61 protein-coding genes and 4 tRNA genes (1 of these 65 running past the window's edge) are annotated in these 53,092 nt (G+C 68.2%); 28 read left to right on the top strand and 37 right to left on the bottom strand.

Translation table 11 applies throughout. From position 1 onward, the window contains the following. Positions 1-176: 176 nt before the first annotated feature. A complete protein-coding gene (locus tag ACFOY2_RS35865) occupies positions 177-464 on the top strand; it encodes a type II toxin-antitoxin system Phd/YefM family antitoxin (RefSeq protein ID WP_379532553.1) in 288 nt (95 codons plus the stop codon). Beyond that, the gene (locus ACFOY2_RS35860) at positions 461-733 is read left to right on the top strand and encodes a type II toxin-antitoxin system RelE family toxin (RefSeq protein WP_379532552.1); all 273 of its coding nucleotides are present in this window, start codon (positions 461-463) and stop codon (positions 731-733) included. Before ACFOY2_RS35865 ends, ACFOY2_RS35860 begins: the two co-directional genes overlap by 4 nt. An 82-nt stretch (positions 734-815) precedes the next feature. Here ACFOY2_RS35860 and ACFOY2_RS35855 read toward each other — a convergent pair whose 3' ends face one another. The 3 genes from ACFOY2_RS35855 to ACFOY2_RS35845 all read right to left on the bottom strand — a co-directional run bounded on the left by ACFOY2_RS35855 (position 816) and on the right by ACFOY2_RS35845 (position 2,662). Continuing rightward, on the bottom strand, positions 816-1,007 hold the full coding sequence (locus ACFOY2_RS35855; protein ID WP_379532551.1) for a PIN domain-containing protein: 192 nt from the start codon (positions 1,005-1,007) through the stop codon (positions 816-818). A 252-nt stretch (positions 1,008-1,259) separates the two neighbouring features. Further along, complete coding sequence (locus ACFOY2_RS35850) at positions 1,260-1,775, bottom strand: hypothetical protein (RefSeq protein ID WP_379532550.1); 516 nt, start codon at positions 1,773-1,775, stop codon at positions 1,260-1,262. A 455-nt stretch (positions 1,776-2,230) separates the two neighbouring features. Next, positions 2,231-2,662 (bottom strand): DUF6223 family protein, encoded by a 432-nt coding sequence (locus ACFOY2_RS35845; protein ID WP_379532549.1) that lies wholly within the window; start codon positions 2,660-2,662, stop codon positions 2,231-2,233. Positions 2,663-2,869: 207 nt separating this feature from the next. Between ACFOY2_RS35845 and ACFOY2_RS35840 the strand changes: the two genes are divergently transcribed. Both ACFOY2_RS35840 and ACFOY2_RS35835 read left to right on the top strand, forming a co-directional pair. Continuing rightward, positions 2,870-3,421 carry an RNA polymerase sigma factor gene (locus tag ACFOY2_RS35840; protein ID WP_379532548.1) on the top strand — a complete coding sequence of 184 codons (552 nt, stop codon included), beginning with the start codon at positions 2,870-2,872 and terminating at the stop codon, positions 3,419-3,421. Continuing rightward, entirely contained in the window at positions 3,418-4,014 is a 597-nt protein-coding gene (locus ACFOY2_RS35835) for a hypothetical protein (RefSeq protein ID WP_379532547.1), read from the top strand. The genes ACFOY2_RS35840 and ACFOY2_RS35835 overlap by 4 nt, the downstream gene beginning before the upstream one ends. Before the next feature lie 162 nt (positions 4,015-4,176). Here the strand turns inward: ACFOY2_RS35835 and ACFOY2_RS35830 are convergent, their stop codons facing one another. From ACFOY2_RS35830 to ACFOY2_RS35820, 3 genes are read right to left on the bottom strand one after another with little or no spacing between them, the layout of a single operon-like run. Beyond that, positions 4,177-4,302: a hypothetical protein gene (locus ACFOY2_RS35830; RefSeq protein WP_379532546.1), complete on the bottom strand. Its 126-nt coding sequence runs from the start codon at positions 4,300-4,302 to the stop codon at positions 4,177-4,179. Continuing rightward, a complete protein-coding gene (locus ACFOY2_RS35825) occupies positions 4,299-4,439 on the bottom strand; it encodes a hypothetical protein (protein ID WP_379532545.1) in 141 nt (46 codons plus the stop codon). Before ACFOY2_RS35825 ends, ACFOY2_RS35830 begins: the two co-directional genes overlap by 4 nt. A 16-nt stretch (positions 4,440-4,455) precedes the next feature. Continuing rightward, positions 4,456-4,770, bottom strand: coding sequence for a helix-turn-helix domain-containing protein (locus ACFOY2_RS35820; protein WP_379532544.1), 315 nt, complete (start codon positions 4,768-4,770; stop codon positions 4,456-4,458). Positions 4,771-5,393: 623 nt separating this feature from the next. Between ACFOY2_RS35820 and ACFOY2_RS35815 the strand changes: the two genes are divergently transcribed. After that, positions 5,394-5,858 (top strand): hypothetical protein, encoded by a 465-nt coding sequence (locus tag ACFOY2_RS35815; RefSeq protein WP_379532543.1) that lies wholly within the window; start codon positions 5,394-5,396, stop codon positions 5,856-5,858. On the opposite strand, the gene ACFOY2_RS35810 is transcribed toward ACFOY2_RS35815, so the two are convergent. Next, the gene (locus tag ACFOY2_RS35810) at positions 5,836-6,291 is read right to left on the bottom strand and encodes a DUF488 domain-containing protein (protein WP_379532565.1); all 456 of its coding nucleotides are present in this window, start codon (positions 6,289-6,291) and stop codon (positions 5,836-5,838) included. The two genes, ACFOY2_RS35815 and ACFOY2_RS35810, sit on opposite strands and share 23 nt — an antisense overlap. Positions 6,292-6,629: 338 nt before the next feature. Between ACFOY2_RS35810 and ACFOY2_RS35805 the strand changes: the two genes are divergently transcribed. From ACFOY2_RS35805 to ACFOY2_RS35795, 3 genes are read left to right on the top strand one after another with little or no spacing between them, the layout of a single operon-like run. After that, positions 6,630-8,681: a hypothetical protein gene (locus ACFOY2_RS35805; protein ID WP_379532542.1), complete on the top strand. Its 2,052-nt coding sequence runs from the start codon at positions 6,630-6,632 to the stop codon at positions 8,679-8,681. 2 nt (positions 8,682-8,683) lie between these two features. Continuing rightward, positions 8,684-9,274, top strand: coding sequence for a hypothetical protein (locus ACFOY2_RS35800; RefSeq protein ID WP_379532541.1), 591 nt, complete (start codon positions 8,684-8,686; stop codon positions 9,272-9,274). A 4-nt stretch (positions 9,275-9,278) separates the two neighbouring features. Then, the gene (locus tag ACFOY2_RS35795) at positions 9,279-9,581 is read left to right on the top strand and encodes a hypothetical protein (RefSeq protein ID WP_379532540.1); all 303 of its coding nucleotides are present in this window, start codon (positions 9,279-9,281) and stop codon (positions 9,579-9,581) included. Positions 9,582-9,659: 78 nt separating this feature from the next. On the opposite strand, the gene ACFOY2_RS35790 is transcribed toward ACFOY2_RS35795, so the two are convergent. Together ACFOY2_RS35790 and ACFOY2_RS35785 are read right to left on the bottom strand one after the other, a co-directional pair. Further along, a complete protein-coding gene (locus ACFOY2_RS35790; RefSeq protein WP_379532539.1) occupies positions 9,660-9,881 on the bottom strand; it encodes a DUF397 domain-containing protein in 222 nt (73 codons plus the stop codon). Then, complete coding sequence (locus tag ACFOY2_RS35785) at positions 9,868-10,716, bottom strand: helix-turn-helix domain-containing protein (protein ID WP_379532538.1); 849 nt, start codon at positions 10,714-10,716, stop codon at positions 9,868-9,870. Before ACFOY2_RS35785 ends, ACFOY2_RS35790 begins: the two co-directional genes overlap by 14 nt. Positions 10,717-10,892: 176 nt before the next feature. On the opposite strand from ACFOY2_RS35785, the gene ACFOY2_RS35780 reads away from it, so the two are divergent. The 4 genes from ACFOY2_RS35780 to ACFOY2_RS35765 all read left to right on the top strand — a co-directional run bounded on the left by ACFOY2_RS35780 (position 10,893) and on the right by ACFOY2_RS35765 (position 13,024). Further along, complete coding sequence (locus ACFOY2_RS35780; RefSeq protein ID WP_379532537.1) at positions 10,893-11,417, top strand: ATP-binding protein; 525 nt, start codon at positions 10,893-10,895, stop codon at positions 11,415-11,417. Between the two features lies 1 nt (position 11,418). Further along, positions 11,419-11,700: a hypothetical protein gene (locus tag ACFOY2_RS35775; RefSeq protein WP_379532536.1), complete on the top strand. Its 282-nt coding sequence runs from the start codon at positions 11,419-11,421 to the stop codon at positions 11,698-11,700. A 234-nt stretch (positions 11,701-11,934) separates the two neighbouring features. Next, positions 11,935-12,603 (top strand): DUF433 domain-containing protein, encoded by a 669-nt coding sequence (locus ACFOY2_RS35770; protein ID WP_379532535.1) that lies wholly within the window; start codon positions 11,935-11,937, stop codon positions 12,601-12,603. Next, positions 12,536-13,024 (top strand): PIN-like domain-containing protein, encoded by a 489-nt coding sequence (locus tag ACFOY2_RS35765; protein WP_379532534.1) that lies wholly within the window; start codon positions 12,536-12,538, stop codon positions 13,022-13,024. Before ACFOY2_RS35770 ends, ACFOY2_RS35765 begins: the two co-directional genes overlap by 68 nt. A 425-nt stretch (positions 13,025-13,449) precedes the next feature. Here the strand turns inward: ACFOY2_RS35765 and ACFOY2_RS35760 are convergent, their stop codons facing one another. After that, entirely contained in the window at positions 13,450-13,872 is a 423-nt protein-coding gene (locus ACFOY2_RS35760) for a hypothetical protein (protein WP_379532533.1), read from the bottom strand. Positions 13,873-14,124: 252 nt separating this feature from the next. Between ACFOY2_RS35760 and ACFOY2_RS35755 the strand changes: the two genes are divergently transcribed. After that, on the top strand, positions 14,125-14,874 hold the full coding sequence (locus ACFOY2_RS35755; RefSeq protein WP_379532532.1) for a crotonase/enoyl-CoA hydratase family protein: 750 nt from the start codon (positions 14,125-14,127) through the stop codon (positions 14,872-14,874). Positions 14,875-14,888: 14 nt separating this feature from the next. Here ACFOY2_RS35755 and ACFOY2_RS35750 read toward each other — a convergent pair whose 3' ends face one another. Beyond that, positions 14,889-16,169, bottom strand: coding sequence for an FAD-binding oxidoreductase (locus ACFOY2_RS35750; protein WP_379532531.1), 1,281 nt, complete (start codon positions 16,167-16,169; stop codon positions 14,889-14,891). A 55-nt stretch (positions 16,170-16,224) separates the two neighbouring features. On the opposite strand from ACFOY2_RS35750, the gene ACFOY2_RS35745 reads away from it, so the two are divergent. The 3 genes from ACFOY2_RS35745 to ACFOY2_RS35735 all read left to right on the top strand — a co-directional run bounded on the left by ACFOY2_RS35745 (position 16,225) and on the right by ACFOY2_RS35735 (position 21,631). Next, complete coding sequence (locus tag ACFOY2_RS35745) at positions 16,225-19,500, top strand: BTAD domain-containing putative transcriptional regulator (protein ID WP_379532530.1); 3,276 nt, start codon at positions 16,225-16,227, stop codon at positions 19,498-19,500. A 32-nt stretch (positions 19,501-19,532) separates the two neighbouring features. After that, positions 19,533-20,732, top strand: coding sequence for a non-homologous end-joining DNA ligase (gene ligD / locus ACFOY2_RS35740; protein ID WP_379532529.1), 1,200 nt, complete (start codon positions 19,533-19,535; stop codon positions 20,730-20,732). Positions 20,733-20,848: 116 nt separating this feature from the next. Continuing rightward, positions 20,849-21,631 carry a mechanosensitive ion channel family protein gene (locus ACFOY2_RS35735; RefSeq protein WP_379532564.1) on the top strand — a complete coding sequence of 261 codons (783 nt, stop codon included), beginning with the start codon at positions 20,849-20,851 and terminating at the stop codon, positions 21,629-21,631. 12 nt (positions 21,632-21,643) lie between these two features. Here the strand turns inward: ACFOY2_RS35735 and ACFOY2_RS35730 are convergent, their stop codons facing one another. The 3 genes from ACFOY2_RS35730 to ACFOY2_RS35720 are packed head-to-tail and all read right to left on the bottom strand — an operon-like array spanning position 21,644 to position 24,429. Continuing rightward, positions 21,644-21,955, bottom strand: coding sequence for a DUF6401 family natural product biosynthesis protein (locus tag ACFOY2_RS35730; RefSeq protein ID WP_379532528.1), 312 nt, complete (start codon positions 21,953-21,955; stop codon positions 21,644-21,646). 27 nt (positions 21,956-21,982) lie between these two features. After that, positions 21,983-23,278 carry a lyase family protein gene (locus ACFOY2_RS35725; RefSeq protein WP_379532527.1) on the bottom strand — a complete coding sequence of 432 codons (1,296 nt, stop codon included), beginning with the start codon at positions 23,276-23,278 and terminating at the stop codon, positions 21,983-21,985. Continuing rightward, positions 23,272-24,429, bottom strand: coding sequence for a 4-hydroxybenzoate 3-monooxygenase (locus tag ACFOY2_RS35720; protein WP_379532526.1), 1,158 nt, complete (start codon positions 24,427-24,429; stop codon positions 23,272-23,274). Before ACFOY2_RS35720 ends, ACFOY2_RS35725 begins: the two co-directional genes overlap by 7 nt. A gap of 89 nt (positions 24,430-24,518) precedes the next feature. Between ACFOY2_RS35720 and ACFOY2_RS35715 the strand changes: the two genes are divergently transcribed. The 8 genes from ACFOY2_RS35715 (at position 24,519) to ACFOY2_RS35680 (ending at position 31,832) form a co-directional block, all read left to right on the top strand. Next, entirely contained in the window at positions 24,519-25,412 is an 894-nt protein-coding gene (locus tag ACFOY2_RS35715) for an SDR family oxidoreductase (RefSeq protein ID WP_379532525.1), read from the top strand. A 113-nt stretch (positions 25,413-25,525) separates the two neighbouring features. Beyond that, complete coding sequence (locus tag ACFOY2_RS35710) at positions 25,526-26,104, top strand: helix-turn-helix domain-containing protein (RefSeq protein WP_379532524.1); 579 nt, start codon at positions 25,526-25,528, stop codon at positions 26,102-26,104. A gap of 34 nt (positions 26,105-26,138) precedes the next feature. After that, complete coding sequence (locus ACFOY2_RS35705; protein ID WP_379532523.1) at positions 26,139-27,257, top strand: ABC transporter substrate-binding protein; 1,119 nt, start codon at positions 26,139-26,141, stop codon at positions 27,255-27,257. Between the two features lie 6 nt (positions 27,258-27,263). After that, complete coding sequence (locus tag ACFOY2_RS35700; RefSeq protein WP_379532522.1) at positions 27,264-28,136, top strand: ABC transporter permease; 873 nt, start codon at positions 27,264-27,266, stop codon at positions 28,134-28,136. After that, positions 28,133-28,927, top strand: coding sequence for an ABC transporter permease (locus tag ACFOY2_RS35695; RefSeq protein WP_379532521.1), 795 nt, complete (start codon positions 28,133-28,135; stop codon positions 28,925-28,927). The genes ACFOY2_RS35700 and ACFOY2_RS35695 overlap by 4 nt, the downstream gene beginning before the upstream one ends. Further along, on the top strand, positions 28,914-30,023 hold the full coding sequence (locus tag ACFOY2_RS35690) for an ABC transporter ATP-binding protein (protein WP_379532520.1): 1,110 nt from the start codon (positions 28,914-28,916) through the stop codon (positions 30,021-30,023). The genes ACFOY2_RS35695 and ACFOY2_RS35690 overlap by 14 nt, the downstream gene beginning before the upstream one ends. Further along, the gene (locus ACFOY2_RS35685; protein WP_379532519.1) at positions 30,020-31,435 is read left to right on the top strand and encodes an NAD(P)/FAD-dependent oxidoreductase; all 1,416 of its coding nucleotides are present in this window, start codon (positions 30,020-30,022) and stop codon (positions 31,433-31,435) included. Before ACFOY2_RS35690 ends, ACFOY2_RS35685 begins: the two co-directional genes overlap by 4 nt. 16 nt (positions 31,436-31,451) lie before the next feature. After that, positions 31,452-31,832 (top strand): VOC family protein, encoded by a 381-nt coding sequence (locus ACFOY2_RS35680; protein ID WP_379532518.1) that lies wholly within the window; start codon positions 31,452-31,454, stop codon positions 31,830-31,832. A gap of 42 nt (positions 31,833-31,874) precedes the next feature. On the opposite strand, the gene ACFOY2_RS35675 is transcribed toward ACFOY2_RS35680, so the two are convergent. Genes ACFOY2_RS35675 through ACFOY2_RS35630 form a run of 10 tightly spaced genes read right to left on the bottom strand, consistent with a single transcriptional unit; the run spans position 31,875 to position 41,669 of the window. Then, on the bottom strand, positions 31,875-33,035 hold the full coding sequence (locus tag ACFOY2_RS35675) for an enolase C-terminal domain-like protein (protein WP_379532517.1): 1,161 nt from the start codon (positions 33,033-33,035) through the stop codon (positions 31,875-31,877). Further along, positions 33,032-33,946 (bottom strand): phosphoglycerate dehydrogenase, encoded by a 915-nt coding sequence (locus tag ACFOY2_RS35670; protein ID WP_379532516.1) that lies wholly within the window; start codon positions 33,944-33,946, stop codon positions 33,032-33,034. Before ACFOY2_RS35670 ends, ACFOY2_RS35675 begins: the two co-directional genes overlap by 4 nt. Next, positions 33,943-34,707: an HpcH/HpaI aldolase family protein gene (locus tag ACFOY2_RS35665; RefSeq protein ID WP_379532515.1), complete on the bottom strand. Its 765-nt coding sequence runs from the start codon at positions 34,705-34,707 to the stop codon at positions 33,943-33,945. Before ACFOY2_RS35665 ends, ACFOY2_RS35670 begins: the two co-directional genes overlap by 4 nt. Further along, positions 34,707-35,792, bottom strand: coding sequence for a sialidase family protein (locus ACFOY2_RS35660; protein ID WP_379532514.1), 1,086 nt, complete (start codon positions 35,790-35,792; stop codon positions 34,707-34,709). Before ACFOY2_RS35660 ends, ACFOY2_RS35665 begins: the two co-directional genes overlap by 1 nt. Beyond that, entirely contained in the window at positions 35,789-36,709 is a 921-nt protein-coding gene (locus ACFOY2_RS35655; protein WP_379532513.1) for an aldo/keto reductase, read from the bottom strand. The genes ACFOY2_RS35660 and ACFOY2_RS35655 overlap by 4 nt, the downstream gene beginning before the upstream one ends. Then, the gene (locus tag ACFOY2_RS35650; RefSeq protein ID WP_379532512.1) at positions 36,706-37,533 is read right to left on the bottom strand and encodes an ATP-binding cassette domain-containing protein; all 828 of its coding nucleotides are present in this window, start codon (positions 37,531-37,533) and stop codon (positions 36,706-36,708) included. The genes ACFOY2_RS35655 and ACFOY2_RS35650 overlap by 4 nt, the downstream gene beginning before the upstream one ends. Then, positions 37,530-38,309: an ABC transporter ATP-binding protein gene (locus tag ACFOY2_RS35645; RefSeq protein ID WP_379532511.1), complete on the bottom strand. Its 780-nt coding sequence runs from the start codon at positions 38,307-38,309 to the stop codon at positions 37,530-37,532. The genes ACFOY2_RS35650 and ACFOY2_RS35645 overlap by 4 nt, the downstream gene beginning before the upstream one ends. Before the next feature lie 5 nt (positions 38,310-38,314). Next, on the bottom strand, positions 38,315-39,166 hold the full coding sequence (locus ACFOY2_RS35640) for an ABC transporter permease (RefSeq protein ID WP_379532510.1): 852 nt from the start codon (positions 39,164-39,166) through the stop codon (positions 38,315-38,317). Beyond that, positions 39,163-40,098: an ABC transporter permease gene (locus tag ACFOY2_RS35635; protein ID WP_379532509.1), complete on the bottom strand. Its 936-nt coding sequence runs from the start codon at positions 40,096-40,098 to the stop codon at positions 39,163-39,165. The genes ACFOY2_RS35640 and ACFOY2_RS35635 overlap by 4 nt, the downstream gene beginning before the upstream one ends. A gap of 5 nt (positions 40,099-40,103) precedes the next feature. Next, positions 40,104-41,669 (bottom strand): ABC transporter substrate-binding protein, encoded by a 1,566-nt coding sequence (locus tag ACFOY2_RS35630; protein ID WP_379532508.1) that lies wholly within the window; start codon positions 41,667-41,669, stop codon positions 40,104-40,106. Between the two features lie 111 nt (positions 41,670-41,780). Here ACFOY2_RS35630 and ACFOY2_RS35625 point away from each other — a divergent pair, with 111 nt between their 5' ends. From ACFOY2_RS35625 to ACFOY2_RS35615, 3 genes are read left to right on the top strand one after another with little or no spacing between them, the layout of a single operon-like run. Further along, positions 41,781-43,022 carry a four-carbon acid sugar kinase family protein gene (locus tag ACFOY2_RS35625; RefSeq protein WP_379532507.1) on the top strand — a complete coding sequence of 414 codons (1,242 nt, stop codon included), beginning with the start codon at positions 41,781-41,783 and terminating at the stop codon, positions 43,020-43,022. A gap of 1 nt (position 43,023) precedes the next feature. Beyond that, complete coding sequence (gene pdxA, locus ACFOY2_RS35620) at positions 43,024-44,028, top strand: 4-hydroxythreonine-4-phosphate dehydrogenase PdxA (protein ID WP_379532506.1); 1,005 nt, start codon at positions 43,024-43,026, stop codon at positions 44,026-44,028. Between the two features lie 15 nt (positions 44,029-44,043). After that, the gene (locus ACFOY2_RS35615) at positions 44,044-44,820 is read left to right on the top strand and encodes a DeoR/GlpR family DNA-binding transcription regulator (protein WP_357817806.1); all 777 of its coding nucleotides are present in this window, start codon (positions 44,044-44,046) and stop codon (positions 44,818-44,820) included. A 349-nt stretch (positions 44,821-45,169) separates the two neighbouring features. Here the strand turns inward: ACFOY2_RS35615 and ACFOY2_RS35610 are convergent, their stop codons facing one another. Together ACFOY2_RS35610 and ACFOY2_RS35605 are read right to left on the bottom strand one after the other, a co-directional pair. Next, on the bottom strand, positions 45,170-46,195 hold the full coding sequence (locus tag ACFOY2_RS35610; protein ID WP_379532505.1) for a metallophosphoesterase family protein: 1,026 nt from the start codon (positions 46,193-46,195) through the stop codon (positions 45,170-45,172). Between the two features lie 75 nt (positions 46,196-46,270). Further along, a complete protein-coding gene (locus tag ACFOY2_RS35605) occupies positions 46,271-47,164 on the bottom strand; it encodes an FkbM family methyltransferase (RefSeq protein ID WP_379532504.1) in 894 nt (297 codons plus the stop codon). A gap of 300 nt (positions 47,165-47,464) precedes the next feature. Here ACFOY2_RS35605 and ACFOY2_RS35600 point away from each other — a divergent pair, with 300 nt between their 5' ends. Further along, a complete protein-coding gene (locus ACFOY2_RS35600; protein WP_379532503.1) occupies positions 47,465-48,379 on the top strand; it encodes a hypothetical protein in 915 nt (304 codons plus the stop codon). Positions 48,380-48,476: 97 nt separating this feature from the next. On the opposite strand, the gene ACFOY2_RS35595 is transcribed toward ACFOY2_RS35600, so the two are convergent. The 11 genes from ACFOY2_RS35595 to ACFOY2_RS35545 form a co-directional block, all read right to left on the bottom strand. Further along, on the bottom strand, positions 48,477-48,890 hold the full coding sequence (locus tag ACFOY2_RS35595; RefSeq protein ID WP_379532502.1) for a hypothetical protein: 414 nt from the start codon (positions 48,888-48,890) through the stop codon (positions 48,477-48,479). Between the two features lie 22 nt (positions 48,891-48,912). Then, entirely contained in the window at positions 48,913-49,182 is a 270-nt protein-coding gene (locus ACFOY2_RS35590) for a hypothetical protein (protein WP_379532501.1), read from the bottom strand. After that, entirely contained in the window at positions 49,179-49,586 is a 408-nt protein-coding gene (locus ACFOY2_RS35585; RefSeq protein ID WP_379532500.1) for a hypothetical protein, read from the bottom strand. Before ACFOY2_RS35585 ends, ACFOY2_RS35590 begins: the two co-directional genes overlap by 4 nt. Positions 49,587-49,676: 90 nt before the next feature. Next, positions 49,677-50,519, bottom strand: coding sequence for a helix-turn-helix domain-containing protein (locus tag ACFOY2_RS35580; protein WP_379532499.1), 843 nt, complete (start codon positions 50,517-50,519; stop codon positions 49,677-49,679). Continuing rightward, positions 50,512-51,039 (bottom strand): DUF6879 family protein, encoded by a 528-nt coding sequence (locus tag ACFOY2_RS35575; protein WP_379532498.1) that lies wholly within the window; start codon positions 51,037-51,039, stop codon positions 50,512-50,514. Before ACFOY2_RS35575 ends, ACFOY2_RS35580 begins: the two co-directional genes overlap by 8 nt. A gap of 5 nt (positions 51,040-51,044) precedes the next feature. Further along, positions 51,045-51,278, bottom strand: a complete 234-nt coding sequence (locus ACFOY2_RS35570; protein ID WP_379532497.1) for a hypothetical protein — start codon at positions 51,276-51,278, stop codon at positions 51,045-51,047. A gap of 199 nt (positions 51,279-51,477) precedes the next feature. Beyond that, positions 51,478-51,552: transfer RNA gene (locus tag ACFOY2_RS35565), tRNA-Val, on the bottom strand. Between the two features lie 21 nt (positions 51,553-51,573). Continuing rightward, positions 51,574-51,645, bottom strand: a tRNA-Gly gene (locus tag ACFOY2_RS35560). 48 nt (positions 51,646-51,693) lie between these two features. Then, a tRNA-Cys gene (locus ACFOY2_RS35555) sits at positions 51,694-51,764 on the bottom strand. 15 nt (positions 51,765-51,779) lie between these two features. After that, positions 51,780-51,851: transfer RNA gene (locus ACFOY2_RS35550), tRNA-Gly, on the bottom strand. Between the two features lie 91 nt (positions 51,852-51,942). Next, a protein-coding gene (locus ACFOY2_RS35545) for an N-acetylmuramoyl-L-alanine amidase (RefSeq protein ID WP_379532496.1) crosses the window boundary here: on the bottom strand, positions 51,943-53,092 show its final stretch. Its footprint extends 1,226 nt past the window's final position; only the last 1,150 of its 2,376 coding nucleotides appear in the window; its start codon lies beyond the right edge, outside the window — the gene reads right to left on this strand; the stop codon is at positions 51,943-51,945.

The following is a 53,092-nucleotide window of genomic DNA, read 5'->3' as shown; positions in this document are numbered from 1 at the left end:
CACACCCGCAGAATGGTGACCTCGCGGCCGGTCGGTGTGGTCGCCTGTTCGAAACCGCCGCGTTCTTTCCACGGCGGGGCCTTAGGGACGCTTCCGCTGCCGCGAGTGCCGGGCCTCGGCTGGAAGAGTGGCCGGATATCTGGCCGATATTGAAGCCACCGAGATATCATTATCGTATGGAGCTCATTCCGATCAGTGAAGCGAAGGACCGACTGACCGAGCTGGCCGATCGGGCTGCCCGAGAGCACGATCACTTCACCCTCACTCGCAACGGGCGGCCCCATGCTGTCATCATGTCCGTGGCCGAGTGGGAGTCCCTGCAGGAGACCCTGGAGATCCTCGCCGACCCGGAGATGCGTGCCGACCTGGTCGAGGCCGCCGCTGCCGAGGAGCGCGGCGACGTGACCACCGAGGAGGAGATGGCCGCCATCATTGCGGCGCGCCTGGGTAGGGCGAGCGCGTGAGTGATCGCTACACCATTCTTCTGGATCCGCCCGCTCGCCGCGCGCTCACCTCGGGCCTGCCCGAGTCCGTGGCGGCGGCGGCCTGGGAGTTGATCACAGGTATGATCGCGCGTGAGCCGTGGCGTGTCGGCAAACCTCTGCAAGAGCCGTACGAGGGGCTACACGTCGCCCGGCGTGGGACTTATCGCGTGGTCTACCGCATCGATGAAGACAAGCACGCTGTCACCATCCAGACGATCAAACACCGCCGAGATGCCTACCGCCCGTAACGAGCGGCAAAGGGGGTTTCGGCCGCCCGGGTAACCGCATTGGCAGACCATGGGGAGACCGCCACCGAAGACGATCGAGTGATCAGCAGAGGTCGACGTCGATGTACGTGCCGGCCACCTTGTAGATCTTCTCGTCCGTGGTGACCAGGGTGCAGTCCAGCGCTTCGGCCAGGGCGATGTAGGTGGCGTCGTAGCCGTTGAAGTTGGCTCGCAGGTCCCAGGCGCGATCGGCAGTCAGGTCGTCGACGCCGCCGGCGACTTCGCTGCTCGTCACGGCCCGGGGTGTAATGGAGGGCATCGTCGTCCTGTGCTCTTGACCGATGGGCAGGGCGGCACGCACCAGTCGGGCAACGTGGACAAGACAGAGACGGGGCCTCTGGCCCGGCTCCGATGAGGTCACAACGCCACGTCCGGTGAGTGCCGGCGAGCACCTCCCGCCCCAGGCCGACAGATCCCGTTGAAGACCCGAAGTCAGTCAGAAGCTGGGTCAGACCCTGGCGGGAGGTCCTCACCTACATCATCTCTGTCAGTAGTTGATGCACGCACGGGGCCGGTTGTTGTAACCAGGCAGCCAGGTGCCGTTGATGATCGGCCAGGTGGTAGCGCACCAACGCTGCACGCCCTTACGGTTGTTCACCCAGGCAACGGTTTCGCAGCGGGTGCTGATGCAAACCCTCTGGTTTCCGCGGAGGGGGTCGCCATCCCTGGTCCCTGTGGCATTGATGTTGATGTCGGTCCTTCGGTTGCATTCGATGTAGGCGCGAAGCTTGATCCGTGAACCGGTGTTGACGCTCACATGGGTGCGGCACTTGGTCGTCCGAATTCCCAGCCTGGTATTCACCCTGACGGTGTACCACTTACTCCATGCCTGGGCACCGCGGCGCGAGACCACCCCGCTCGCCGAAGGGACGATGGACGCCACCGCCGTGGTGGTCCGTGCGGCGGCGCTTGCGGCGGGAGCGGCGACCAAGGCGCCGGCGGCCGCGGTGCCGGCGACGGCCAGAATGGCGATGGAAGCGTGGAGGCTGGTGGACGTGGCCATTTCGGTGTTCCTTCGTCTGGAGTTCGGGTGCATGTGGGCTGCTGGGGGGCAGCCGACGTCTTTTGCGCAGAGACGCCGTTGCGCGCTTTGCATTAGCCGTGGCCGTGAGTATCTGGCTCGTGAGCGCTGCAGCACGTAGCGGCAGCAGTGATCACGATGCGTAAAGCGCCCATGCGTGCGCACTTCCCTCGCTCTCTCCCCCGTTTTTCGGTAGCGGCGTTTCCCCTGAAATCTTTCTTGGGCTGACCTGCTGTGGAGCGGCTTACTATGGTTTTTAGCAATAGAGGCAGAAGAGTTGGACGAATTCAGTTGTGCTTGCCCTATATGAAATTTCTGCGAAAATCAGATCAATGGGCGATCAGAGTTTGCGGACTCGGCCGACCAATCCAGCATGAGCTCTTAATAGGGCAGCCGCACTTTCCAGGGCCTCGATCGCGCGCTTGTATTCGCTGCGGTCAGCTGCTCAGCTCGATGTGGCGGGAGCGGGTCAGAGCCAGCCAGCCGAGGACCGCACCGACCAGCCCAAGCAGCAGGGCCAAGGCCCCACCGAATACTCCGTTGCCGGTGCCGAGACCACCGTCGGCGACAGCCAGATTCACCGCGCCGTTGAGCCCGCCGGTCAGCCCTGCCATCAGGGCCACGATGGCTCCCCTCCTCCCGCCGTTGCCGGTACGACGGACAGAGCGCAGCGCCAGCCAGCCGATGACCACGCCGCTCAGCGCCACCAGTGCGGCCACACTGGCCCAGATTCGCTGCGGGGTCCCGAGGAAAGTATCGACACCCTGGCCCGCGCATTCTGCCGGCGTCATACAGACTGGCGAGGCCGCCTGTGCGGCAAGCACAGATAGGACGGACATGAGGTTCTCCTCCGCTTTCTGCGACTGCACGCCAGAACTATGTCCGCTGAACCCACCGCCGGTCATCCTCCTGACGGAGACACCTCTCCCTGCCGCAGACGCCGCACGAGCCGCGAATCTACTGCGTCCGCGGTAGGCGTCGCTCGGCGGGAGACAGGCACGCATGAGCTGCGGTTGTAACCCTTTTCGCCGGTTCTCGCCAAGCAGGAGTGTGAATCGACGAAGGGAGCACGGCCGGTGCGTCGAAAGCAGGCGGAGATCGCCACAGATCCTGTGGCTTTCGCGGCCTTCTATCGGAGGCATGTCGATGCGGTAACCCGTTTCCTCGCCCGTCGCGTCGATGCCCCGCATACCGTCGCCGACCTGGTGGCCGAGGTATTCGTGGCGGTGCTCGACTCGGCACACACCTACCGGGCGGAGCTGGGCACCGAGATCGCATGGCTCTACGGCGTGGCCCGCAACACGCTCTCGGCCGAACGACGGCGAGTGTACAAGCAGCTCCAGTTGACGGACCGGGTGAGCGGGCGACGCGCGTTGGACACCGACGACGTTGCCAGGCTCGAGGAACGCATCGACGCCGAGCGGCACGCCAGGCTGGCCTTCGAGGCCATGGCGGAGCTGCCGGAGGGTGAGCGCGCCGTGCTGGAGCTGGTCGTCATCGACCAGCTCACGGTCACGGAAGCGGCGCTCGCCCTCGGTATCCGGCAGGGGACCGCCAAGGTACGGCTGCACCGGGCCCGCCAGACACTGCGGAACCTGCCCTTCGTCACGGATGGAGCACCAGGATGAGTTACGAGGAGCAGTTGCTGATGGAACTTCAGGCCGAGATCATGTACCGCGGCGAACGACGACGCCGCGTCACTCGCAGGGTGTATGCCGGGGGCGCGGTCGCCGTCTTGGCCGCTGCGGCGGCGTTCGCGGTGCCGCTGCTGACGGGGACGGAATCGCCCGCGTACGCCGTGAGCAAGAAGGCGGACGGCACTGTGGGGGTCGAGATCCGCGAGTTCAAAGACGCCGATCAGTTGGAGCAGGATCTGAAGGTGGCGGGCGTCAAAGCGGACATCACGTACCTCGAGTCCGGCAAGGAGTGCAAGAAGAACAGAGGAATGAGCACCCTTCCGGCGGAAGGGGCCGTCCAGATGCGGGAAGGCGGGCTGGACATCAATCCCCGGCTCATCGATGCGGACAAGACGCTGGTCCTGGAGTTCGCCGGGAACGAAGAGGAGGAGGTCCCCGGAGCAGAGTCGCCGAAGACGGGGAAGACATGGTGGATACTCACGACACTGGTGATCCCCGGCGATGTCGGCCCGTGCGTCGTGGTCGACAGGCCGAACTGGGACGACACTGGCGGCCCGGAGGGCCGGCCTCCAGCGGGAAGCTAGCGGCTCGGCAGGGCGACGCCCGCGCTACCGACCAGTCTGGCAATACGACGCGGGGCGCGGTCATCGCCTACGGCTGAGTTGTACGGCGGCCCAGCCCTTATCTCGGAGTGGGTGCTGAAGAAGATCTGTGGGACTGGCCTTTACCGGGAACTCGGGCGCCCGTCACATCCGCAGAACGGTGACTGGGCGGCCGGTCGGTGTGGTCGCCTGCTCGAAACTGCCTCGTTCCTTTGCGGGGGCGTCTCCGGCCAGGGCCTCGACGAGCGCCGAACTGTCGATGACGATCACGACTCCCGGATCTTCCGTATCCCGGTCACGACGTCGTCGTGACTCGCCCCGCCGCCGAGCGACCGGAGCGCCTCCAGTCGCTCTCTGATCGTGTCCGGGGCGGGGGTGACGGCGATCTCGGCGAGGAGCTCATCCATGAGGGCGAAGTGCCTGTCAGGCCATCTGCACGATGTGATCGCCGAAAACGGCCACGATGTCCAGCGTGCCGCCCAACGCGATGACATAGGTACGCAATGTGTCCAGTCCGCTGATCTGGCCGTGCTCGATCTGGGACACATGAGCCTGAGAAACGCCCATGCGTTTGGCGAGTTGATTCTGGGTGATGCCCAGGCGCTTGCGCATGTCGGCGAGCTGGGTGCCGCGCAACTCTGCCCGCAGCTGTTCGCAGGTGGCCTCCCATGCTGCAACCCAATCGGGCTTGATCTCGCCGATCTTGGCCTTGGTGTCGGGCCGCTCGAACTCACTCATCCTCGTTCCGCTCCTCTGTGGGCTGTCAGCCCCGGTTCGGTGAACAGGTCTTGGGCGGCGGGTCTGCGGGGTGTCAGGCAGATCCACGCCCATGAGGTCGCGCAGGATTTCCACCGCGAGTTGGGGCGGTGGTGGAACATCTCGACGAGGGCATCGGGACACCTTGACGCTCATTGTTACACCATGGGCACGGAAAGTGATGGCGATTCGCATGATCGGAACGGGCCGCCGGAGGGTTGTCGGAAACGTCCGCTCCGTGAAGGCATGACAGCGAACCTCTGAGACTGAGGTCGTGCCTGCGTACATCCTGGCGTCTGCGCTTCTCGAAGCCGTTCGGCGGCCACTTCCGCGCCCAGTCCTCTGGCCCGCGCCGGGGATGCGCCCATACATAGCTATCTCATTGGTTATAGGGCATTCCTCTTTTGTCCAACCTTCCCTGTAGTTACCATGTGATCGACCCCGGTATCTCCCACGACGAGATGAGCCACAAGGTCCGAGTCTGGATCCATGCCCGCCTCGGTCGGTAGATCGAGTTCATCGCTGGAAAATGCTGATCGCTAAGTCTTCGTAAAGTACGCTGCTGGAGTTGAATATCGAACAGTCAAGACAAGGTGTTGTTTACTGTGGCGCAGCATTCGCTGTTTGGTCCAGATTTTGGAACGATCCAGGCAAGGCCGCATGATTCTCAGTACCGGCGGCTAAAAGTATTGATTACCGTCAAAGCCGCACCGAACCCTTCCGAGGCCTACGGTGAGACGGTTTGTGTTGCTGCGCTCAGTCTAAATCTCGACAACCCAGGATGGATACGCCTCTATCCAATCAACTATCGAGAATTGGACGTTGGCAGCAAATTTAACAAGTACGACATCGTAACTCTGGAGGCCAAGCCCAATACCAGTGACCCGCGCGCTGAGAGTTGGCGCCCGCGTTCGCTGGAAGACGTCATACGAGAGAAGTTCTGGGACATGATGTGCGCGCCGGACCGGGACACGATCTTCTACGTTGGCAACCAGCAGGCCCATCCGAGGAGCTTCATCGTGCTCGGGGTGGTTTACCCCAGGCGACCTACGCCGAGATCGCGCAGTTGAGCCGTTCGCGTACAGCCTCCAGGACAAGATCGCGATGACAGCGGTGCTCGTCGGCCTCGAAACACATGATCGCCACTGTCTCCCGCCGGGCCGCGTGCACGATGCGCTCAAGACAGTGGCGAGCGTCGTCCTGATTCAGGTACTGGGCGTAGAACGCGCGGGCTGACCCGAGCTCAGCCGGACTTCCGGCGAACCCGGCCCGATTCCACTTCGGATTGCCCAGCTCACGCATGTGCTCGTAGGCGATCCCTGCGTCAGCGAGCGCGGCCGAGAATACAGTCTTGCTGAAGCCCCGCTTGCGAGAGATCGGAGTGAGGCGGACGTCGATCAGCAGCGTTACGCCATTCTGGGACAGACGCCGGACGAACTCGTCGAGGTCGAGCCCTTCGTAGCCGACACCGGTCACTCCCGCCTGCTGATCTGTTGCGAACATGACCAGCACCCTCTCATGCCTGGTCGCGGCCGTCACCTCGTTCTCGGAATGATCGAGTTTATGCTCCGCGGGAGTTCATGGACTCGTACGAAAAGTCGGACTTTGCTGGCTGCTACCGCAGCCGCAGGCACCTCGTAGCCCTCCGGCACTGGGCCGCCGACGCGGGGCATACCGATGTTGACGCATGGGAACGAACCTCCGGGGCGTTCTCTGCGTACATCCTGGCGTCTGCGCTTCTCGAAGCCGGGAATGACCATGCTGTTGCGTTATGGGGCACACACCGGCAACCCCGGGTTGGGGGATAATTCTGCTGTTCTCGACCGTGCCGGAGAGCCTTGATGACGACCCCGCCGTCGCCAACCCCCCAGCCGCCGCCCGAGCAACCGCCGGTGAAACCTCCGGCCCGCGTCGACACGACCCCGGCGCCCCCTTCCCTGACCCCGCCGGCGGTCGCGCAGCCGCCCGATTGGGAGTATTCGGGGATCGATCCGAAGCTGATGCACGACTTCGAACGCGACCTCGGCCAGGCGGAGACCATGCTCGGCAGACATGAACCGCAGATCCGCCGGACCTTGCAGGACCTCGATCTGGACACCTCGCGGTTGAACGCGTTACGGGAACTCGGCAACTGGATCAGCGCCAAACGGCCGGAATTACGCCGCCGCAACGAGACGATCCAGGCGGTGAACACGGAATGGGGGTCGGACGCGACCGGCGGGATACGGCCCTTCGACGAGGCCCTGTACAACGCCGCCTCCGGGGACACCGACGTGTACGCGGCAGCGGCCAAGCTGGGTGAGCTCGACCATGGCAGCGAAGTGGATGAGAAGACCGTCGCCGAGCTTGAGAAACGAGCGGGCGACGAAGGGTTCGCCACGTCGCTGATGTACGCGCTCGGAACGCAGAAGTTCCGCCAGCTCATGGCGGCGCTGGTGTACCAGAAGGACGCGCGCAAGCAGCGGTTGCAGGCGGCGCTGGGCAAGGCGCTCGGCGCGGCCAGCTCGCGGCTGAACGCGTCCTGGAGGAAGGAACTGCTCACCAATCTTGGGCGCCATGTGGATCAGCACGCGCTCGCGGAGCTGCTTCCGCACGGGACGTTCAACCGGGAATTCCTGGTGGCTGCGGCCACAACGCTCGAAAGCCTGGACCGGAAGGCCTGGGACGACCCGGCCTTGGCCGGCGATCCAAACGATTCGATGATCGGGGTTATGAAGGCGCTGGCCAACCATCCCAGGGCGGCCCAGGACTTTTTCGCCGGAGACCCCAGCGTGTTGAAGCGCTATGTGACCGAACGGCCCATGTACGACAACGGGACGGCCTTCGGGAAAGCGCTGGAGGCGGCGACGATGACCTACCGGGACCGTGACGGCACGCTCCAGGAACCGTCGCCGGGCTTCATCTCGGCCGAGATCGCCTCAGATTTCATCCATTGGGAGGCCCAGCGGGTGTTGGCGGACACCGACGGCCCATCCTTCGCGACCACCGGCACCACTGCCCGCATCCTCGCTGCCTACATCAACGACGTCAATCGAGTTGCGGAGGTTCCGCACAGTGGCGATTCAAACGTTTATGGGGCTAGCCGCGTTAACCTGCCGGCAACTGATCAGATTTGGGGTGCGCAGTTCAAGAAAGAAGATCTGCGTAAGGTCATGGAGGACGCCTTCAAGCACGATTCAAAGGCATTGGGGGCGGTGATGGCGGCCCAAACCGCCTGGTCAAGGAGGCTTCTCGACCATGGTGCTGCGCAGGCGGCCGCTGGAAAGGGTGTCGATACTCTCCTGGCCAATGCGCGGGAAACCGCAGCGGGCTTCGGACTTATAACCGACGCCAGCGGGCTTGCCAAAATCCAGCAAGGTAAGGATCTGGACGAGGCTCAAGAGAAGAATATGAAGATATTCATGGCGGTGGTCAAGACTGGGCTCGCGATCCCGCAAGCGCCTGCCGGGGCGATCACTGCCGCGGTCGTAGGGGAGTGGATCAGCATGATTGCTGACTCCGCTAAAACTGAAAAGAATTCGGACATGGCGACGTACGAGGCCAATACAGCCGATGGCAAAGCGAGGTTCCTGCACGATCAACTGGCCGCCGATGCCATGCTGAGACATGAGTTGTTCGGCAAGAACCAGCCTGCAGCCCCAACACATCCGTGGGCATCCCTGGAGGGGGTGGAGGAGAGGGAAGACCCTCGTAAGTCACCGAACAACTTCCTGAAGGGCGACGGGAATTCACTGATGACGCCACATGAAATGGCCCCGTACCCGGGAAATATCCAGCCGCGGCTTGACGCCTACCAAAGGTGGCTTTACGACGGCCTCGCCGGAGAGCGGTGGAAGAGGGTTTACGGCGAGCTGGGCCAGGGTTTCCGGGACGGCAAGGCGGAGTTCAAGTGATAATGAAGAAGCATCTGGCCTTGTCGGTGGCACTGCTAGGCACGTTATTCGCATCGGCGGCTTGCCAGCAGCCTGAGAGTCTGCCGATCGACAGGACGCCGGTCCCCTCGATGGCGGCTTCTCCGTATATCTGTGACTACGTTCCGCTCGATGCAGTGCGGCTGATGACGGGTATACGTGACCCGATCGTCGACGGTGATTTTGATATGACCGTTGGGAAAGAGCTGGACGGCAAGAATTACGGTACTGGCTCGTGTCATGTCTACCAGCCGAATGGGAACAAGCCGAAAGTATTGCAGATTTCCTTGTCTCCCGCCGGATCCGCGCAAGAGGTCGAGTGGGAGATCGGTCAAGGAGCTCAGAAGCTACCCGAGATCGTTCCCGGTGCGGTCGGTTTCTACTCTCAAGACGGCAGCGCCGACAATACCCAGGCCGCCGCGATGCTGGTGCGCGGCCAGGACCGCGTAATCGTGGAGTTGGTGCGGGGCGTCAAAGGCCGAGACAACACCGCTGATGTGGTGGCCATGATGAAGCTGGTCGCGCCGAAGCTGATCCCCGACGCCTCTCCCGCTCCCAAGAAGACGAAGGACTGAGGCGATGGCCGCGATGGTGCGCAATCCGCTGCACGAGGCGCTCCAGAACGCCGTCCGCACGGTCGGCCCGATGCTCGAACAGATCGACGGCGATGTCGATCGTCCCTGCCGAATGTTCCGTTCCGGCAAGGTCTGGACCGGGCCGACCGCCAAGCAGTTCGACGCTCAGCTCACGCAGCTCAGCACCAGGGCCCGTGCCTCCGCGCAGGCGATCATGGACGAGTTGCGCCAGGCCCTGAGCCGTACGCCCAGCGAAGTGCCCGAGGAGGAGGCCGCCGCGATCAGGCGGAAGTATGACCTCGCCTGAGTCCTGCTGCGACTCAGGCGCAGGCCGATTCCCAGCAGGAGGCCATGACGTTCCCGCGGGGCTGCTCGGTTGATGACGTTAGAAGTCGAAGATGCCGTTCTTCGCACCTACTACGAACTTGTCCCAGACGGCCCGACGGACCACCCATGGTTTGGCATTCGGCTGTTCGGTGTCGCGCAACGCGATGCGGCCGTCGGACAGATGCTTGGCCTCCAGACAGTCGCCACCCTGGTCGCTTGACGCCGTGATCCATCCGGCCGGGTTCGCTATCTCCTTGGCGACTTCCTCATTCAACTCCACGCTGCACTCTCTCCTTGATCCGCTGCACTGACAGATACTCAGGGAGCGCCGCGCTGCGTATGAGTTCGAGTCGGTCCACGAGTCGCTTGATCTCGCTGGTGGAGTCAACGACGCGACCATGGACGGCTGATTCGACGTAGGCGGCGACCGGCACTCCGTTCTGCTGCGCCAAGAGAGCCGGGCCCACCAGCACTGCCGTACACCGGGCTGCGTACGGGAGTAGTTGGACGGTGAACCACTTGTTCTCGGCCAGAGTGATCAGGTGTTCTAGCTGGCGGTGGATTACGAACTCGTCTCCAATCGGACGATACAGGATGCCCTCGTCTATCACAGCAAGGAATTGAGGCGGATTCGGCCGATTGAATATGGATTGTCGCTCCACTCGGGCCTCGGCCGCTTCGTCGACCTGCTGCGGGGTCATGTGAGGCCCGCCCTCGAAGATCGCACGCGCGTACTCCTCCGTCTGTACCAGTCCGGGCACGATGAGCGGGGCCCAGGTGAGGAGCTGATCGGCTTTCCTCTCGATCGGTGGCCACTGCCGGAACCAGTCGGGCATCCGGTTGCCGCTGATGGCCGGCCAGTGGGAGAGCAGGGGGCCGTTGAGACCAAGCGCCTCTTCGCAGAGCTCGATCAACTCGCGCGTGGGGTTCTCGTCTCCGCGTTCTACGTTGCCGATGCGGCTCTTGCTGTAGCCGATGCGGTCGGCAAGCTGCGCCTGAGTCCATTTAGCGGCATATCGGTATTTGCGTAGATCGGCACCGAAATGTGCCGCTGGGCTGGCAGTAGGGTCAAGCAGCTTGGGTGCTGGCATCACGCCTCCCGTAACCACGTCCATTCCAGCTCTTCTGGTTTGTTGCCAGTTGAAGTCTGGGACCGCTCTGGGATTGTTCCGCAAGACAATGTAGCGCGCTGCGGGCAATGTTTGAAGTGGCTATCGGCAGCTGAGTGATTCGCAAGTTTTTATAACAGGGCCCGGCAAGCTCAACCGGGATATGCGTCGAACTCCACGAAATGGGGCAGGTGGGAAATATGGCAGCGTCCGGAATACGACTCGTCGGTGAGATGCGGTTTCCTGGTCGTTCCGAGATCGTCAGCGATGTACGGATTTATGCTGCTCATTGGCTCGTTATGGCACTGCCGGATGCCGCTGATGACGAGAACCTCCTGGAGAATCTGCGGCTCTTGGTCACCGAGCTCGCCGCCAACGCAATAAAGCACACTATGTCCGGCCGTTGGAAACATGGGTCATTTCGAGTCCGCCTGTGGCTCGGCGCTGACCGGATCCGTATCGAGGTTGTGGACCAGGGGTGGTGGTCGGGGCCGCGACTTCACGACGCCCTATTCGAGACCAGCGGACGAGGGCTTCAGATCTTGGCGGCCGTGGCGACGAAATGGGGAGTCAGAAGGCGCTGGTTCGGCCGAAACGTCTGGTTCGAGCTGCCTATCCATGTTCCTCCCGTAGCGGACATAGCGAATGTCCCGCATCGAAATCACACGCAGGAACCTCGTAGAGAACTTGAGGAAAGGACCGCCTGACATGTCGAACATCCCCGACTTCCATGGTCCGCACGTCGAGCCGCCCCTGGACGGCCACGTCAGCCTGACCTGGTACGACCCCCTCCCTCGGGCGCCGCGCATCCGGGTGATCTCACACACCTGTGAATGCCGCGAAACGACGTACGAACTCTGCGCCACCGCCGGCCAGGGCTTCGTCCGCCGTACCGACCGCGCGGCGCAGACCGTCCGCGAAACCGAGTGGACGCTGACCTCCACCGCCAGACGCGTCTTCGATCAGATCCTGCACGGCGAGGCCCGATGATCGGCAGGCCATTGCGCGGTTACCCGCCACCGCCGCCAAGCAACGAGCACGGCTTGGCCGACGATGACCTGGCATGGCCGCAGCCACTCGCCACATGACCAGTCCATTCAGCCTTCCCGGACTCGGAAGTGCAGGTAGCGTTGCGGCCCTGAAGTGGCTTAATCGGCGGGCCGTCTGTGCACCCATCGAGTCTGTGAGAGAAGATGACAGCGAGCCATAGAGGAGGTGTGCGGCATGGACGACATCAGGACTCGGAACGGCCTGCTCAATCAGAGCGACGCCGCCCGCTTCCTCAGCATCCCCCAGCAGACGTTCAATCACTGGGCGCGTGGCTACGAGAGGGGCCGGCCGCTGCTGCACGTTCTTCCGCAGCCGGCCGATCATCGCATGGCCACCGTACCTTTCGCGGCCATGGCAGAGGCATACGTGCTGGATGCGCTGAGAGCTGCAGGAGTGAAGCCGCGCAAGATCCGTCCCGCGCTGGAGCGGCTCCAGCGAGAATACGGACAGTACGTTCTCGTCGCCCCGGAACTGGCCACGGACGGCATCGATGTCCTATGGGACTTCTCGAAGACCTCTCCAGAAGGAGAAGGACTGATCGAGGGCAGCACCGGTCAGCAGGTGATCCGCGAGATCGTGACCGACTACCTGCAGTATGTCGTACGAGCGGAAGACGGCTACCCGGCGATGCTCCGCCTGCGGCACTGGGCGCCTTCGAACATCGTCGTCGATCCGCTGCGAGCGTTTGGACAACCCATCTTCGAGGAGTCTCGTACCCGCGTGGCGGACGTCGCCGCCATGGTGAGGGCCGAGGAGGACTTCGAGGTGATAGCCGATGAGCTCGGAGTCACCCTTGATGACGTCCGAACCGCCGCCCGCATCCTCGTGGGCCACGCCGCCTGAGTTCTACCTCGACGAGAACAGCGTCAGCCGCAGCATTCGGAGACTCCTCACCAGTCTGGGGTATCGCGTCCACAGTCCTGCTGAGTTGTACGGGTCAAGGGATCAGGCGCTGGGGGCCGATGATGATGATTGGTTGCCGAGGGTAGGTCAGCAAGGATGGGTGGTGCTTGCTACGGACTTTCGAATCTTTGAACGCCCGCACGAGTATGAGGCGTATCTCAAAGCAGGTGTTCCGGTTTTCCTGATGCCGGCAGAGTCGAAGATCGAGGAGCGCGTCGCGCTGATAAAAGTCTGTCTGCCATCGATGTGCAGCGCCGCCAGTCAGAGAGGGGCCGGCGTTTGGCGACTCACCGCACACGGCGCGGAACCGTATACGGCACCCGCAGCTCGTAAGAAGCGACGCCGAACTCGTGAAACGTGAGCTTCTAACCGGAAGCTTCGCTATCTTGAGCAATCTTCTCGGACATGCCTCCGCCACGTCGAACGTGAACGCTCACCACCCGCCGAAAATCTTCCGCTTGACGTGGGCCGACGTGGTCACGGATACCGCGGGCGTCCGAGAGGACACGAACACTTCTTTGCCGGACGTGGGGGCCGGTGGTGCGTGAAAGCTGAGGGCGGGTCCTGAGGGCTCGTCCTCAGTTGTGTTCGGGCCAATCACGGTACGAGATGGCTTGGACGACTGGGAGCCCGCCACCACGGTCAGGTAGCGTGCCCCGAACCACCCCAGTCGCTCCTGCGGACGAACTGCTCGCGTGGACGCTGACCTCAACCGCCAGACGCGTCTTCGATCAGATCCTGCACGGCGAGGCCCGATGATCGGCAGGCGACTGCCTGGTTGCCGGCTCACGACGTGGGAAGCTTGCCTTGCTGGGTGATCATCTGCATCCAATCCTCCAGGGTGGCGACGAACTTGTCGAGGTCGGACGTGGTGCAGGAGGCCCGCTCATGGTCCCAGTCGGGGTCAAGGACGACGACGCGGAAGCCGTAGCCGCTGTACCAGCCGGCGTCTATGTTGATCTCCCGAGCCCGCAAGCCACCCTTCTCCGCCACCTCCTGCTCGGTCAGCCACGGTGGTGGTGCGGTACGCGCCCAATACAGGTCCTCGGAGTCGTTGGCCTCGACCCTTCCATCCGGCAGGCGTCGGGCATCCAGGGCGTTGTAGATGACGTTCCATCCGGCTGGGATGCGCAGCGGGAGCAGATCCCAGTCCTCGGAGACAGCGGCGGCCAGCGGGGAATTGGGCGGGAGCTGGAAGATCGGCTTCATGCGCCGACAGAGTAGTCACGTTCCCGCGCGCGGGTGGAGGGTGGCTCGGCAGCCACGGATCGTGCCCCGGGACTTCAACCGGGGTGCCGGGGACGATGGCCAGGGTGCGGCGACGCGACCCGTGGGTGCTGGCCGAAAGCCGGCTCGGAACGTACGCTCGGCACGTTCCCCGACCCCCGAGGAGGGGCGCGTGACCGAGCTTGTCGAGGTCATCAGTGAACAAGGAATCATGAGGCCGACGAAGGAGGCCGCATGACCGTACGTGTGGAGCGCCAGGGGCCCGTCACCACCGTGGTGATCAGCAGGCCGCAGGCGCGCAACGCCGTCGATCGCAAGACCGCCGACGCCCTGGTGGACGCCTTCCGCGACTTCGAAGGCTCCGATGCCGCCGTGGCGGTGTTGTGGGGTGAGGGCGGGACGTTCTGCGCAGGAGCCGATCTCAAGACGCTCGACAACCACGTCGGCGAGGAGGGCGACGGGCCGATGGGGCCGACCAGGATGCGCCTGACCAAGCCGGTCATCGCCGCCGTCGCCGGGCACGCCGTCGCGGGCGGCCTTGAGCTCGCCCTCTGGTGCGACCTGCGGGTGGCCGAGGAGGATGCGGTGTTCGGGGTGTTCTGCCGCAGGTGGGGGGTGCCGCTCATCGACGGCGGCACCGTACGGCTGCCGCGGCTCATCGGCTCATCGCGGGCCATGGACATGATCCTCACGGGCCGGCCGGTCGAAGGGCGGGAGGCGTACGAGTGGGGGCTGGCCAACCGGCTCGTCCCCACCGGCACCTCCCGGCGGCACGCCGAGGAGCTGGCCCGCGACATCGCCCGCTTTCCGCAGACCTGCCTGCGCGGCGACCGGCTGTCGGCGCTGGAGCAGGACGGGCTGAGCGAGGAGGAGGCGATGCGCAACGAACTGCGCCACGGGCTCGTCTCGCTGCCCGACGCCGTGGGCGGCGCCGCCCGCTTCGCCGCAGGCGCGGGCCGCCACGGCGACTTCGGCGATCTCTAAGCCCGTGGCGGTCTCTATGCCAGAACGGGGAAGTTGGCCCTGATCACGCCGTGCGGGTCGCGGGCTCGCTTGAGGGCGCGCAGTCTGGTCAGCGACTCACGCGGGAACGCGGCCGCGGCCTGCTCGCCTCCGTGCAGCATCGTGTACGGCTTGCGCCCGCTGCTGAACGGCACCAGCGCCTTGCCCAGCCGCCCGAGGCGCTCGTCGGTCGCCTCGGAAGGCTGCCCGAATGCGTAGAGCAGGTACGGCTCGTCCAAGTGTCCCGCGGCGCCGCCGCCGTCAGCGGGGCTGGACAGTGCGCCGCCCAGATGCCGGATCTGCACGCTTATCAGCGGGTCGATCGGCTCGCCCAGCAGTACGGCGGTCACCTGGTCGTCCAGCTCGGTCAGCAGCTCGCACCGGCTCGTCCCCGGTGAGGGGTTGGTGGGCTCGTCGCAGATGGAGCCCAGCTCGGCCACCGGCAGCGGCCTCCTGTTGTCGCTGACGGCCCCGCCGACCAGGTCGAAGGGTCGCAGCAGCCCGCCAGGGTCCCGGCCCAGGAAGGTGCAGTCGATCATGACGAATCCGGGGCCTGCGGGGATCTGCAGCAGGTCGAACCAGACCGTCAGTTCGTCCGGCGCGGACAGGGTCACCTCGCGGAAGGCGTCCAGGACCTCGGGCGCCCGCTCGACGGGCCACATGATCCGCCCGCCGTACAGGGAGGGGGCGGGACGCAACTCGAACTCCATCGCCGTCACGATCGCGAAGTCGCCGCCCCCGCCGCGCAGCGCCCAGAACAGCTCGGGATCCTGATCGGCCGTCACCCTGATCCGTGTGCCCTCGGCGTCCACCGCTTCGAAGGCCCGCACGGTGTCGGCGGCGAAACCGTACTTCCTGCTGAACCAGCTCAAACCACCGCCCAAGGTGTACCCGACCACGCTCACCACGGGCGAACTGCCCGCCAGGCCGGTCAGCCCGAGCGGGCTCGCCGCCGCCAGCACCTCGCCCCACTTCACGCCCGCGCCGACGCGGGCCACCCCGTCGCCGATCTCCACCCCGCCGAGCCCATGGGTGCGCAGCAGGATCGTGCCTTCGGCGTTGCCGGAGGGGCCGTGGCCGCTCGGCTGGGCGGTCACCGCCAGCCCGTGCAGGCGGGCATAGCCGATGGCGGCCGCCACATCGTCGGCGTCGGCCACCTCGACGACCGCGCGCACCGGCTGGTCGACGGCCAGGTTCCACGGCTTGCGCGCCTCGTCGAAGCCTTCGTCGCCGGGGACGAGGACGCGGCCGTTCATCAGGTTCTTCAGCTCGTTCATGACATCCAGCTTGCGATTTATGACTTGAGGGGGACTTGGGGTTGACTTGGGGCTCGTGGAAGTCAGGCTGTTCGGCCCGCTTGAGGTGGACGACGACGACGGCAACCGGCTCGACCTCGGCACTCGCAAGCAGCGGGCGGTCCTGGCCAGGCTGGCGCTGGAGCCCGGCCGCGTCGTCCCGCTCGACCGGCTGATCGAGGAGCTGTGGGCGGGGGAGGCGCCGGCCAAGGCCACGGCGACGCTGCAGGCGTACGTCTCGCATCTGCGGCGGGTGCTGGAGCCGGGACGCAGGCCGCGCACGCCGCCCCGGGTGCTGCTCACCCGCGAGCCGGGCTACCTGCTGAACCTCACGCCCGGCCAGACCGACGTGGGCCGCTTCGCCGCGTGGGCCGCCGACGGCGCGCGCCTGCTGAAGCAGGGGCGGCACGCGGAGACGGCCCGGGTACTGGATCGGGCGCTCGCGCTGTGGCGCGGGGAGCCGCTGGCCGAGTTCCCCGATCTGGCGCCGGCGGCCTCCGCGCGGCTGGGCGAGCTGCGGCTCGCGGCCGAGGAGGACCGGCTTGCGGCCCGGCTGGCGCTGGGGGAGGCCAGCGTGCCCGACCTGGAGGCGCTGACCGAGGCGCATCCCTACCGGGAGCGGGCGTGGGGGCTGCTGGTGCTCGGGCTGTACCGTGGCGGACGCCAGGCCGATGCGCTGGTGGCGCTGCGCAGGGTGCGCGCGCTGCTCGCCGACGAGCTGGGGATCGAGCCGGGCCCCGAGCTGCGACGGCTTGAGCAGGCGGTGTTCGACCAGGCACCCGATCTCGACGCGCCCCTGGCCGGTGGCGCTTCCCTGGTGGGCGGTGCTCTCACGACTGGCGGTACTCCCGTGGTGGGCGGCGCCCTCGCGGGCGGCGGTACTCCCACGCCCAACCTTGCCGCCGCGCCCGTCCCCGGGGGCGCCCGTCCGGGGACGGCGGTTGCGTTCGACGGGGACAGGCTGGTCGGCAGGGAAGGTGAGCTGCGGGTTCTGGAGGAGCTGCTGTCGCAGGCCCGGCGTGGCAGAGGCGGGCTCGTCCTGGTCACCGGTGAGGCGGGCATCGGTAAGACGAGCCTGGCCAGGGCCGCCGCCGACCTGGCCGCGGCCAGGGGCTTCCGGGTGGAGTGGGGCCGCTGCCTCGACGGCGGCACCGCCCCCGCGTTCTGGTCGTGGACCCGCGCCGGCCTGATCCCCGCCTCCCCGCACCCCGAGCTGTTCGACCTGTACGACGCCGTGCTGGCGGAGCTGCGCACCGGCCCCCTGCTCGCGGTGTTCGAGGACCTGCACTGGGCCGATGCCTCCTCCTTGAAGCTGCTCGGCCACGTCGCGGGCGAGCTGTCCAGGACCTCCGCGCTCGTCGTGGCCACGCTCAGGCCGGAGCCGGGCGAGCATCCCGAGCAACTGCGCGAGACCTTGGGCGCGCTGGCCCGGGAGGGCCGCAGGTTGCCGCTGTCGTCGTTCGACGCCACGGACGTGCGCGACTACCTGCGCCTGCGTGGCGTGGCGGCCGACCCCCAGGAGCTGCTCGACCGCTCGGGCGGCAACCCGTTCTACCTGACCGAGCTGCTCCGCCTGCCGGAACGCGAACGCCACCACGTCCCCGCAGGGGCCCGCGACGTCATCGAACGCCGCCTGGCCCGCCTCCCCGAGCCCACCAGGGAGCTGCTCGGGGCCGCCGCGGTCGCAGGCAGGGAAGTGCGGACGGACCTGCTGACCGCCCTTGTGGAGCGCCCCGTGGAGGAGGTCATGTCGCACCTGGAGCCCGCGCTGGCCGCCGGGCTGCTGACCGAGGCCGCCGACTACCGCTTCTCCCACGCCCTCGTACGGCAGGCGCTTGACGCGGGCCTGACCAGGCTCGACCGCGCCCGTCTGCACCTGCGGGCCGCCGGGCACCTGGAGACCCTGCCCGGCGCCGATCCGGCGATCCTGGCGGGCCACTTCGCGGCGGCGGCCAGGCTGGGCGGCGCGCCCAAGGCCGTCACCTACGCCGTCCTGGCCGCTGGTCAGGCCGCGGAACGGCACGGCTACCAGGAGGCCGTCCAGATGTGGGAGCTGGCGCTCGACCACCTGCCGCCCGGCGACTCGCCCGCGCGCTGCCGCGTGCTGACCGAGCGGGGCCAGGCCCGCCGCACCCTGGGCGACGCCGAGGGCGCCTACCGCGACCTGAGCGAGGCCGTCGCCCAGGCCCGGCGGCTCGGCGACCGGGACGCGCTGGTGGCGGCGGTGTCGGTGTTCGGCGGGTTGTCGGTGTGGAACTGGCGCCCGTACGGCACCGTGGACGAGGACATGGTCGCGCTCCTGGAGGGCCTGCTGGCCGGCGACCTCGACGACCGCTCCAGAGCCGCGCTCCTGGGCACGCTCGGCACCGAGCTGCACTACGGCCCCCGGCGCGCCGAGGGCGAGCGGCTGGCGCTCGACGCGGTCGTCCTGGCCCGCCGCGTGGGCGAGCCCATGCTGCTGGCCAGGGCGCTGAACAACTACCTGATCGCGAGCTTCGTCCCTGGCCGCAACGCCGAGCGGCTCGCGGCGGCCGAGGAGATGGTGGCCATCCCCGGCCTGCCCAGGGAGGCCAGGCTGGTGGCGCGGGTTCTGCGCATGTCGTGCCTGGTGCGGGCGGGCGAGCTGGCGGAGTGGCACAGGGACCTGGCCCGCTGCGAGCAGCTCCTTCACGAGGTCGACCGGCCCGAGCTGGAGGCCATGGTCCGCGTCTCCCAGTCCGCCGACCATGTGCTGCACGGCCGGTGGGCGGAGGTGGAGGCGCTGATCGAACGCTTCCCTGCGATCGTCTTCGGAGCGAGCCTGTGGGGTCTGGACGCCCGCCGTCTGGCCGCCCTCTACGCGTGCCGACGCGGCCAGGGACGGGTGGCGGAGGTGCTGGACGAGCTCGTGGCCGAGGGCGACCGTCCGCTCATGACGATGGTGCGCCCGCTCGCCGTCCTGGCCTGCCTGGATGTGGGGCGCACCGAGCAGGCGCGGCAGCTCGTCGAGCGGTGGGGCGTGGACCTGCGGGTGGACTGGTCGGCGGACTTCTTCTTCCCCGTCTGGGGGCTCGTGGCCGCCCAGTTGGGCACGCCCGATCCCGGGGAGATGTACCGGCTGCTGCTGCCGATCGCCGACCAGCAGGTCGTCATGGGCATGGGCAGCGCGGCCTTGGGCTGCGTGCAGGACGTGCTGGCCGAACTCGCGCTCAGGCTCGGGCACACGCGCAAGGCGATCGAGCACAACGAGGCCGCCGTCGCCGCGCACCGGCGGCGCGGGCTGACGTACTGGGAGTCACGCAGCCGCGCCCGCCGCTCCGAACTGACGCACTGAGTCCTGTCGGTGGGCCCGCGTAGGGTGAGCCCATGCCCGACATCGAGGTCGCCGGACGTGAGGTCCGCATCACCAGCCCCGACAAAGTGCTCTTCCCGAAGAGCGGTCACACCAAGCTCGACCTGATCCACTTCTACCAGGCCGTGGGCGACGCGGCGCTGCGCGGGGTCCACGGGCGGCCGATGGTGCTCAAGCGGTATGTGAAGGGCATCGAGGAGGAGGCTTTCTTCCAGAAGCGCGCGCCCGCCAAGCGGCCCGACTGGATAGAGGTGGCCGAGCTGAAGTACCGCTCGGGCCTGAGCGCGGAAGAGGTGGTCTGCACCGATCTGGCCCAGTTGTTGTGGGTGGTCAACCTCGGGTGTGTCGACCTCAACCCGCATCCGGTGCGCCTCGACGACCTTTCCAAGCCCGACGAGCTCCGCATCGACCTCGACCCGGTGCCCGGCGTCGAGTGGTCCGACGTGCTCAGGACGGCGCAGGTGGCGCGGGAGGTGCTGGCCGATTATGGGCTGGTGGCCTGGCCCAAGACGTCCGGGTCGCGGGGCTTCCACGTCTACGCCCGGATTGAGCGGCGCTGGCCGTTCGCCAAGGTGCGCAAGGCGGCAGAGACGGTGGCGCGCGAGGTCGAGCGGCGCGCCCCCGACCTGGCCACCAGCCGGTGGTGGAAGGAGGAGCGGCACGGGGTGTTCGTCGACTTCAACCAGAACGCCTACGACCGCACCGTGGCCTCCGCCTACTCCGTGCGGGCCGTGGCCGACGCCCGCGTGTCCACGCCGCTGTCCTGGGACGAGGTGCCGGGGTGCAGGCCCGAGGCGTTCACCATCGAGACGGTGCCGGGGCGGCTGGCCGAGCGCGGTGATCCCTGGGCCGACATCGATCAGCACGCCGGCTCCCTCGACGGGCTGCTGGAGCTGGCCGAGGAGCTCGGGCCCGCGCCCAAGCCGCCCAAGGGCGAGGGGCGCAGGCAGCAGACGATGCCCCTCATCGAGATCGCCCGCGCCCAGCACCAGGACGAGGCCATGGCCGGGTTCGAGCGATGGAAGGCCCGGCACTCCGAGGTGGCGGCCAAGCTGGAGCCGGCCGACGTGCTGGTGGACGCGATGCGGGGGCGCAGCAGCGTCTGGTACCGGGTTCGGGTCAACCTGCAGCACGTTCCCGAGGGGGAGCGGCCGGCGCAGGAGGCGCTTGAAGTCGACTACGACCCTTGGCACGGCGCCCACCAACCTGAGTGAGGCGTCCCATGGGGGAAATGTTGCCTTATGTGAACTTTCGAGTGCACTGCGTGCATATACCGATTCCGGGTGGGTAGCGCCGTGGCAAGGGCTCCTCGGGGGAGGGAACCGTGGACATCAACATCGGCCAGGGCCTCACGGACGCCTGGCGAGCGGTGGCGACGTTCGTGCCGAAGCTCGTCGCGTTCATCGTGGTGCTCATCATCGGCTGGATCGTGGCCAAGGCGCTGGAGAAGATCGTCGACAAGCTGCTCGAACGCATCGGCTTCGAGCGGGCCGTGGAGCGCAGCGGGGTGCATCGGTGGCTGGAACGCAGCAGGTACACCGCCAGCAGCCTGCTCGCCAGGATCGTCTTCTATGCGATCCTGCTGATCACCCTGCAACTCGCCTTCGGCGTCTTCGGGCCGAACCCGATTTCGCTGCTGCTCGCCGGCGTGGTGGCGTGGCTGCCCAAGGCCATCGTCGCCATCGTGATCATCGTGGTGGCCGGAGCCGTGGCCAAAGCCGTCAAGGACATCCTGGACGGCGCGCTCGGAGGGCTGTCCTACGGCCGCTGGGTGGCGACCGTCGCGGCGATCTTCATCTGGGCGCTGGGCATCATCGCCGCGCTCAACCAGATCGGCGTGGCCACCACCGTCACGACACCCGTCCTGATCACGTTCCTCGCCACCGTCGGCGCGATCATCGCGATCGGCGTCGGCGGCGGTCTCATACGGCCCATGCAGGAGCGCTGGGAACGCTGGATCGCCCGCATCGAACAGGAGGCACCGCAGGCCAGGGCGCATGCCGAGGCATATCAGCGCGGCCGTGAGGACGCCCGGTCGATGGCCGAGGAGACCCCGCCCACCCGTCCGACACCGGGCGGCGCCCACCGCGCGTCGGAGTTCCCACCCGATTGAGGGCTCATCGGATCACGCGGGGTTGCCGTCCTCCAGGAAGCCCAGCTCGCGGGCCAGCCAGCACACCGCCGTCAGCCGCAGCGCCGGCGCGTCGGACTCGCCGCTGAAGACCCAGCCGCGATGGCGCAGTTCGTCGAGGAAGCCCAGGAGGTAGTCGACCAGCGTCTCCCGGTCCAGCGGGATGGCGTCACGCAGCACCGCCACGTGCTGGTCGACCGCGGCCACCAGCCCGGGGTCGGCGTCCATGCGCGCAAGCTGCGACTCGCCCAGCGAACCCATCAACCATCGCAGGGGCGAAGCCGCCCAGCCGTCCTCGAAAACCACCAGGCAACCTTAAAGCATCACCCAAGGTCAGCGGCCTTCGCGGTACTGCGCGAGGATGCGGTCGACGAGTTCGGGGGCCGCGCCGACGTCCGTTCCGATCTGAATGTTGGCCCGCATCCGCTCGGGGAACACCCGCAGCCCTGCGACCAGTTCGGCGGCGGTTTCGGCCGCCCCGCCCGTCAGGCGCAGCGCCTCGCGCAGTGGTAGCCACTCCGCCTGCCAGGCGCCCGCGGCCCGCTCGTGCTCTCCGGTTTGCCCGAGCAGTTGCGTGTACACGGGCACCTGCAGCGCGGCGGAGCGGATCATGACCGACAGGGCCGGGTTGCGCTTGTGCGGCATGGCCGACGAACTCCCCTCCGAGGACTCGGCCACCTCGCCGACCTCGGTCTGGGCCAGCAGGATCACGTCGGAGGCCACCTTGCCGAGCGCGCGGGCCGTGCCGGCGAGCGCGGCGCCCAGGTCGGCGACCACGGAGCGTTCGGCGTGCCACGGCGCCGAGGGCACGGCCAGCCCCAGCTCCTCGGCGAACACCTCCACCAGCGCGAACACACGCTCGGACGAGGCAAGCGCCGCCTGCGCCCCCGCGGCCCCGCTGGGTTGTGTCGGTGGGGTGGTCTGTGCGTCTGCGGCTTGGCCGGGTTGTGAGGTGAAGGCCGCCAGGGTGCCTGCGGCCCCGCCGAGTTGGGCGGGTAGACGCAGTTCGCGTAGCCGCGCGCGGGCCCGCATGAGCCCGGCCAGCCACCCGGCCGCCTTCAGCCCGAACGTGGTCGGCACCGCCTGCTGCCCCAGCGTCCGGCCGGCCATTGGCGTGTCTCTGTGCTGTTCGGCCAGCTCGCCCAGATCCCGCATGATCGCGCCCAGATCGCCCACGATGCCGCGTACCGCCCGCGTGGCCACCAGCATGGCAGCGCTGTCGAGGATGTCCTGGCTGGTCGCGCCCCGGTGCACGTACTCGGCCGCCCCTGGCACGGCCTGGCGCAGGTCGGCCACGAGCGGGACGACGGGGCTGGCCGACTTCCTGGCCCGCCTGGCCAGGTCGGCAGGGTCGAGGACCAGCAGGTCAGCCGTGCGCGCGATGGCCGCCGCCGCGTCGTGCGGGATGAGCTCAAGCCGGGCCTGCGCGCGGGCCAGCGCCGCCTCGGCCTCCAGCATGGCGTGCAGCCAGGCCGCGTCGGAGGTGATCGCCTCCACCCGGGTGCCGGCGCGCACGGGCGCCAGGAGCCCGCCGCCGGAGTCGCCGGCGTGGGAGGGCGCGGTATGCCCGCTGTCGGGGTCGCCGGCGTGGGAGGGCGTGCGATGCCCGCCGTCGGGGTCGTTCACCATGGCATTCCAACGTAGTTCTCCGCCAGCGTCGTCGCCGCCGCTTCCGAGGAGGTCACGTAGTCCAGGTAGGACAGTTGCAGCCGCCGCGCGTACGGGTCGTCGTCCTCGAACGTGTGCAGCAGCGTCGTCATCCACCACGAGAAGTGCTGCGCCCGCCACACCCGCTTCAGGCACGCCGCGGAGTAGCCGTCGAGCAGTTCGGCCGAGCCGCGCTCGAAGTAGGCCGCCAGGGCTTCGGTCAGCACGCGGACGTCGGCCACGGCCAGGTTGAGCCCCTTGGCGCCGGTGGGCGGCACGATGTGGGCGGCGTCGCCGGCCAGGTAGAGCCGCCCGTACTGCATGGGCTCGACGACGAAGGCGCGCATCGGCGTGACGCCCTTCTCCATGATCTCGCCAGTGGTCAGCGTGAAGCCGGGCACGGTCTCCAGGCGGGCCTTCAGCTCGGCCCAGATCCGCTCGTCCGGCCACTCCTCCTCCCTGGCGTCCGCGGGAACCTGCAGGTAGAAGCGGCTGACCGTGGGCGAGCGCATGCTGTGCAGCGCGAAGCCGCGCTCGGTCCTGGTGTAGATGAGCTCCTGCGACGACGGCGCCACCCTGGCCAGGATGCCGAGCCAGGCGAAGGGATAGTCCCGCTCGAAGACGCTCAGAACGCCCTCGGGAATGGACGGCCGTGACACGCCGTGGAAGCCGTCGCAGCCGGCGACGATCTCGCAGTCGAGCCGCTGGCCGCCGAACGTCAGGTACGGCTGCGACTGCGGCGAGTGCACGGCCACGTCCTCGACCTCGAAGCGTATGTCGCCGCCTGCCGCCAGCCGGGCCGCGATCAGGTCCTTGACCACCTCCTGCTGCCCGTACACGGTGATGGACCTGCCGGGGACGAGCCGCTCGAAGGCGATGCGGTGCCCGGCGCCGCCGTACCTGAGCTCGATGCCGTGGTGCGGCAGCCCCTCGCGTTTCATCCGCTCGCCGACGCCCGCCTCGACCAGCGTGTCCACCGTGCCCTGCTCCAGCACGCCGGCCCGCACGCGCCGCTCGACGTAGTCGCGGCTGCGTTTCTCCAGCACCACGGAGGAGATGCCGCGCAGGTGGAGCAGATGAGACAGGAGCAGCCCGGCGGGGCCCGCCCCGATGATCCCGACCTGAGTACGCATGAGGGCAAGCATCCTGCCTCAACCGCTCCATGGACAAGGAGGGCGGTCCCGATCGGACATTTTCGGAAATTCCCGGGTAGGGGCCCGACATGCGCATTCTGGTCACGGGAGCCACCGGGACGCTGGGCGGCGCCCTCGTGCCCGCGCTGGTCAAGGAGGGCTACCAGGTAAGGGCGCTGAGCCGCGCCAAGCGTGACAGCACCGCCCACGTCGAGTGGATCTGGGGCGACCTCGTCTCCGGCAAGGGCCTGGACGAGGCCCTGCGCGAGGTCGACGCGATCGCGCACCTGGCCACCAGCGGCCCCAGAGGGCGCGGCGTCGTGGACGTGCCGGGCACCCGCATGCTGATCGCCGCCGCCCACGCCGCCGGGGTGCCGCACCTGCTGTTCACCTCGGTCGTCGGCTCCGACCGCGCCGCCGTCGGCTACCTGGCCCACAAGCTGGAGGCCGAGCGCCTGATCGCCGAGAGCGGCCTGGGCTGGACGGTCCTGCGCGCCACGCCGTTCCACCAGTCGCTCGACCGGCGGCTCAAGGACTTCAGCGCGCTGCCCGCGCTGCCCGTGGACCGCTCGCTGCCCTGGCAGCCGGTGCACTCGGGCGAGGTCGCCGCGCGGGTGGCGGGCCTGTTCGCCGGCGGCCCCCTGCGCACCGAGATCGAGTACGGCGGCCCCCAGGTCATCGACACCGAAGAGCTGGTCAAGACGTGGCTGCGGGCCAGGGACCTGCGCCGCCCCTGCCCGCCCGTCCGCTATCCGGGCCGCCTGTACGCGGCCCAGCGCGCCGGCGACCTGCTCACCGACGCCACCCCCAAGGGCGAGATCACCTGGCACGACTACCTGTTCCCGCCGCCGCCCGACCCCTCCGACGACTTCGCCTCCGAGCACACCGCCTCTCCCACCAGCCCGGCCAACCAGCCGGAGTACGACCCGGACCTGCACGTGTACGGGGGCGACGAGGGATACGAGCGCCCGACCCGCGGCTGACCGCTTTTACCCGCTCGTTACGCGATGCCCTCTTGTTTGTCGTTCGCTGGCATGTGTACGGTCCTTTCATTGCTACTTAACAACTTGTTCAGTGCAGCCATTCGAGAGGTTCGATGACGATGTCGGAGAACACCCGCTTGGGTGCACGCATCCGTGCCTACCGCAATATGCGCCACATGACCGTGCGCGCACTCGCGACCCAGGCAGGGGCGAGCGCCAGCTTCATCAGCCAGTTGGAGCGGGGGCAGACCAGCTCCAGTGTTGGCATGCTCAGGCGGATCGCCTCGGCGCTCGGGCTCACGATCGCGGATCTGTTCAGTGAGGAGGACGACGTCGGCCACCGCGTGGTGCGCCGAGCTCAGCGTCCGGAGCTGCCCACCGGCCCCGGTGCGCGCAAGTTCCTGATCTCCCAGCGCCCGCTCCAGAACATGGAGATGTACGCGGGGGAGTTCGAACCGGGTTCGTCGACCGGGGACGAGCCCTACACCCACGGCGACGCCCAAGAGATCTTCCTCGTGCTCCGCGGCCGGATCACCCTCTGGCTCGGCCCCGCGGGCTCGGCCGCCGCGCACGTGCTGGAGCAGGGAGACAGCGTCGAATACCGCACCTCCGTCCCCCACCGCGTCGTCAACGAGAACGATGAGACCGCTGAGGTCCTGTGGGTGGTGAGCCCGCCCACTCCATCAGCCTGAACCCCACGAAACACCCGCGACAAGGGGGTAACCCATGCCGAAGCACTCGGCGCGACTGGCCGGTACGGCCGCCGTCGCGGCCTCGCTGCTGCTGGCGACGGCCTGCGGCGCCGGTTCGACCGCGCCTGCCTCGATCGACCTCGGCTCAGGACCCGCCGCCGCCGGCACCGTCAAGAAGGACGCGCTCAGCGGCCTCAACATGAGCTTCGTCTCCTACGGAGGCGTCTACCAGGAGGGCCAGCAGAAGGCCGCCGTCGACCCCTTCGCCCAGGAGTCAGGCGCCAAGATCCTGCAGGACGGCCCCACCGACTACGCCAAGATCAAGGCCCAGGTCGACTCCTCCAACGTCACCTGGGACGTCATCGACGCCGACTCCATCTGGGCCGAGGCGCAGTGCGGCACCCTGCTGCAGCCGCTCGACTACACGATCATCGACAAGTCCAAGATCCCCGAGGGGCTGGCGGGCGAGTGCACCGTCCCGGCGATGCAGTACGGCATGGTGCTGGCCTACAACAAGAACAAGTTCGGCGCGAACCCGCCCAAGGGCTGGAAGGACTTCTACGACACCACGAAGTTCCCCGGCAAACGCGCCATCTCCGGCAACCCCGGCGACTCGGCCCCAGGGCCGTTCGAGTCCGCGCTGGTCGCCGACGGCGTCGCTCCCGACCAGCTCTACCCGCTGGACGTGGACCGGGCCACCAAGAAGCTGCAGTCGATCCGTCCCAACCTGGTCTTCTGGAAGACCGGCGCCGAGGCCCAGCAACTCGTGGAGTCCGGCGAGGTGGACCTGGCGATGATCTGGAGCGGCCGGGCGTATGCGGCCGTCAAGAACGGCGCGCCGTTCCAGGTGAGCTTCGACCAGTGGATGCCGGTCATGGACTCGCTGACCGTGCCGAAGAACGCCAAGAACCCCAAGGCGTCGATGGCCCTGATCAACTACTACCTGGGCGCGCAGCAGCAGGCCAAGCTGACCGAGCTGACGTCGTACTCGCCGATCAACACCGACGCCAAGCCGAACCTGGACGAGCTCGGCAAGTCGTTCCTGACGACGGGCCCGGGGACGGCGGAGAAGGCACTCAAGATCGACTCCAAGTGGTGGGCGCAACACCAGCCGGAGATGATCGAGAAGTGGTCGGCCTGGCTCGGCGGCTGATCCCCGATGGCCGGAACCCTCCAGGCGGTCGCGCCGTCGGCGGCCACGCGCCAGGCGGAGCCAGAACGCCGCCCGGCGCTGCTGGTCCTGCCCGCGCTGATCGCGCTCGCCGTCTTCTTCCTCTATCCACTGATCTCGATGGTGATCAGCGCGTTCACCGACCCCGCGCCGGGCGTGGCGAACTTCACCTGGTTCTTCGGTGAGGCGCAGAACCTGCGCGTGCTGGGCCGCACGTTCACCACAGCGCTGTGGGTGACGGTGATCGCGCTGGCCCTGTCCTACCCGTACGCGTACGCGATGACGATCGCCGGGACGCGGGCCAGGGTGGTGCTGACGCTGCTGGTGCTGGTGCCGTTCTGGACCAGCCTCATGGTGCGCACGTTCGCGTGGGTGATCCTGCTGCAGGACACCGGCGTGGTCAACGACGCGCTCGGGCTGGTCGGGCTGGGGCCGTTCAACCTGATCCGCACCCAGACGGGCGTCGTGATCGGGATGGTTCAGCTCCTGATGCCGTTCATGGTGCTGCCGCTGTACGCGGTGATGAGCGGGATCGACCGGCGCCTGATCACTGCGGCGGGCAGCCTGGGGGCGCGCCCCGTCAAGGCGTTCTTCACCGTTTACGTGCCGCTCTCGCTCCCGGGGGTGTCGGCGGGCTGCCTGACCGTGTTCATCAGCGCGCTCGGCTTCTACGTCACCCCGGCCCTGCTCGGCTCGCCGACCGACGCGCTGCTCTCGCAGCAGATCTTCACGCAGGTCAACGGGCTGCTCAAGTGGGGACGCGGCGGCGCCATGGGCGTGGTGCTGCTCGGGCTCACCCTGGCCATGATCGCGATGCTGGGGCTGACCCTGCGCCGCGTGGGAAAGCGGGTCACCGGATGAGCGCGCGTGCGGGCCGCGGGGTGTTGTGGGCGTTCTGCGTGCTGGTCGGGGTGTGGCTGGTCGCGCCCGCGCTGGTCGTCGTGCCGCTCAGCCTCACCTCGAAGGCCTCGCTCAAGTTCCCGCCCGACGGCTATTCCCTGCGCTGGTACGAGCACTTCTTCAGCGACTCCGCCTGGGTGTCGGCCCTGTGGACCTCGATCCAGGTGGCCCTGCTGGTCACCATCGTGGCCACCACGCTCGGCACGGCGGCGGCGCTCGGCCTGACCAGAGCCAGGATGCGCGGGCTCGCGCTGGTCCAGGGCTCGATGCTGGCCCCGATGATCGTTCCGGGCGTCGTACTGGCCATCGGCGTCTACGCCGTGTTCCTGAAGTTGCAGCTCGTCGGCACGCTGGCGGGGTTCGTCATGGCGCACACCGTGCTCGCGCTGCCGTTCGTGATGATCCCGGTGACCGCCGCGCTGAGCGGCTTCGACCGGCGGCTGGAGAGCGCGGCGGCCAGCCTCGGCGCGGGACGCTGGACTGCCTTCCGCACGGTGACGCTGCCGCTGGTCGCGCCCGGCGTGGCCGCGGGGGCGCTGTTCGCCTTCGTCACCAGCTTCGACGAGGTGGTCGTCTCGCTGTTCATCCAGAGCCCCTATCTGCAGACGCTGCCGGTCAAGATGTACGCGAGCGTCACCCGCGAGACCGATCCGACCATCGCAGCGGCGGCCACGATGATCATCGTGCTGACCACGAGCCTCGTGCTGGCCGCCACCTTCTTCGTCGCCAGGAGGTCACGTGCCCCTCAGTAACGATCTCGCCTCGCGCGGCGCCGGCATCGAGCTGACCGGCCTCACCAAGCGTTACGGCGGCTTCGTCGCCGTCGACGAGGTGTCGCTGTCGATCAAACCGGGCGAGTTCATCACGCTGCTCGGGCCGAGCGGCTCGGGCAAGACGACCACGCTGAACATCATCGCCGGCTTCGACCGGCCCAGCTCCGGCGACCTGACCGTGGACGGAACCGCCATCGGCGCGACGCCCGCGCACAAACGGGACATGGGCATGGTCTTCCAGCACTACGCCCTGTTCCCGCACATGACGGTCGCCGACAACATCGCCTACCCGCTCAAACAGCGCAAAGTGCCCAAGGAGCGGCGGGCCGAACTGGTCGCCGCCGCGCTGGCCACCGTCCACCTCGGCGAGTACGGCCACCGCTACCCACGCGAGCTGTCCGGCGGCCAGCAGCAGCGCGTCGCGGTCGCCAGGGCCATCGTCTACAGCCCGCGCGTGCTGCTCATGGACGAGCCGCTGGGCGCCCTGGACAAGAAACTGCGCGACTGGCTCCAACTGGAGATCAAGCGCATCCACGGCGAGCTCGGCACCACGTTCGTGTACGTCACCCACGACCAGGACGAGGCGCTGGTGCTGTCGGACCGCGTCGCGGTGTTCAACGGCGGACGCATCGAGCAGGTCGGCCCCGCCGACGAGCTGTACGAGCGGCCCGCCACCCTGTTCGTGGCCCGCTTCCTCGGTGAGTCGACGATCCTGCGCGGCGAGGTCACGCCCGAGGGCATCGGCGTCTGCGCGCGGCTGCTGCGGGCCCCCGGCACGCTGGAGGACACGAAGGGGGCGCTGGTCGTGCGCCCGGAGCGGCTGGCCGTCCGCAAGGCGGGGTTCGCCCCCGACCCCGGATGGAACGCCCTGCCGGCCACTGTCACCGGCGAGATCTACCTTGGCTCCAGCAGGAAACTCGAGTTGCGGCTGCCCGACGGCTCGGCCGCGCTGGTACGCGAGCAGGCCGGACACCTCAGCGACGCCCGCGGGGGCGACGAGGTCACGCTCACCTGGCGGGTCGCCGACTCCGTCCTGCTACCCGACTCGCCCGATGTGGAGGCTGTGCTGACATGAAAGACATCCCGCTAGCCAAGGACTTCGCCAACGGTGGCGTCTCCTGGTGGTACCGCCAGATCGGCCTGCCCGATCGGCGTCCCGCGCTGCCGGGGCCGCGCGACTACGACGTGGCGATCGTCGGCGGCGGCTACACCGGCCTGTGGACCGCCTACTACCTGAAGAAGGCCGACCCCGGCCTGCGGATCGCGATCCTGGAGAAGGAGTTCGCCGGGTTCGGCGCGTCCGGGCGCAACGGCGGGTGGCTGTCGGCCGAGTTCGCCGGGTCGCGCCGGCGGCACGCCAAGGCACGCGGGCGGCAGGCGATGATCGACCTGCAGCACGCCATGTTCCGGGGTGTGGACGAGGTCATCGAGGTGACCCGGGCGGAGGGCATCGACGCCGACATCCACAAGGGCGGCCTGATGCACGTCGCCACGAACCCGGCCCAGCGCCGCCGGCTCCGCGAGGAGATCGCGGACCTGCGCGCCTGGGGGTACGGCGAGGAGGACCTGCGCCTGCTCGACCGAGACGAGCAGCACGAGCGGGTGCGGGCCGCGGGCACCCTCGCGGCCTCCTACTCCCCGCACTGCGCCCGCATCCAGCCCGCCAAGCTGGCCGTCGGCCTGGCCGCCGTGGTCGCGGCGCTGGGCGTGGACATCTTCGAGAACACGCCGGTGACCGAGATCAGGCCCCGCCAGGGCGGACGGGCCTCGGCGCTCACCCCGCGCGGCGCCGTCACGGCCGAGTACGTCATCCGCGCCACCGAGGGCTTCACCGCCTCCCTGACCGGCCAGCACCGTCAGTGGCTGCCGATGAACAGCTCCATGATCGTCACCGAGCCGCTGCCCGCCGAGGTGTGGAAGCACCTCGGCTGGAGCGGCCGGGAGCTGCTCGGGGACGAGGCGCACGCCTACATCTACGCCCAGCGCACGGCCGACGACCGCATCGCCATCGGCGGGCGCGGGGTGCCCTACCGCTACGGCTCGCGTACCGACACGCGGGGTGCCACGCAGCCGCAGACGGTCGCGCTGTTGTGGCGGATGCTGATCAAGCTCTTCCCCGAGGCGGCCGACGCGCGCATCCAGCACTCCTGGTGCGGCGTGCTCGGCGTGCCCAGGGACTGGTGCTCCACGGTGCACCTGGACCACGCCAGCGGCCTCGGCTGGGCGGGCGGCTACGTCGGCAGCGGCGTCACCACCACGAACCTGGCCGGGCGCACGCTGCGCGACCTGGTGCTGCGCCGCGACACCGAACTGACCACGCTGCCCTGGGTGGGGCGGCAGGTGCGCCAGTGGGAGCCGGAGCCGCTGCGCTGGAGCGGCGTGCAGCTCATCTACGCCCTCTTCCGTGCCGCCGACCGGCACGAGAACGACCGAGGCAACACCACCTCCGCCTACGCCCGGCTGGCCAACCTGATCTCCGGCCGCTGAGGCTAAGCTGATCATCATGCATCGCAGTCGTGTGTACGCCCTCCTGATCGACACCCCCGAGCCCGAGGCCGCCCGCGCGGCGGCCTTCTGGGCCGCGGCCCTCGGGGCCACGGCCGAGCCGCTACCCGGCTACGAGCAGTTCACCTCGCTGCACGGCGCCATGTCCGGCCCGCTGGCGGCCGTTCAGTCGGTCGACGACGAGCCGCGCATGCACATCGACTTCGAGACCGACGACGTCGATGCCGAGACCGCGCGGCTGGTGGCGCTCGGCGCGAGCGAGGTCTCTCGCTGGCAGGAGTGCCGCACCCTGCGCGCGCCCGGCGGCCACCTGCTGTGCGTGCTGCCCGTGGAGAGCGACCGCGCGGTGTTCGAGGCCGAGGCCAAGGTCTGGCCGTGACCTTCAGCGTGCCACGGCCGTGGCACGCTGAAGATCAGCCATTTACGAGAATTCCACTGTGTCGACCGTGTGCGCGGCGATCACGTCCCAGTCGTAGGTGACGCCGATGCCGGGCCCCTCGGGGACGGGCACGCAGCCGTCCGAGCCGATCGCCGTCAGGCCGTCGCGGTAGTCGTCGGCGTAGATGAGCTGGCTGCGCCCGATCTCCGAGGACTTCGGGTGCACGAAGGACATCTCGTAGTAGTTGGTGTTCCTGATGGAGGCCATGAGCTGGCGCTGCACGGGGCCGGGCGTGTGCAGCTCGACGTCGAGCCCGAACCCCTCGGTCGCGTGCGCGATCTTGAGGGCGCCGGTGACGCCGCCGTCGTACTCCGCGTCGGCGCGCACGAAGTCGGTGCCGCCGCCGCAGATGAAGTCGACGTGCTGCTCCAGGCCGCGTACGTGCTCGGTCTGCAGCAGCGGCGTCCTGATCAGCTCCCGCAGCCGCTTGTGGCCCTGGATGGAGATGCCGGTGTCCTTGTACGGGTCCTCCAGCCACAGGTAGCCGGCCTCGTCGCAGGCCCGCCCCACCTGCACCGCGTGCGCGAAGGTCTCCAGCTTCGACCCCGGGTCCAGCATGAGGTCCATGTCGGGCCCGACCGCGTCGCGCACCGCCTGGATCGTCTTGACGACCTCGGGGATCGTGTAGTCGTCCCAGACGTGCAGCTTGTAGGCCCGGTAGCCCAGCTCCTTGCACTGGACGGCGAAGTCGGCGTACGCCTCGGCGCTGTCCAGCCCGCCCGCGCGGTCGCCGGCCGCCGTGGAGGCGTAGGCGGGCAGCCGCGTCTTCCAGCCGCCGAGCAGGGTACGGATCGGCACCCCGAAGGCCCGCCCCATCAGGTCCCACAGGGCGATGTCGATCAGCCCCATGCCCATTTTGTCGAACTTGCGGAGCTGCCGCTTGACGTCGTTGTAGATGAGCTCGCGCTGGAAGGGGTCCTTGCCGATCAGGTATTTGCCGAACATGTTGACCTGGGCCGCGCCGACGGAGTTCCCGCCGACGTACTCGCCGGTCACGCCCTGGTCGGTGTGGACGCGTATGGCGTACGCGCTGACCGTCTTGCGGCTGCCCGGCTGGTAGACCAGCGAGAACCCGGTCGGGTGCTTGGCGAAGTCGGTCATCTCGAACGTGGCCCGGTCGATCCGGACCCTGTCGATCTTCATGCGCTCTTCCATTCGTTCATCGGCGTCTCGCCCCGCAGCACGCGCAGCACGTCCTGCGCGACCATCACGCCCATGTCCCTGTTGGCCTCGTAGGTGCAGGCGCCGATGTGGGCGCTCATGACGGTGTTCGGCGCGTCGCGCAGCGGGCTGCCGGCCGAGGGCGGCTCGTCGGCGAAGGCGTCCAGCGCCGCCCCGCCCAGCCGGCCCGCGTGCAGCAGCTCCGCCAGGGCCTCCTCGTCGACCAGGCCGCCCCTGGAGGTGTTGACCAGGATCGCGCCCGGCTTCATCGACTCCAGCTCCGCCCGGCCGAGCAGCGGGGGCGCGCCCGGCGTGGCGGGCAGGTGCAGGCTGACGTAGTCGGCTTCGGCCAGGCACTCGGCCAGCCCGGCCGCCCGCACCTCGCCGCCGAGCGTCGCGTACGGGTCGTGGACCACGACCGTCATGCCGAAGGCGCGGGCGTAGCCGGCCACCAGACGGCCGATGCGGCCGTAGCCGATGATCCCGAGGGTCTTGCCGACCAGTTCGGGGCCGAACAGCTTGGGCCAGCCGCCGGCGCGGATGGCCGCGTCCGACTGGGCGATCTTCCTGGCGGCGGCCAGCATGAGGCCGAACGCCAGCTCGGCCACGGCGCGCGAGTTGCTGCCCGGCGCGTACACCACGGGGACGCCGCGCGACCTGGCCGCCTCGACGTCGATGGTGTCCACGCCGACGCCGTGCTTGGCGATGACCCGCAACCCCCGGCCCGCCTCGATGACCTCGGCGGTGACGGCGTCCAGGCCGACGATCACCGCCTCGGCGCCGGCGACGCGCTCCAGCCCGCCGTGCTCGACCACGCAGCCGCCCTCGCGCAGCACCCGCAGCGGCTCCTGCGAGTGTTTGGCGAACGTGGGCGTGGTGACCAGGACCCTCATTCGCCCCTCGCGGCCTTCAGATGCGCGGCCGCGGCCTGCTCCAGGTGGACGAGGTCGGAGGCGACGGTGGCGAAGGTGAACCCCTCGGCCAGGCGGCGCGCGGCCTGCTCGCCGCCGGGGTTGTGGATCCCGGCCGCGATCCCGGCGTCCCTGGCGGTGTTCCTGACCTTCGCAAGCGCCGCCTCGAACACCTCGGCGACCTCGGGGTCGTTCGGGAACCTGCCGCCGACGGCCAGGCACAGGTCGGACGGGCCGACGTACACGCCGTCCAGGCCGGGCGTGGCGCAGATGGCCTCGATGTCAGCCAGCCCCTGCGGCGTCTCGATCATCGCCAGGACCAGCACGCTGTCGTCGGCCTCCGCCGGGGTGGGGCCGATCCGCAGCATCGAGCGCATCGGCCCGTAGGAGCGGCGGCCCCCGGCAGGGTAGCGGGCGGCGGAGACCGCGCGGGCCGCGTCCTCGGCCGTGTCGACCAGCGGCACGATCACGCCGCCCGCGCCGAAGTCCAGGGCCCGGCCGATGACCGCCGGGTCGCCCGACTCGACGCGCACCATGCCGACCGAACGGCCGCCCGCGTCCACGGCCATCAGGCCCGACAGCAGACCGTCGTTGCCGATCAGGCCGTGCTGGCCGTCCAGCGCGACGTAGTCGTAGCCGAGCCGGGCCAGGCGCTCGGTGGCGATGGGGGCGTCCAGTACGACCCAGTAGCCGATGCAACGTTCTCTGTTGCGGATCTTTCTGGCGAACTCGGCCGCGGTCATCAAATCTCCTCTACGCCGATGCGGACGTGCTTGATCACTTTGCGGTGGTAGGTGTAGGCGACGTGTAGTTCGCCGTCGGGGGTCTGCGTGATCGACGGGTACGACAACTCTCTGTTGAGCCCCTCACGCGAGTTGTTGGTCATGCAGTAGCCGTCGCCCGTTTCGAGGTCGCTCACGTCGGGCCAGGTGCGCCCGCCGTCGGACGACAGCGCGAGCGACAGCGGGGCCCGAGGCGCCCCCCAGAACGCGGCCCCCTGGCTGCTCTGCCCGTGGCCCTCGATCTCGTCGTAGAGCGAGACGCGGCGCTCGGTGGCGTCGGCCCTGCTGCTGTTGTTGAACACCAGCGCCACCCGCCCGTCGGCCAGGCGGGTGGCCTGGATGGAGGAGTTGTTGTTGGGCAGCGCGGTCGGTTCGGGGGCGCTCCAGGTCCTGCCGCCGTCCTGCGACCTGGACTCGTGGACGTGGTCGGCCCAGCGGCTGCGGAACAGCGCGAGCAGCGTGCCGTCGCTCAGGGGGACGACGTTCATGTGCACGCAGCCGGTGCTGCCGGGGATCTCCTGGTGCGCCCAGGTCCTCCCGCCGTCGCGCGAGACGTACAGGGCGCTGGTGTCGTGGTCGCCGGCCCACTTGCCGGTGGCGGGCCGCTTGCAGCGGAAGACCGGCAGCAGCCAGCACTCCTCCAGGACCACGATCGGCTGGCGGACGAACACGCCGCCGTCGGGGTCGGCGGGGATGAGCGTGCGGACCGGGCCCCAGCTCGCGCCGCCGTCCGCCGAGACGCGCATCCTGACCTCGGCGGTGTCCTGGTCGCCCGCGTGCTGGGCGGTGTAGAGCAGCCACAGCGCGCCGTCGGGGGCGGGGAACAGGACGGGGTTCTGCTCGGAACGGGTGTCGTCGTCGGACAGCCGCACGGGCGCCGACCAGGCGCCGCCGTCGCCGCTCTGCCGCGAGAACCAGATAGATATGTCCGACATACCCTCTTGGGTGCCGCCGAACCAGACGCACCCGAGATCACCGCCGGGCAGCGGCATCAGGTTGGCCGCGTGCGCCTGCACCGTGGGGGTGGGCAGCAGGTCAGTGATCATCGGTTGTACCTCGGCATCGGGCCGCGCAGGCCGTCGCCCACGGCGTCGCAGGCGGCGGCCACGTCGTCCGGCAGCGGCCCTGCGGCCAGCGCGGCCAGGTTGGCGCGCAGGTGGCCGAGTCCGGAGGCGCCGATCAGCACCGCGTCGACCACCGGCTTGCCGGTCAGCCAGCGCAGTGACAGCTCGGCCAGGGGGATCCCGGCCCCGGCGGCGATCGCGTCGAGCGTCTCGACGGCCTTGAACAACTCCGCGTCCCAGTACCGTTCCCGGTACATCGCCGCCAGCCGCGAATCGCCGAAACGGCCCTTGTCCGGGGCCTGGTCGAAGCGGTGCCTGCCGGTCAGCAAACCGCCGCCCAGCGGGTTGTAGACCATCGTGCGCAGGCCGGTGGTGAGGGCGAACTCGGCGTACTCGTCCTCGATCCTTCTGGCCAGCAGGTTGTAGAGCTGCTGGGCCACCACCGGGCGCGGCGTGATGCCGGCGATCTGCCAGGCGGCGTAGTTGGACACCCCCAAGCTGCCGATCTTGCCCTCCGCGATCAGCTCGGCGACCGTGGCCAGGGTGTCCTCCAGCGGCGTGGCCCGGTCGGGCTGGTGCAGGTAGAACAGGTCCACGTGCTCCACGCCCAGCCGCCGCAGGCTGCCCTCCAGGCAGGCCCGCAGCCCGGCGGGGGAGAGCGGCGCGTGCCCGCCCGCGTCGGGGTGCGGGATGCCGGCCTTGGTCGCCAGCACCACCCGATCGCGACGGCCCCGCAGCAGGGTGCCGAGGATCTCCTCCGCGGCCCCGCCGGCGTAGCCGTTGGCCGTGTCGACGCCGGTCACCCCGGCCTCGAGCGCGTGGTCGAGCATCAGGCCCGCGGTCTCGGCGTCCACGGTGTCACCGAACGTCATGGTGCCGAGCACCGGTTCGGGGGTCATCGGGTCACTCCTTTCGCTGCGGCGAGCACATCGCGCGGCTTGCGCCCCCGCATGGTCGTCGGATCGAGCGCCGCCGCGCGCAGCGCCCGCGTGTAGGGTTCCCGGGGTTCTGCGAGCACCTCGCCGGTGGGGCCGTGCTCGACCATCCGGCCCGCCCGCATCACCAGCACCTCGTCGCTGATCTCCCGCACCACGCCCAGGTTGTGCGAGATGAACACATACGTCAGCCCGCTCTCCCTGCGCAGCTCGTTGAGCAGCGCCAGCACCTGGGCCTGCACGGACACGTCCAGCGCGCTGGTGGCCTCGTCGCAGACCAGCACCTCGGGGCGGCTGGCCAGCGCCCTGGCGATGCCGATCCGCTGGCGCTGGCCGCCGGAGAACTCCGCGGGCCGCCGTCCCAGCGCGCTCGACGGCAGGCCCACCCGGTCGAGCAGCCCGGCCGCCTCCCGCTCGCGTTCGGCCCCGGATCGCACGCCGCGCAGCTTGAGCGGCTCGCCCACGATCTCGGCGGCCGTCATGCGCGGGTCCAGGGAGCCGTAGGGGTCCTGGAAGACCATCTGGATGCGGGATCTGATCGGCCGCAGCCGCCGCTCGTTCATGCGGGCCAGGTCCTGGCCGTCCAGCAGCACCTCGCCCGAGGTCGGGGTGAGCAGCCGCACCAGCGACCTGGCGATCGTGGACTTGCCGCAGCCCGACTCGCCGACGACGGCCAGGCTGCCGCCCCTGTTCACGGAGAAGCTGACGCCGTCCACGGCGCGGAAGCGCTCGCGGCCCGTGGCGTACTCGACGACGAGGTCGCGCACCTCCAGCAGCGCGCCGCTCATCGGAACCTCGGCACGGCGCTCAGCAGCGACCGGGTGTAGTCCTCCCGGGGCTCGTCCACGATCTGTTCCACCTCGCCGCTCTCCACGAATCTCCCGTCCTTCATGACGTGGACGCGGTCGGACACCAGCCGCGCCACCCCGAGGTCGTGCGTGATCATCAAGATCCCCATCCCGGTCTCCTCCTGCAGCCTCAGCAGCAGGTCGAGGATGGCCGCCTGCACGGTCACGTCCAGCGCGCTGGTGGGCTCGTCGGCGACCAGCAGTCGCAGCCGCCCGGCCAGCGCGATCGCGATCAGCACCCGCTGGAGCATGCCGCCGGAGAGCTGGTGGGGGTGCCGGCCGAGCTGCCGTCGAGGGTCGGGGATGCCGACCTGGCCGAGCAGGTCGGCCGCGCGGTCGGCCGCGGCCTTCCTGGACAGGCTCGGGTCGCGCAGCCGGACGGCCTCGCCGAGCTGGCCGCCGATGGTGTGGACCGGGCTGAGCGCCGTCATCGGGTCCTGCGGGATCAGCACGACCTTGTCGCCGCGCAGCCGGGCCGCCGCTCGGGGGTTGCCCACCACATCATGGCCATCAATCACGATTTTTCCGGATACGGCCGCCTCGTCGTCGGGCAGCAGCCGCAGCACGCCCATCGCCGTCGTCGACTTGCCCGAGCCCGACTCGCCGATGATGGTCACGGTCTCGCCCGACTCGATCGAGAACGACACCCCGTCCACCGCCTTGACCACGCCGCGCTCGGTCATCAGCTCGACCCGCAGGTCCGTCACGTCCAGCATGTCCCTCACCTCCGCTCGTACAGGGCGTCGCCGACCAGGTTCACGCCCACGACCAGCAGCACGATCACCAGCCCCGGCAGCGTCACCAGCCACCACGACGTGGTGACGTAGTCCTGGCCGTCGGAGATGATCCGCCCCCAGGTCGCGAACGGCCGCTGCGGGCCCGCCCCGAGATAGCTGAGCGCGCTCTCCAGCAGCACCGCCTGAGCCAGCAGCAGCAGGACGACCAGCCCGGCGCGCCTGATGATGTTCGGGATGACGTGGACGGCCAGCACGCCCGCCCGGCGCAGGCCGAGCATGCGGGCGGCGTCCACATACGGTTTCTCCCGTTCGACCAGCACCAGCGACCGCGCGATCCGCGCCACCTCCGGCCACTGCGCCAGCGCGATGACCATCGTGATCACCGGCACGGACGCGCCGAACAGGGCCACCACGAGCAGCAACATCATCAGCAGCGGCAGCGAGAGCTGCGCCTCCAGCAGCCGGGAGACGACCGCGTCCACCCAACCGCCGAAGTACCCGGCGGCCGAGCCCGCCAGGATGCCGACGATCCCCGACACCAGCACGGCGAGCACGCCGATCAGCAGCGACACCTGCCCGCCGTGCAGCACCCTGGCCAGCAGGTCGCGGCCGAGCTGGTCGGTGCCGAACAGGTGCCCGTCCGTCAGCGGGGCCAGCCGCCGCGAACCCAGATCCTGCTGGTCGGGCCCCGGAATCGGGAGCAGGTTGGCCAGCGCCACCGGCAGCACCACGATCGCGGTGCACACCGAGCCGGCCCAGAGCTTGAGCTTCCTGCCCCGGCGCCGCCGCGTGACGGCGGCCCCGGCCAGAAGCGCGGGGGTGACGGCGGTGGTCATCGGCTGACCGCCTTTCCTAGGCGAATGCGGGGATCGAGCACGGAGTAGGCCAGGTCGACCAGGAACTGCACCAGCACCGCGGCGGCGGCCGTGACCAGCACCGTGGCCTGGATGAGCGGATAGTCCCTGGTCTCCAGCGCCCGCACCACCAGCGAGCCGACGCCCGGCCAGGCGAAGACCACCTCGACCACGACCACGCCGTTCACCATGGCGGCGAAACGGGTGCCCAGCGCGGTCAGCACCGGGATGGCCGAGTTCGCCATCGCATACCGCCAGGTCAGGCCGAAGGAGGAGACGCCGCGCGAGCGCGCCACCGTCAGATAGGGGGCGGCCAGGTTCGCGCACATCTCCCGCCGCACCAGGCGCGAGATCAGCGCGATCTGCAGGACCGCCACCGTGACCGTGGGCAGCACCAGCCCGCCCCACGTGGCGAACCCGGACGCCGGCAACACCGGCACCACGACCGCGAACAGCGTCAGCAGCATGACGCCGGTCCAGAACTCCGGCATCGACTGGCCGGCGATCGTCAGCACGTTCGCCGCCAGCTCCCTGCGCGTGTCGGCGCGCCGCGCCATCCACACGCCCAGCGGGATCGCGACCAGCGCCGTCACCAGGATGGCGGAGGCGGCCAGGGTGATCGTGTACGGCATTCGGCCCATGACCACGTCGAGCGCCGGCGCCTGGAAGGAATAAGAGGTGCCGAAGTCCCCGGTGAGCAGGTTCTTGATGAACAGCCCGTACTGCGTGATCAGCGGCTCTTCCAGCCCGAACATCTGCCGGACCTTCGCCAGGTCCTCGGTCGTGGCCAGCGGCCCGGCGAACGCGGCGGCCGGATCGCCGGGAGCCAGCCTGATCAGCACGAACACGGTGGACACGGTCAGGAAGACCGTCAGGACGCTCTGCCCGAGCCGCCGCACGGCATAACCGATCATGGGGCTCACCCGTCCAGCCGCAGAGATGCGAGGTCGTAGGAATTGGTCGGTTCGAGCGACAGGCCGCTTACACGCTTGCGGTGCGCCAGCAGCGAGCGCGGGATGAACGCCCACAGACACGGCCAGGTGTCCCAGACCGCCTGCTGGGCCTGGGCGACGACAGAGGCCCTGGCCCGCGCGTCGACCTCCTCGGCGGCGCTTTCGAGCAGCTTGACCACCTGCGGCTGCACGTAGCCGTGGTAGGTGTCGCGGGTCTTCTCGCGTTCCGCGGTGCCGCCGTACATGCCCTGCAGCGCCGAGAACGCCAGCCCGGTCGGGACGGAGAAGCCGTTGCCCAGGATGTCCCAATCGCCGGCCCGGCCCTGACGCCACTTGGAGATGTCGCCGCCCGGCTCGAACTGCTGCAACGTGCACCGCACGCCGATCCGCCGCAACATCTCCTGCACACCCTCCATGAGCAGGGCGTCGCTGGGGAACTCGCCGCTCTCCCAGATGATCTTCAGGTCGAGGTCGCCCGGCCTGACCCCGGCCTCGGTCAGCAACCTGCCGGCCATGTCGGGGTCGTAGGCGTAGCGGCCGGTCTTGACCGCGCCCGCCAGGATGTGGCTGACGACGCCCTCGGCCGGGATCACGGTGCCCTGCAGGACGTCCTCGGCGAGCGTCCTGCCGTCCACCGCGAACGTCAGCGCCCTGCGCACCCGCGCGTCGGCCAGGGGATGCCCGGCCGGCTTGCGGAAGTTGAAGAAGAGCTGGTTGATGCGGGTGCCGACGGAGGAGGTCAGCGCGACGTCCGGCAGATTCCGCAGCTGCTCGGCCGAGTCGGGCGAGATCGTGTCGATCACGTCGATCTCGCCGCTGCGCAGCGCCACGACGCGGCTCGACTCCTCCTGGATGAAACGCACGTGCACCGTGTCGACGCGCGGCTTCGGCCCCCAGTAGGCCGGGTTGGCGCGCAAGGTGTAGACGCCGGTGCCGCGGTCGGCGCTCATCACCGCGTACGGGCCGCTGCCGATGCCGCTCTGCAGCTCGGCCGCCTGGTTGGCGCCCGAAGGGGTGATGAGGATGTTGGCCATCAGGTAGTCGAGGATCGGCAGCGGCTTGCCGGTTCGCAGGCGGAAGGTGAGCTGGTCCTGCTCGATCACCTCGGGCCACTCGGGGAAGAAGGAGGCGATGAACGAGCCGTTCACCTTCCGGTACATCTCCAGGGCCGTCGCCACGTCCCTGGCGGTGACGGGGGAGCCGTCGGAGTAGCGGGCGGCCGGGCGCAGCCGAACCGTCCACTCGGTGGGGGAGGTGAGCTCGAAACGTTCGGCGAGCACCGGCTGCGGGGTGAGCTCAGGGCCGATGCGGGTCAGCGCCTGACGCACGCCGCGCTGCACGGTGACGGCCGCCTCGAACTGATTGAGTTTGTTGTCCAGTGAGACCAGGGAGCGGTTGAGCGCCAGGACCATCGAGCCGGGCGCGGGACTTCCGGTGGGTCCGGCGCAGCCCGTCAAGAGCCCTGCGCCTGCCGCGGCGCCCAGTCTCAGGAACGCGCGGCGGGAAACCTCCGGGTTTGTGGACTGAGACATTCAGCCCTCCATCGAACAGGTGAGATGTCGTTCTGGGGGGTGCGGGGAAACATCCGCGTTACTTTCGGGTCACTGTGGCATAATCTGCGCGTTTCGTGCAATACTCGCGGCGTGATTTACGCAAACATGGGGATCGGCTCCGTCTTCGCCCTGGCAGACGATCTGTCAGGGGCGGCGGAGGTAGCGGCCGTCCTCATGTCCGGCGGACGTTCTGCGCGAATCGCGCTGTCCGGGCCGCCGTACGGGTCCGATCCCGTGCTCGTCGCCGACCTCGACACCCGGCACCATCCTCGGGCCGGACAGATCGTGGGGGAGGCGGTGCGGCACGCGGACGGGCGGCGCGTCTTCATCAAGATCGACTCACTGCTGCGCGGGAACGTCGCCGCCACCGTCGCGGCCATTCCGGCGCCCGTGGTGCTGACGCCCGCGCTGCCGTCGGCCGGGCGCGTCGTGGTCGGCGGGGTGCCCTACGTGGACGGGAGGCCGCTGCGCGAAACGCGCGCCTGGGCCTCCTGTCCTGACGCCTGCCCGGCCACCGTCGCCGCGGCCCTGGGCGGGGTGCCGTCGTTGCTCGTCCCCCTCGCCGTCGTCCGCGGCGGTGTCGAAGCCCTGGCTCTCGCCCTGGCCGAGGCCGCCGGGGCGGGGCGGGTGGCCGTGTGCGACGCGGAAACGGACGCCGACCTGGACGCCATCGTGTCGGCCGCAGACCCTGGCGCTTGCCTGATCGGGGCCGGAGGGCTGGCCGCCGCCCTCGGCCGTTCCCTGGACACCGCCGGTCCGGCGGCCCCTGACACCCCGCCGCTGTCCGATCGACCGGTGCTCGTCGTGGTCGGGACGGCGGAGCCGGGGGCGGTGGAGCAGGTCAAGGTGCTGGTGGAGCATGGGGCGCGGCAGGTGACGCTCGACGCGTGGCCCTCTTCAGATCCGGCTTTTGCGCAAAGCGGCCAGGAGGAACTTGCGCGAAACGCGCGAGACGCCGCCGCACGACGGATCCAAGACGCCTTGACCGCCGGACACCTCACCGTCGTCACCATCACCCCCACCTCCGCAGGGGCTGAGTCGTCCACCCTCACCGCCAGCCTCGCCGAGACCATCCGCCAAGCCCTGACCCTGCGCGGTCAAACAGGGGACCTCGACCTTGTTCTCACCGGTGGTGAAACTGCCCGGCGGGTTCTGGACGCGCTCGACGTGCGCGAACTGACCCCCGTGACCCAGATCCACCACGGCGCCGTCCACAGCCGGACCCCTCAGGGCACCTCGGTCGTCACCCGCCCGGGCAGCTTCGGCGACCGCGACAGCCTCCTCCGCATAGCCACCCATCTCAGACCCGACCTCGTACTCATGAAAGGCTGAAATGAGCAGCACCCCTCTCATCGCCCTCACCATGGGGGACGGCTCCGGCGTAGGCCCGGAGGTCATCGTCGGCGCGCTCATGTCCCCCGAGACGTCCCGGCTCTGCCGGCCGGTGGTCATCGGCGACGCCCGACGCCTGCGCAAGGCCGCGGCCGCCCTCGGAGCCGAGCCGGAGGTGGTCACCGTGGCGAGCGTCCGCGAGGCGACCTTCGACCGGCCGGGCCGCATCAACGTCATCGACCCCGAGCTTCTGCCCGAGGACCTCCCCTGGGGCGAGGTGTCGGCGGTCGCCGGCAACGCGGCCTACGAGTACGTACGGCTGGCCAGCGAACTGGCGATGGCCGGGGACGTCCAGGCGATCTGCACGGCCCCCCTGAACAAGGAGGCCCTGCACGCGGCGGGCCACATCTACCCCGGCCACACCGAACTCCTCGCGCACCTGACGGGCACCGAGGAAGTCTCCATGATGCTGGCCACCCCCAAGGTCAAGGTCATTCACGTCACCACCCACGTCGGCCTGATCGACGCGGTCGCGCGGATCGAGCCGGGCCTGGTGGAGCGGACGATCCGGCGCGGCGAGATGGCCATCCGCGGCTCCGGCATCGAACGTCCGAAGATCGGCGTCTGCGGCATCAACCCGCACGCAGGGGAGAACGGCCTGTTCGGCTACGGGGAGGAAGAGGAGAAGATCGTCCCCGCGCTCGAGAAGCTGCGCGCGCAGGGCGTGGACGTCCACGGCCCCCTCCCCGCCGACACCGCCTTCTTCCTTGCGGGCCGGGGCGACTACGACCTCATCGTGGCGATGTACCACGACCAGGGCCACGGCCCCGTCAAGATCCTCGGCCTTGAGGCGGGCGTCAACATCACCGTCGGCCTGCCCGTGATCAGGACCTCCGTGGACCACGGAACCGCTTTCGACATCGCGGGAAAGGGCGTGGCCGACGCCGGTAGCATGATCGAAGCCCTGCGCCAGGCGGCCGAGCTGTCGTCCGCGCAGGGCATGTGACGGGAGGGACCATCGATGGGCCGCGCAGCACAGGCACGCCGTGACGAGATCGTCCGCCTGGCCACGACCACCGGCCTGGCCAGTGTCGAAGAGCTGTCGGCCCAACTGGGCGTGACGGCCTCCACCATCCGCCGCGACCTGGCCCACCTCAAGGCCGCGGGGCTGCTGGCCCGCACCTACGGGGGCGCCATGGCCGTCGTCACCCACCCGGAGGCCTCGCTGCGCCAGCGCATCGGCGAGGCCTTCGAGGCCAAACGGGCGATCGCCGCCTGGGCCGCGGCCCAGATCCGTCCCGGCGAAACCGTCCTGCTGGACTCGGGCTCCACCACCGGAGCCCTGGCCCACGAACTCAGGCACGCCGTCGACCTCACCGTCGCCACCACGGGCCTGAACGCCCTGCAGGAACTCGCCGGGGCGAGCGGCATCCACGTCGAATGCCTGGGCGGCACCCTGCGCCACGTCAGCCAGGGCTTCGTCGGCCCCCTGGCGGAGGCGGCCCTGAGCCGGATGACGTTCGACCGCGTCTTCTTGGGCGCCGACGGCGTCACGGCGGAGGACGGCATTTGCGAGGCCAGCCTCCAACAGACGCGCTTCAAGGAACTGATGATGGAACGCTCACGCCACATCTACGTCCTGGTACACGCCGCCAAACTGGGCCGGCGTCCGTTCCACGCCTGGGCCCGCATGCCCGACCACTGGACCCTCGTCACCGACTCCACCGCCACCCCCGAAACCCTCGAACCCTTCAAACAACGAGGCGTAGAAACCATAGCCGTCGACCCCGCAGAGTAGACGGCCCAAGCACCCCCACCCCGTTACCCGACGACCGGGGGTAGGTGGGCCCAGCACACCCACCCCTTGCCCGACGACGTGGTTGCCCGCCGGACACCCGCCCCGAGCGGTGCTCGCTCCGCTCGCGCGCCCTCCCAGACGGGCTGAAGCCCGCCCCCTGAACGTCCTCGCTCCGCTCGGTCGCCCTCCTTGAGCGCTTCGCCACACGTTTCACCAAGCCGCGAAATCCTCGGCCCCCAAAACACGTCGGTGAATTACCTGCTGTCCAGGGCCCCGCCGGCACTACGGGGCCGACGATCGCGAGACCCCAAACGTGCGCCCGCATGGCCCCGACTCGTGTGAAAGCCGCTCATTGGAGGTCAGCCGAGAATTCAAGGTCAAGTTTGGGGGCGACCACTCCCAACGCGGCTGCCAAGCCGATTGTTCTGCGGGGTGTTGAGCACTGCCTGGCCAAGCTGGCTGGGTCGAGCCGGCCGTTACGGGCTTGGAACAGAAACTGCGCGGCGGGATGCTGCCGCAGCTCGCTTGTGGGGAGTTCGTCGGCGAGGCGATGCGCCGCAACCACCAAGGCCGGAATCGACGACCGCAGATCCGAGGCCCACTTGTCGACCCTCTCCAGCCAGTCACGTGTGGCGGCGTCAGGACCCGATGAGAACCGCGCGATCGCCTCGGCCAGCTCTGACCAGGTGAAGTCATGCCACGGCTTGGTTTTCAGTACGGGCAACTGCCAGTGTCGCTTGGCGATCGACCAATGATCCGCGTGTGCCTCCACCGAGTGCACCGTGAATCCTGGAACACACAAGGCCGTCAGGTTCCAGCCATGGCAGGCGCCGGTGTCCAGGCCGAAGATTCTGCCGTCGCGGATCATCGGCTCGCGCCCGGCTACATGATGGCCGAACGCCACCGGCTTGGGGTCGGTGTAGTGCTCGTACCAATAGCTGTCCGGGAACTGCGCGGCAAGCTCTCGCTCGCCGCGGGTCGAGCCACAGAGGATTTCCTCTCGCTGCTCGGGCAGCGCAAGTCCGGGCAGCATCGCGGCATGCACCACACGGACGTGCTCGTTTTCGAAGAAGTACGGCAGCGTGCGCATCCAGTCGACCGTTTCCGCATAGTGGTCGCCCAGCTGCAGGCGCGTGATCTCCTGCGCGTAGGAGAAGATTGCGCGCACATGCTTCCGCTCGTGGTTTCCCATGACCACGACGGAGTTCGGCCGTTCACGGAAAAGCCTGATCACCTCGCCCGGGGCAGGGCCGCGGTCGACCAGATCGCCAACACTGACCAGCAGGTCGTCCGGGCGGAGGTCGACTTTCTCGAGCAGTTCGAGTAGTTCGTCAAAACAACCGTGGATGTCGCCGATGATGACAGTACGCCGCACCCCGGCGAGCCTAGGCAGACCTGAGTTCGGCGCGCAAAGGATTATCCTCCGATCGCCGGCGACCCGAGCCCGTGGTCAGAGGTCGTGCCATCGCCGGACCGCGTCCAGGTGCTCCTGGCGGCCGATGGCCACGAGGTTGGAGCGGTAGAGGCCGATAGTGCCGGGGTCGTCGAGGTCGGCTCGCGTGCACGGACGCAGGATGTTGTCCAGCTCGTCCACCAGGAAGACCCAGCGGTAGCTGGCGAAGACGAGGTCGAGCAGTTCGCCCGAGTCTCCGCCGCAGTTCGCCTGGAGCTCGGGATGCACCTCGAACAGCAGGGTCGGCGCCGAGTCCAGGGTCCGAGCCGCGCCTTGTAGCACGAAGCCCTCGTAACCCTCAACGTCGATCTTGATGATGTCGGGCGGCCCGAGGCCGTTGCCGTCGAGGTAGGCGTCGATCGACGTCATGGGCACGGTGACGGCACCGGCGGACGTCCCCACGTTGGCCACGGCGGCCGAGTGTTTGCCGGACTGCTCGCCCGACAGGTGGACGGTCAGCTCGCCGGGCACGGCCCCGACAGCCATCTGCTCCACGGTCACGCGGTCGGCGAGCTCGTTGCCTTCGACGTTGCGCCGCAGGTAGGCGACGTTCTCCGGTACCGGCTCGAAAGCGATCAATCTGCCGTCTTGCGGCAACCGGGCGGCGCCCGTGCAGGCGTAGGCGCCGATGTTCGCGCCGACGTCGACGATCGAGCGGCTCACCGAGGCCAGTTGCTCGAAGACGCTGACCTCGAACTCCTCGTAGTATCCCGCCGAGATCGACGGCATGATCGTCGCGTCCCACACCGGACCGGTCAGCACGACACCCCGGTACCGCGCCCGCACGTCTTGATCGTTGCCGGCTACGCCCAGCCGGAACACCGTGTGGTACAGCCGGTTGACCAGCGGAAATCGCCGGACGCTACGGCCTCCCAGCACGGTGCGGGTCACCTGATTTCTACTCGCCGCCCGGGCTGCGCGCATCATTCCGATGGCGAGGTTTTGCCGTAGTCGCTTCATAGAAGTGGGCATGCTGAACAAAGCTATCAACCCGACAAGCCCTATGTCGGCCTTCCCGTATCGCCGCCGTCATCTGGCGGGACGACTGCGACCTGGCACGATCGCACCTCGGCACCAGAACCCCTCTCGTCCCGGTTGCCATCCGGCTGGTTGTGCTTTCTAATAAATGAACGAGCATTTACTAATGAGAGGGAAGGAACGATGGCCGGTCGTCCCCGAGGGATCGACGATGTGGAGATCCTGCGTGCGGCGGCCGAGGTGATCGGCCGGGTGGGCCCCGCGGCCGCGGACTCGAATGTCCATGATCGCTACAGTGCGCTGTTCCTGCTGGGGCGCATTGGCCGGTCCTACCCCTTCCGGCGCTACAGCCGCAAAGATCTGTTGGATATCTGGGGGAATTTCAAGGAGGTATACACGGTATGGGGCCATCGGGTCAGCCCAATGCTGCGGGCGACTGGCGAGCTGATCACCCATGCGGCGGATGTCCTGATTGGACTTCTCGGCGATCCTGACCCCAGGGTGCGGGTTGGCGCGGCGTATGCGGTTGCCTTGGCGTCTCGGGATGCTGTTCGGATCATTGCCGTCGTGCGCGCCTGGTACGAGGTGGAGAGTGACCCGTTGGTGCAGGCATACCTGGTGTTGGCCGCTGCTCAGCTGGCCATCGCCGACGGCGATACCACCCCGGCTCGGGCCTGGACCGAGAACGTGATCAGAGACGACCGGGCGGCGCCCATGGCCCGGCTCGGCGCCGCCATCGCTTTTCTCTGTCTGACTGACGATGCTCCAGACGACGGCCTGCTGACCATACTCGCCGAAACGATCACCGCTGAGACAACGAGTATGTTGCTCGAATCCCCATGGGGCGCCACCCTTTACGAGGATGGCCTGCCTGGCTGGATAATTTCCTTGTTGGCTGACGATCGAGTGGCCCAGGTCAATCTGGCCATGCGACTGCTCGTCTCACCGCATACCACCATCCGAGCGGCGGCATGTCATGCGGTGACGAACCTCTGCGTGACGGGGCACAGTCCTACCCCAAGACTGGCAGAGCTGCTGGTCGAACGCCTTCGCGACGACGACCTCACCGTGCGCAAGCTTGCGGCTGGGGTGTTGGCTCGGCTGGGACCTGCCGCGGGTCGCACGTGACATGAAATGACCTGATCAATCGCGTGGCCTTCGCTGAACCGCCCCGACCAGGGTTGCGATCGCGGGTAGGGCAAGCGCGATGCATCGGCAGGAAACCTCACATCCTTCTCGTACGCGGGTTCGTCTGCCCGGCCTCGTCGGGGGTCGCACCCAGGCTAGATGCGCGGTCAGATCCTCTTGGGCCAGGGACGTTCTTGGATGCCTGCTGATGAGTCTCGGGCGCGGCCAGGAGGCAGGCCATGAACACCTTCAGGATGTCGTGGGCTACCATCTTGGCCTTGTCGGAGTCGGGGAACTCCCGTTCCTTGAGGGGGCGGCCCTCCGCGTTCGGCAGATAAGTGCGCAGGCCGACCTTTCGCCCCCGAGGGACCAGCGAGAACGCGCGGATTCGCCCGATGTAGCCGTGTTCGATCCCGTCGAGGGGAAGCGTTTCTGACGCGAAGGGCGACCACTCCCAGATGATTTCTCTGGGGCGACTGTGCTGGGTTGCGGGAGGTTGAGTGGTGTTCACTGGGCTCTCCAAGGTGGGATGGTTATGGGCCGGCGCTTGTACTCCCACCTAAGACGCGCGGCTTGGGAGCGGGAGGGGCGGCCCCGGCATGCTCGCGCCACCTGTCGTCCTGCTCGGCAAGCTTCTGGGCCAGCTCATCGAGGTCCCACCCGCGAAGGACGTTGACCAATCCAGCCTTGTACCTGGCATTCGTCACGTCTGTGTGCCGCCACGCGGCCACGCCGAGCGCCAAGTCCGTAGCGATCTCCCACGTCTTGCCGAAGCGCTCCCGCAGTTCGTCAACGGTGATCATTTGGGCGCTCCGGTGTTCTGCGCTACCAACAAGCCGACGTGCTGTGGTTTGGCCGCTGGGACGAATTCGACCCTGTCGGCCAACGGTTGGTTGCCGGGCCCGACGCCGGCCAGCTCGACCGCGTAGCTACCAGAGCGAGGACCGATCGTCACCGTGGCGATTCTCCGGCCGGCATCCGCGTAGACGATGAGTTCTGGTGGGTGCCAAAGGGTCTCGCCGTTTGAGTAGAGCTTGAGCGCGCATTGGTCGGTACGCCGCTTGATCAGTTCTGCGTGGATGCCGGCGGTCGTCAGATGCTCCAGAACCCGGTCAAGGGCCGCACTCTGGGCTGCCGCCTCCTCCTTCGAAATCGGCTGACACAGGAGATCACTGTCAGCCGGCGATGTTGTGTGTGTACCTGCCATGCCTCGACGGTAGAAGCACAAAAGGCCATCGACAAGGAAGTTGCTCGCAATTGCTCGAAGAAATGCGTCTTCCGGAGATAGGCAGAAACCTCAAGCACCCTCAGCGAGAGCTTCCATGGATTTCATGATGATCTGCCGTGCCTGTTGCCCGTATTGGGCAGCCTCGGCGAACCAATCGAACAGGCGCACATACTGCTCCACTTCCTCGGGAAGCGTCAGCGTCAGCTCCGCGGCCACCGTCTCAACGTGAACTGCGCGTTCGTCGAAGATCCAGAACCCATGCTGGGGCGCGAAGGGCAGCTGGGCGTTCAATGGCACGATGCCGAGCCGAATTCGCGGCATGAGCGACAGAGCAATGAGCCGCTCCAACTGATCGAGCATGATGTCCGAGGGAGCCATGCCGAGACGGAGAGCGGCTTCCAAGATGACGAAGTGGAAGGACTTGTCCCGCGTGTAGAGGATCTCTTGACGGTGCATCCGCGTCGCCAGGCCGTCTTCGAGATCGTTCGGGATGTCGTGGAAAGCGATCACCTGGGAGAGACGGAGCCGCGCGTATTCGCTGGTCTGAAGGAGACCGGGAATCAGCACCGACTCGAACACCCTGAAGCGTTTGGTTTCCGCTTCCATCTCGGCCCAGGACTTCTGCCGGGTAGCCGTGCCGAGTCTGAGTTGTCGTCGCCATTCGCCGTACAGCGTCTCCATGGCGCGCAGCGAGGCGATGAGGGAGTCCACCTTCTCGGGGCGCCCGGTCGCATCGCACCAGGCTCGGATGTCGTCCTCTGATGGGGTCTGTTTGCCGCCTTCTATCTTGGAAATCTTGGATCCCTGCCAACCGAACCGGGTGGCAAGTTGCCGCCCGGTCAGCCGCGCATCCAGTCGCAGTTCTTTGAGCTCTTGCCCCATGGCAAGGCGGGCTCGGGCAATGTCACGCACTGAGGTTCACGAACTCCTCAAGGTGGCTCGCGTTGTGCCAAGCAATGTCACGCCACGTGCGGTACTTCGCGACGGTCTCCGGATCCGTGATGATCTCTGCTCCATGAAGGACATCTTCCTCGTCCAGGTGAAGCAGCGCGAGGCGCTCGTTGTCGAACAACCACCAGTCGGAATCGGGGAGGCCGATCCGTTCGGCCTCCGTGCGGTCGAGGTAGTGAATCAGGTCGCCGGCGGGGATGCTCCGGCGGGCCACGGCCATGCTGAACCGTGTGTAGTCCGAGAACGGGCGTGAGACCACCCGAACGCGTCGGACGGTCCGGCCCTGTCTGGCGTGTTGTCTCATGAGGTCCAGCCACCCACGCATCCACGCCAGGTCGTCGGGCTCTCCAGCGAGGAAGCGGCGAAGCGGCTCCTCCTCGTCCTTGGCCAGGTGGTACCGCTCTCGCGTTTCCAAGCGGAACGCGGACACCTCGAACGAGGAGAACAACTTCTCGAACTTGTCACCGGACACCAGATCCATGCGGGTCACCCTAGGAACTTGAACAACTCCCTGGGAACCTCGACGAACGCTTCACCATCGAGGATGTCTCGCGCGTCGGCCAGGGTAGTGGGATGCGTGACGTGGAGGCCTTGGACCACGATGGTCCCTCGGTCCGTCTCATACAGCGTTGGGCAACCACCCTGGTTGGATGTGCTTCCGACGAACCGCAGCCGCATGGGTGGGTTGTCGGAGCTACTTGCTAGGGATTTCTCGTCCATGCTCGGATGTTCTGCTCTGTGCTGACGAGCGTCAAGTGCCTGCCTGCAAATTGTTTCTCGAAGGGTCAGCACAACGTCACCACCGGTGCTGAAAGCGGGCGTGATCGATCCGAACACCAAGAAGCCCCAACTCCCGGACCGTGCCGTGAGTTGGGGCTCTACTCTGTTGTCCAGGTTGGACCTGGTCTGCTTGGGAGCCTGGTGGACGATACTGGGATTGAACCAGTGACCTCTTCCGTGTCAGGGAAGCGCTCTCCCGCTGAGCTAATCGTCCATATTGAGTTATGTAACTCAGAGCGGAAGACGGGATTCGAACCCGCGACCCTCACCTTGGCAAGGTGATGCTCTACCACTGAGCCACTTCCGCGTGGTGCTGTCTTTACTTTAGCGGATCCTGGGAGCCCGCCGGTCACCGAGGTGGAGACGGGATTTGAACCCGTGTAGACGGCTTTGCAGGCCGCTGCCTCGCCTCTCGGCCACTCCACCAGGAGTCGTACTCCGAGCGGAAGACGGGATTCGAACCCGCGACCCTCACCTTGGCAAGGTGATGCTCTACCACTGAGCCACTTCCGCGTGAACCTCGGGCGACGTGCGCCGGGCCACGGGAAAACCATATCGTCTTCGTGGAGTGCCTGTGCGCAACGAGCGGCCCGAGGTGGCAAATTCAGCGGACCATGCGGACGTCCTTCGCCATGACGAACATCACCCGGTGCCCGAGCTGTATCTGGTGGTAGCGGACCGTGCCGGTGGTGGTGACGTGTTTGGACGGGTGGAAGGCGTTGGCGGAGTAGAACGAGCCGGTGATCGTGTCGCCGACCGTGTACGTCTGGCCGGGCGAGATCTTGTACTGCAGCGGCGTCAGCGGTTGGTAGGAGGCCGACTTGTAGGCGGATTGTTCGGGGTACGCCCGGCCGTATACCACGGTGTTGGCCTTGAGCGGGGTGACCATCGGTCCCTTGGCGGGGACGGCGGTGGGCGCGGACGGCGGGTTGTGGAACCAGGCCTTCTGGCCCAGGTACCAGATCGCCGTCCAGTCGTCCTGCCTGGCCGCGACCGCGTAGCGCTGGCCTGTGGAGGCGCGGGCGCTGTGGTCGTAGACGCTGTGCGTGCTCGGCTTGCCCGGGTGTTTCCCGGCGTCCGTGATGAGGGGGGAGGATTCGCTCGGCTCCTTGTGCAGCCACACCGTCGCCGCGCCGTGTTCGGGGCAGGGCCGGCCGGGCTTGGTGGTGACGCAGCCGGTGAAGCGGGGACGGTTCGTGTCATACGAGGGGCGGATCATGATGGAACCGCCGTCCTTGGCTGCTTTGAGTGGCTTGCCCATGAGGGCGAAATAGTGCGCCCAGTCCCAGTACGGGCCGGGGTCCTCGTGCATGCCCGCGACCATTTTCGCTGTGGTGCCGGGCACGTTGTCATGGCCGAGGATGTGGGCTCTGTTGAGTGGGATGTGGTACTTGGCGGCCAGGAACCGCACCAGCCTGGCCGACGAACGGTACATCGCCTCGGTGTACCAGGTGCCGCCCTTGGCCAGGTACCCCTCGTGCTCTATGCCGATGGAGCGGGTGTTGACATCCCAGTTGCCGGCATGCCAGGCGATGCTCCCCGTCGGCACGTGCTGGGCGACATGTCCGTCGCGGGAGCGGATGGTGTAGTGCCAGCTCACGTACCTCGGATTGCGGATCATGGATGGGATGCCCTGATAGCCGCCCTCGGTGTCGTGGATGACGATGTAGTCGACGGCACGGGGGCGGAGCATGCGGTCGTGGTTGCCGTAGTCCCGGTCCTTCTTCTTGCCGAAGCGCTTGTGGGCGGCGGGC

It is taken from the genome of Nonomuraea purpurea (assembly GCF_042650645.1).
GTDB classification, from domain to species: domain Bacteria; phylum Actinomycetota; class Actinomycetes; order Streptosporangiales; family Streptosporangiaceae; genus Nonomuraea; species Nonomuraea purpurea.
This window is presented reverse-complemented; position numbering and strand designations above follow the sequence as displayed.

Bases quoted from the DNA above. Each gene is read 5' to 3' on its own strand.
- ACFOY2_RS35670 (WP_379532516.1), bottom strand. From the start codon at position 33,946: ATGAGGGTCCTGGTCACCACGCCCACGTTCGCCAAACACTCGCAGGAG.
- ACFOY2_RS35680 (WP_379532518.1), top strand. From the start codon at position 31,452: ATGCATCGCAGTCGTGTGTACGCCCTCCTGATCGACACCCCCGAGCCC.
- ACFOY2_RS35800 (WP_379532541.1), top strand. From the start codon at position 8,684: ATGAAGAAGCATCTGGCCTTGTCGGTGGCACTGCTAGGCACGTTATTC.
- ACFOY2_RS35805 (WP_379532542.1), top strand. From the start codon at position 6,630: ATGACGACCCCGCCGTCGCCAACCCCCCAGCCGCCGCCCGAGCAACCG.
- ACFOY2_RS35810 (WP_379532565.1), bottom strand. From the start codon at position 6,291: ATGTTCGCAACAGATCAGCAGGCGGGAGTGACCGGTGTCGGCTACGAA.
- ACFOY2_RS35765 (WP_379532534.1), top strand. From the start codon at position 12,536: ATGAGCTCGGAGTCACCCTTGATGACGTCCGAACCGCCGCCCGCATCC.
- ACFOY2_RS35685 (WP_379532519.1), top strand. From the start codon at position 30,020: ATGAAAGACATCCCGCTAGCCAAGGACTTCGCCAACGGTGGCGTCTCC.
- ACFOY2_RS35660 (WP_379532514.1), bottom strand. From the start codon at position 35,792: ATGATCACTGACCTGCTGCCCACCCCCACGGTGCAGGCGCACGCGGCC.
- ACFOY2_RS35615 (WP_357817806.1), top strand. From the start codon at position 44,044: ATGGGCCGCGCAGCACAGGCACGCCGTGACGAGATCGTCCGCCTGGCC.
- ACFOY2_RS35645 (WP_379532511.1), bottom strand. From the start codon at position 38,309: ATGCTGGACGTGACGGACCTGCGGGTCGAGCTGATGACCGAGCGCGGC.
- ACFOY2_RS35655 (WP_379532513.1), bottom strand. From the start codon at position 36,709: ATGACCCCCGAACCGGTGCTCGGCACCATGACGTTCGGTGACACCGTG.
- ACFOY2_RS35820 (WP_379532544.1), bottom strand. From the start codon at position 4,770: ATGAGTGAGTTCGAGCGGCCCGACACCAAGGCCAAGATCGGCGAGATC.
- ACFOY2_RS35705 (WP_379532523.1), top strand. From the start codon at position 26,139: ATGCCGAAGCACTCGGCGCGACTGGCCGGTACGGCCGCCGTCGCGGCC.
- ACFOY2_RS35640 (WP_379532510.1), bottom strand. From the start codon at position 39,166: ATGACCACCGCCGTCACCCCCGCGCTTCTGGCCGGGGCCGCCGTCACG.
- ACFOY2_RS35700 (WP_379532522.1), top strand. From the start codon at position 27,264: ATGGCCGGAACCCTCCAGGCGGTCGCGCCGTCGGCGGCCACGCGCCAG.
- ACFOY2_RS35785 (WP_379532538.1), bottom strand. From the start codon at position 10,716: ATGGACGTGGTTACGGGAGGCGTGATGCCAGCACCCAAGCTGCTTGAC.
- ACFOY2_RS35725 (WP_379532527.1), bottom strand. From the start codon at position 23,278: ATGGTGAACGACCCCGACGGCGGGCATCGCACGCCCTCCCACGCCGGC.
- ACFOY2_RS35835 (WP_379532547.1), top strand. From the start codon at position 3,418: ATGAGTTACGAGGAGCAGTTGCTGATGGAACTTCAGGCCGAGATCATG.
- ACFOY2_RS35720 (WP_379532526.1), bottom strand. From the start codon at position 24,429: ATGCGTACTCAGGTCGGGATCATCGGGGCGGGCCCCGCCGGGCTGCTC.
- ACFOY2_RS35750 (WP_379532531.1), bottom strand. From the start codon at position 16,169: ATGAACGAGCTGAAGAACCTGATGAACGGCCGCGTCCTCGTCCCCGGC.
- ACFOY2_RS35665 (WP_379532515.1), bottom strand. From the start codon at position 34,707: ATGACCGCGGCCGAGTTCGCCAGAAAGATCCGCAACAGAGAACGTTGC.
- ACFOY2_RS35650 (WP_379532512.1), bottom strand. From the start codon at position 37,533: ATGAGCGGCGCGCTGCTGGAGGTGCGCGACCTCGTCGTCGAGTACGCC.
- ACFOY2_RS35675 (WP_379532517.1), bottom strand. From the start codon at position 33,035: ATGAAGATCGACAGGGTCCGGATCGACCGGGCCACGTTCGAGATGACC.
- ACFOY2_RS35695 (WP_379532521.1), top strand. From the start codon at position 28,133: ATGAGCGCGCGTGCGGGCCGCGGGGTGTTGTGGGCGTTCTGCGTGCTG.
- ligD (WP_379532529.1), top strand. From the start codon at position 19,533: ATGCCCGACATCGAGGTCGCCGGACGTGAGGTCCGCATCACCAGCCCC.
- ACFOY2_RS35825 (WP_379532545.1), bottom strand. From the start codon at position 4,439: ATGGATGAGCTCCTCGCCGAGATCGCCGTCACCCCCGCCCCGGACACG.
- ACFOY2_RS35575 (WP_379532498.1), bottom strand. From the start codon at position 51,039: ATGGATCTGGTGTCCGGTGACAAGTTCGAGAAGTTGTTCTCCTCGTTC.
- ACFOY2_RS35570 (WP_379532497.1), bottom strand. From the start codon at position 51,278: ATGGACGAGAAATCCCTAGCAAGTAGCTCCGACAACCCACCCATGCGG.
- ACFOY2_RS35775 (WP_379532536.1), top strand. From the start codon at position 11,419: ATGTCGAACATCCCCGACTTCCATGGTCCGCACGTCGAGCCGCCCCTG.
- ACFOY2_RS35780 (WP_379532537.1), top strand. From the start codon at position 10,893: ATGGGGCAGGTGGGAAATATGGCAGCGTCCGGAATACGACTCGTCGGT.
- ACFOY2_RS35865 (WP_379532553.1), top strand. From the start codon at position 177: ATGGAGCTCATTCCGATCAGTGAAGCGAAGGACCGACTGACCGAGCTG.
- ACFOY2_RS35850 (WP_379532550.1), bottom strand. From the start codon at position 1,775: ATGGCCACGTCCACCAGCCTCCACGCTTCCATCGCCATTCTGGCCGTC.
- ACFOY2_RS35710 (WP_379532524.1), top strand. From the start codon at position 25,526: ATGACGATGTCGGAGAACACCCGCTTGGGTGCACGCATCCGTGCCTAC.
- pdxA (WP_379532506.1), top strand. From the start codon at position 43,024: ATGAGCAGCACCCCTCTCATCGCCCTCACCATGGGGGACGGCTCCGGC.
- ACFOY2_RS35590 (WP_379532501.1), bottom strand. From the start codon at position 49,182: ATGATCACCGTTGACGAACTGCGGGAGCGCTTCGGCAAGACGTGGGAG.
- ACFOY2_RS35715 (WP_379532525.1), top strand. From the start codon at position 24,519: ATGCGCATTCTGGTCACGGGAGCCACCGGGACGCTGGGCGGCGCCCTC.
- ACFOY2_RS35585 (WP_379532500.1), bottom strand. From the start codon at position 49,586: ATGGCAGGTACACACACAACATCGCCGGCTGACAGTGATCTCCTGTGT.
- ACFOY2_RS35630 (WP_379532508.1), bottom strand. From the start codon at position 41,669: ATGTCTCAGTCCACAAACCCGGAGGTTTCCCGCCGCGCGTTCCTGAGA.
- ACFOY2_RS35635 (WP_379532509.1), bottom strand. From the start codon at position 40,098: ATGATCGGTTATGCCGTGCGGCGGCTCGGGCAGAGCGTCCTGACGGTC.
- ACFOY2_RS35795 (WP_379532540.1), top strand. From the start codon at position 9,279: ATGGCCGCGATGGTGCGCAATCCGCTGCACGAGGCGCTCCAGAACGCC.
- ACFOY2_RS35770 (WP_379532535.1), top strand. From the start codon at position 11,935: ATGGACGACATCAGGACTCGGAACGGCCTGCTCAATCAGAGCGACGCC.
- ACFOY2_RS35755 (WP_379532532.1), top strand. From the start codon at position 14,125: ATGACCGTACGTGTGGAGCGCCAGGGGCCCGTCACCACCGTGGTGATC.
- ACFOY2_RS35760 (WP_379532533.1), bottom strand. From the start codon at position 13,872: ATGAAGCCGATCTTCCAGCTCCCGCCCAATTCCCCGCTGGCCGCCGCT.